Raw genomic sequence first — 57,671 nt, 5'->3', positions numbered from 1 at the left:
GTTCTCGAAGTGCAGTTCGGCCGTGTCCGCGGAATGCTGACCGATTTTGTCGAGCTTGCGGCCGCGGGTGAAGCCGGGTGTGCCGGTCTCCACCACGATCAGGCTGACGCCCCGGTGCCCCGCACTCGGGTCGGTCTTGCACGCGACGATGACCAGGTCGGCGAGCAGGCCGTTGGAGATGAATGTCTTGGAACCGTTGATGACGTACTCGTCGCCCTGACGCTGCGCCGTAGTGCGGATCGCGCGCAGATCCGAGCCCGCCCCGGGTTCGGACATCGCAATCGCGGTGATGATCTCCCCGGAGACGAATCCCGGCAGCCACCGCCTCTTCTGCTCCTCCGTGGTGAGATCGACCAGATAGGGGGCGACGATGTCGTTCTGGACGCCGAACCCGACCCCGACGGTCCCGGTGAGCCAGTATTCCTCGTCCAGGATCGCGTTGAAACGGAAGTCGCTGATGCCGGCACCGCCGTATTCCTCCGGCACGTCCCAGCCGAGCAGGCCCAGTTCGCCGGCCTTCAGCCAGACTTCACGGCTGGTCTTGCCGGCCTTCTCCCACTCGTCGGTGTGGGGCACGCATTCCTTCTCGAAGAAGGTCCGGGCCGTCTCCCGGAACTGTTCGTGCTCGGCGTCGAAGATCTTGCGACGCATACAGTTCACGTCCTCTCGTGATTCTGGTGGAAGGGCTCAGTACGCCCGGATGCCCATGCTTCGCGCGATGGCGTTGCGCTGGATCTGGCTTGTGCCTCCCGAGATCGTGGTGACGATCGACTCGCGATACCGGAAACTCATGACGCTCTCGGTCGAGAACCCGTGCGACGCCATGACCTGCATGCCGAGTCGCGCGGCCGCCACGTAGGTCTCCGATCCCTTGAGTTTGGCCATCGCTCCTTCCCGGTTACACGGCTGGCCCTGCGCGAGCATCCACGCGGCACGGCGCGTCAGCAGCCGAGCGGCATCGATGTCCATCTGTAGGTCGGCCATATCGTGGGCGAGCGCCTGGAATTCCCCGATCGGCCGGCCGAACGCCTGCCGGGTCTTCGCGTATGCGAGCATGTCGTCCAGCGTCGCCTGTGCCGCCCCGACGTATCCGCCGGACAGCAGAACCTTCTCCAACTCGAGGTTGGACAGCATGATCTCCCAGCCCCGGTTCTCCGGGCCGACGAGGCGGCCCTTGGGCACCTTCGCATCGACGAGGGTGAGCTCGGTGGTGCCGAGCAGGTGACGGGCCAGGGTCGGCATACGCCGGATCTGGACGCCCTCGGACGCCGGATCGAGCAGCAGCAGACTCAGCCCGTCGTGCTTCCGGGACGCCTGCTGGGTACGCACGTACATCGCGATCGTGGTGTCGGGCTGGCTTCCTCCGGTGCACCACATCTTGTGCCCGTTGACGACGTAGTGGTCACCGGCGTCGACCGCGGTCGTGCGCAGCGCGGCCGCGTCCGAACCGACGTCCGGCTCCGAGATCGCCACCGCCAGCCGGTGCCTGCCGGTCATGATCTCGTCCCGGATCCACTGCTTCTGCTCGGACGATGCCCAGCGGAAGACCGTCAGGGCCGGAATCAGGACGCCGATGAACGACATCGTCACGTCGAAGCTGGCCCTGCCCAGTTCCTCCGCGATGATTGTCAGCTCGACCGCTCCGCCGCCGTCGCCCCCGGCTTCCGTGGGGAACGGCATCGCGAACCAGCCCAGGTCCGAGTAGCCGCGCAGCAGCTCGGCGGGCAGGATCTCGCGCTCGTCCCATTCCTTCGCCCGTTCCGGCGGACACACCCGGTTGACGAAGTCACGTGCCGATTTGCGCAGCATCTCCTGCTCGTCGGTCAATCCGAAATCCACGTCGCTACCCTTTCCGCCCGCCGCACTCTCCCCAGGTTTTCACTTAATTATTATACTATAATGGCGGCGAGGTGAGAGCGCCACACCCGGGGTATCTCGCTCGCTGGCGCTGCCGCGTACCCGCGGCGCATTCGGTCGATGTTGGAAGGAATTGGCAGATGGGTCTTCTGGACGGTCGCGTGGTCATCGTCACTGGCGGCGGGCGCGGCATCGGTCGCAGCCACGCGCTCGAACTCGCCCGTCAGGGCGCCAAGATCGTGGTGAACGATCTCGGTGTCGGGCTACACGGCGAGGAGAGCGCGGAGACGCCGGGTGAGGCGGTCGTCAACGAGATCAAGGAACTCGGCGGCGAGGCGTTCGCGGACCGGACCAGCGTGACCGACTGGAACGGGATCCAGGATCTTGTCGCCCGCACGGTCGACACCTGGGGACGGCTCGACGCCGTCGTGAACAACGCGGGTATCGTCCGCGACCGGATGATCACCTCGATGTCCGAGCAGGACTGGGACGCGGTGATAGCGGTGCACCTGAAGGGCACTTTCACCGTGACCAAGCACGTCTGCGACCACTGGCGGCTGGTCACGAAGTCCGGCGGCGCGGTCACCGGCCGGATCGTCAACACCACATCGGGCACCGGGTTGTTCGGCAACATCGGCCAGTCCGGTTACGGCGCCGCGAAGGCGGGCATCGCGAGCCTCACCATGATCACCGGAATGGAGATGGCTCGCTACGGCGTGACCTGCAACGCCATCTCCCCGCTGGCCTTCACCCGGATGACCAGCGACTCAGTGATGTCGGACCGCGAGGAGGCCCAGGGCTGGGATCCGATGGACCCGGCGAATTCCTCCCCGCTCGCGGCATGGCTGTGCTCCGAGGAATCCGGCTGGCTGACCGGCGCGGTGCTGCGGGTCAACGGCGGCACCGTGGCGCGAGTGAATCCGTGGGCCATAGATTCCGGCGCGAGCTACACCTCGCGGTCCGGGGAGCAGTTGACCGTCGAGGAGATCGGGGCCGGTCTGCGCCGGGCGTACGGACTGATCCCGCGCGGCACCGGCAGCTGATCAACCGGGTCCGGTCGGCCGCCGCCGATCTGACCTCGATCACGCACCGATCTGCCGGGCGATCACCTTGAGCGCGAGTACCTCGTCGGCACCCTCGAAGATGGACAGCACCCGCGCGTCCACGAACAGGCGCGAGATCGCGAATTCCTCCGCGTAGCCGTAGCCGCCGTGCAGCTGTTGAGCTTCCCGCGCGACCCATTCCGCTGCACGGCACGCGAGCTGTTTGACCTGCGCGGCTTCCAGTTGTCCTCCGTTGCTCGCGACGGCCCGCGCGGCCGAGAACGCGAAGGTACGGCAGGCCGCGACGAAGGCCGCCATCCGCGCGATCTTGGCCCGGGTCAGCTGGTACTCCGCTAGGGGCCGGCCGAACACCGACCGCTGGCCGGTGTAGTCGACAGCCGCTTCTAGCGCCGCCTGCATCACGCCCACCGCACGGGCGGCGGTCTGCAGGCGCGCGTTCGCGAAGGCCTGCATCTGCAGGTAGAATCCGCGGCCGATGCCGTCGTCCTCGCCGATCAGGTCCTGCGCGGAGACCCGCCACCGGTCGATGGTCACTTCGAACGAGTGCATGCCCCGATAGCCGAGGGTCGAGATCGCCCGTCCCTCGATCGAGCCGCCACCGTTTTGGGTCACCCGCCAGCTGTGCCCGTCGAACGACGGCTTCTCCACAACGAACAGCGAGAGACCGCGGTGCCCGGACGACCGGTCGGGATCGGTGCGCGCCAGCACCAATAGATAGTTGGCCCGGCCGGCGAATGTGCACCATGTCTTGACCCCCGACAGCACCCATTCGTCGCCGTCGCGAGCCGCGTTCGTCCTGATCCCCGCGACATCGGAACCGTGATCCGGTTCGGTCACCGCGACACCGCAGAGTTTCGCTCCGGTCGCGATCTGCGGAAGCCACCGCCGCTTCTGTTCCTCGGTCCCGCCGCGAGCAATGGCCGTACCGATGATCTCCGGACGGGTGATCAGCGATCCGGCCACGCCGAGCGACGACCGCGACAACTCCTCGGTGACCAGAACCATGGTGAGCAGTTCGTCGGCGCCACCTTCGGCGAAACCGCCATACTCCACCGGGATCGACAGGCCGAAACAGCCCATCTCGGACAGGCCCGCCACGATGTGCTCGGGGATGTCCGCATCCTCGCGATGCACCCGCTCGGCGATCGGCGTGACCCGCTCCTCCGCGAACTGCCGGAAGGTCCGGCGCACCAGCTCCAGATCTTCCGAAATATTCCGCGATCCCGCTTCCATTGTCGCGGCGACGCGCGATGCCACCTGTTCGAGCATCGCCGGGTCACGTCCGGCGGCGATTGCCGCCTCGACGTCGTCGAGCGCGTGGAAATCGGTGCCCCAGAGAGCTTCCCGCCCTGTGATACGTCCGCGCAGATCGGCGGCGACATCCGCGGCGAACACCAGCGCGAGGTCGTCCCCACCCGACCCGTGGTCGCCGTGTCGGACCAGTTCGGCGGCGGCCGCAACCCCCGCCGAGATCGATGCCAGGTCGTAGGCGACGACCTGGTTGTCGTCGGCGACCGACGAGCCGATCGCGGCCTTCTGCACCACGGAAAGCAGTGCTCCGACGATCTCCCGCGCCCTCGTGAGGTTCTGCGACTCAGGGTTCATGATTGCCTTCCTCGAACGAAGCATCGGAGAACTCGACGTCGAGGCGCACGCACGGGTCCGGTTCGCCGTGCTTGTGCATCTCCAGGCGCTGGGGTTCTTCGTCCTGCCCGGTGTGGCGTAGCTGTGCCGGTTCGGCGCAGAACAGGGGGCGCAGATTCCGATGCCGAAGTCTTCTGATCCGCCCGGCCAGCCCCTGCAGCCGCAGCGTCTCGACGAGTGCCAGACTCGTCAGCGGGCCGTGCACCAGGAGGCCCGGATACCCTTCGATCAGGGTGGCGTACGGCCAGTCGTAGTGAATACGGTGGGTGTTCGACGTGACCGCCGAGAACCGCACAAGCAATACCGGATCGGTTACGAAGTCCCAGGTCCGGTCCGCGACGAACCGTAGTGGGGCGCCGACCAGCGACGATTCCGCCGCGGCGCGCGCCACGGGTGCGGCAGCGGACAGCGGTCCGCTCTCCCGGTAGATCAGGTTCTGCTTCTCCGTGATCGCGAGCGGGCCGTGTTCCGCGTAGATCCTCGTCGCCACCGTGACGACGACCAGCGGCCCACTTCTCCCTCTCTTCTCGGCCACCGATTCGACGACGGACTCCTGGCGTACCGTCTCGCCCACGGTTACTGCGCGGTGGAATTCCACCTCGCCGCCGGCGAACATGCGCCGCGGCAGGTCGATCGGGGGGAGGAACGAACCACGAACAGGGTGTCCGTCGGGTCCCGTGCGGCCGGACTCCGACCATCGGGACAAGCCCGCCCAATGCCACAGTGCGGGTAGTGGCTCACCGGCCGCCGGAGCTGGCAGCCCGTCGTCGAACAGCGCGGCCAAGGCTCGAATCGGGGCGGGATCGACCACGTCGTTCGTTCGCCGCACCCGCGCGGTCCATGGCTCCCGCCGCATGTGTTCGGCTCCGGTGCCGGTCATCACATCCTGCCTTCGGCGCGGTTCCGGGTACCGATCACCCGGGATTCGGCGAGTCCGGCGAGCCGCTCGCCGGACAAGCCGAGCCAGTGCCGGAGCACTTCGGCGGTGTGCTCCCCGACACCCGGCGCCGGTCGGGCGGCGGTGCGGCGGCCGCTGAAGATCAAGGGCGAACCCGGTGCCCAGTGGCCATCGACACCAGGGTGTTCAACCCGGCTCAGCAGCGGGTTCTCCCGCAACGACCGGGCATCGTCGGCCACGAGTTCGGCGAAGCTCCGGTACCAGGACCACAACAGTGATCGGCCGGCCAGTTTCTGTTTCACCGACTCGCGGGTTTGTTCGCTCATCCATCCCGCGACAACACCGGCCAGCGCCTCCCGGTACCGAAATCGGTCCGCCTCCCGCCGGAAGTCGGCGTCGAAAGACTGCTCGAGCGCGTCGAAGACCGCCCCCAGCCCGATGATCTCGACCAGTTCTCGCCAGTGTCGCGCGGTGAGCACGACAACGACCAGGCGATTGCCGTCGCCGGTGACGAAATCGCGTCCGAAGGTGCCGAAGATGTGGTTGCCGTACCGCTCGCGCGGGTTGCCGAGCTGGGCCTCGGCCAGGAAGCCGAGATTACCCGCGACAGCCAGCGCGACGTCTTCCAGTGCGACGGTGACCCGGCTGCCTTCACCGGTGCGGGCCCTGCGCCGTTCGGCGGCGAGCAGTCCGATGGTGAGGAGCATTCCTGCCGCCACGTCCCACGCGGGCAGCACATGGTTCACCGGTTCCCGCGCGTCCTCCGGACCGGTGATCACCGGGAAGCCGGTCGCTGCCTGCACGGTGTAGTCGACCGCGGCACTTCCGTCGTATCTGCCGGTGAGGACCAGATAGATCAGATCCGGCCGGCGCGACCGCAGCGACTCGTACGACAGCTCCCGGTACCGCTCGGAATTGGTGACCACGACACCTGCCTGCACTGCGAGGTCGGCCACTAGTTCCCGGCCCTCGGGCGAGGTGAGATCGACTTCTACCGCCCGCTTTCCCTGGTTCAGGCCGCTCCAGTACAGGCTCGCGCCACTCGCCGCGAGGGGCCACCGGGAACGGTCCACCGCCCCGCCGATCGGTTCCACACGGATCACGTCGGCGCCCAGCTGCGCCGAATTCAGCCCACACAGTGGTGCGGCGACGTAGGTGGACAGTTCCACCACCCGCATCCCCGCCAACGGCAGTGCCGAGTCGTCGCCCTGCTCGTCGCGGGCCGTCACCGAGCCTCAGCCTCACTCATTCCCTCTCCTCAGCTCGCGGAGTCGCACCGCGGTGGCATCCCGCGACCGGCTCTTGACAGCCATCAGTTAAACTAATTCGATTATAGATCTATATCAGTGAGGTGGTGACGTGACCGACATGCCCGCTGCGACCACGGGCCCACTGCAGGGTGTCGTGGTCACGGAGTTGGGTGGGCTAGGCCCCGCACCGTATGCCGGTATGCTGCTGGCCGATCTCGGCGCGGAGGTCATCCGGATCGAGCGCCCACCCACCACGACCCTCTCCGACTACGAGAAGAGGCGTGGTGGCGCCGATCCACGCCGGTACCACCTGCACCGCGGACGTCGTTCCCTCGCGGTCGACCTGCGGCAGCCGGCGGGTCTCGGGGTCGCACTACGCCTGATCGAACGCTCCGACGTCGTAATCGAGGGGTTCCGTCCGGGTGTGGCGGAGCGCCTGGGGCTGGGCCCCGACGAAGCGCACGCGCGCAACCCGCGGCTGATCTACGGCCGGATGACCGGATGGGGACAGCACGGACCGGCGGCACACACCGCCGGTCACGACCTCACCTACCTCGCGGTGACGGGCGCGCTGCACGGCCTCGGCGGACGCGACGGCGTACCCGTGACGCCGCCGCCGATCATCGGGGACATGGGTGGCGGCGGGGTGTTCCTCGCACTCGGCGTGGTCGCCGCGCTGCACGAGGTGAACCGGTCAGGCCGCGGGCAGGTCGTCGACGCCGCGATCGTGGACGGCGTCAGCAGCCTCACCGCACTCGTGCGCAGCATGTCGGCACAGGGCCGGTGGGCGGCGGACGCGCCCGGCACCAACTTCGGCGACGGCGGAGTGCCCTACTACGGGATCTACCGCACCGCGGACGACCGCTTCATCGCCATCGCCGCGCTGGAGGAGCCGTTCTGGCAGGCGTTCCTGCGCGGTCTGGGGTCCGCGGCAGCAGACCTCCCCGATCGCGGCGATCCCGGCAATCATCCGCTGCTGAGGGAGAAACTCACCCAACTGTTCGCCACCCGGAGCCGGGACCACTGGACCGGTCTGTTCGCGGACACGGACGCCTGCGTCGCCCCCGTCCTCACGCTCGCGGAGGCCGCGTCGCATCCGCAACTGGCCGCCCGGAACACCCTGCTGGACAGCGAATTCGGCGTCCAACCGGCACCCGCGCCCCGCTTCGATCGCACGCAGGCCCGGGTGCCCGATCACGCTCCGCTCCCGGGTGAGCACACCGCGCAAATCCTCGACTGGCTGGGGATCGGCACGGCGGAGCAGGAAGAACTCCACCGGTCCCGAGTCGTTCAGAGCCCGGTTTCGGATGCCGGTGGCGCACCGACCTGAACCGGCATCCGCGTTCCCGGCAACCGGACGTCATGCCGGATCCGGGAGCGCGACCGTGGTTCCGGTGGCGATGGCGACAAGCTTTCCGTTCGCCTCGGAGATTTCAGTCTGGACGGTGCGCAACCTGCGGCCCGCACGGCGGATCATCGAACGGAACACCAGTTCGCTGTCCGCCCGTGCCGGACGCAGGTAGTCGACGCCGAGACGGACCCGACGGAACCGGCCCGCGGGTTCCTCGGCGAGAAGCGCATCCTGCGCGGCGTCCGCCAAGGCCATGAGCACGCCCCCGTGTAGCAATCGCATACTGTTGAGCATCCCGCCGACAGGACGGACTCGGGATTCCCCGGGGCCGCTCGGTACAACCCGCACGCAGTCCGGATCGAACAGGCGCGACGGGTCCGGATGCCGCGCGCGCCAGGCGGAGCGAGGGACCCGATCGATCGACATTATCCCGACCGAGTGCGCGAGAACGTTGCCGAGGTCGTCCCGGATGTCGACCACGGCCGTGCCGAAATCACCGTGCCGACCGAGCAGCCTTCCCGTCGCCTCCAGCATGGTCGCCGCACCGGAGGGTTCGCCGAGCAGATCGACCCGGAGTTCGGCCGTGGTGCCCATAGCCTCCCAGTCGAGCGACGAGTACACCGCGAGGCCGGTCGCCGCGTCCGACGCGACCGAGAGGAGGGCCTTCGACACCGATCCGTCCGCGCCCCGGACGGCCCCGCCGAGCGGCGCCCTGACCACGATGTGCCCCGGGGGCCCGAGTTCGGCGGACATCCCGAGTCCTTTTTCCACGACCGCTCCGAGGAACATGTCATCTCGACCGGGCTTCGATCCACCGGAACGCGTCGGGGCAGCGCTGTCGATTGTCGTCATGCGATAGTTTCCGCTCCACATCAGAGACCGAGCCGAGCCCGCGTCCGGTTCCGGTACACACGCTGCGGCCGCGGCACCGGGGCGCCGCGGCCGCAGAGGCAGGATTCAGGACAGGCCGAGCAGATCCAGCCCGTTCGTCCGCAAGAACCTGCGACGGGCGTCCTCTCCGAGCCCTTCGGCCTTGCTGTAGAAGTCCGCCGGTTCGCGCAGCCCCTCCGCGTGCGGCCAGTCGGACCCCATCACCAGGCAGTCGACGCCGCCGAGCCGATCCGCGAGCGAGACGGTGTCGTCCTCCGGATAAGGCACCACCCGCACGTGCTTCTTGAAGAGGGCGCTGGGGCGCTCGGACAGCTGACCGCCGAGCCACGGCCCGTTGCGGCCCATGCCCCGGCTCTTGTCCATGTGTCGAATGAAATGCGGAACCCATTCCGCGCCGAACTCGCTCACCAGCACCGTGATGTTCGGGAAGCGGCCGAAAAGGTTGTCGAAGATCAACGCCGACAGCGTGTCGGTGATCGGGCGCTCGCCGTAGGTGTTCTGCCACTGCCACGCCGAGAACTGGAACGGCGGCACCAGGCCCCATCCCCACTGCGAGGCGACGTTCGCCTGGTAGTGGAACTCGGAGATATGGTAGGCGACAGTAGCTTTCGCTTCGTTGATGCGCGACCAGAACGGATCGAACCAGGGGTCGCCGGGCGAGCGACCGTACGCAGGGCCGGGCGGTAGCATGATGAACCGCGCGCCGGCCTCCAGCACCCGATCCAGCTCGGCACAGGCCCGATCCAGGTCACGCATCGACATCAGCGCGGGCGCGAAGATGGTGTTCTTGTAGGAGAACCCCCAGTCTTCGGCGATCCACCGGTTGAACGACTCGATGTTGGCATAGAGCGGCTCGACACCGTCGAGGTACGCCTCGGCCATCAGGGCCCACCCGCCGGGATACATGATGGCGTGATCGATCTGCTGCTCCCCGAGCTGCACGATCCGCGCGTCCTTGTCCAGGTACTCCCGCTGGATCGGCTCGTAGAACCGCTCGGCATCGCTCGCCTCGCCGGAGGACCGGGCCTTCAGCATCTCGACCAGCGAGCCGGGCACGTACGCCTGATCCAGATCAGCCTCGAGAGCCGTCACGATCCGATCGTTGGCCAGCAGCACCTTCTTGCCCGACGCCGACCGGATCGGATAGATCGCCCAGTCCATCGTGGACTTCGGCATATAACGGGTGAAGCAGTCCTCGGCCTCGTAGGAGTGCTGGTCGAAGTCGAGCAGTTTATACGGGAGCTCGCCCACCGTGTCGTTGATCAGCGCCATCGCCGACGTCCCTCTCTCGTGATGGATACCCCGGCCCCACGTGCAAGACCGTTCCCATATGAGAGATACTATCATCTTGCTACTTAACTTCAAGCTGATGCCCCGGTTTCGCCCCACCGCCGCCCGAAGGCTCCTCTCTCTAATGTATATCTAATTAAACTCTTTGTCTGGTCAGTAAGGGGACGCCATGCACGTCGATGTCAAGTTGCCCAAACCGGACGCACTGGGGCCGGATCGTCTCACGGCCCTGGCCGAGGTGGGCACGACTGCCGAACAGCGCGGTTTCTCCGGACTCTGGAGCGCGGAGTCGACCGGTGATCCGTTCCTGCCGTTGGTTGCGGTCGCGGGAGCGACCGAACGGCTCGAGCTGGGAACCGCGATCACGGTCGCGTTCGCCCGCAACCCGATGCAGCTGGCGTACACCGCACACGATCTGCACCTGCTCAGCGGTGGGCGGTTGCTGCTCGGGCTGGGCAGTCAGGTGCGGCCGCACATCGAGCGCCGGTATGGCATGCTGTGGAGCCGTCCGGCAGCGCGGATGCGGGAGTTCGTCGAAGTACTGCGGGCGATCTGGGAGGCGTGGAACACCGGTTCGAAGCTGGACTTCCGCGGCGACTTCTATTCGCACACTCTGATGACGCCATTCTTCTCCCCGGAGCCCAGCCCGTCGGGGCCGCCCAAGGTGTACCTCGCGGCGGTCGGGGACAAGATGACCGAGGTCGCCGGCGCGGTATGCGACGGCTTGCTCCCGCACCCCTTCACCACCGAACGGTATCTCCGCGAGTACACGCTGCCGACGTTGCAGCGCGGCCTCGACCAGCGGGGACGGACGCTCGACACGTTCTCGGTCTCACTCTCCGGCCTGGTGGTGACCGGCAGGACCGAGGAGGAGATGGCCGCGGCCCGCCGGGCGGCCATCGAGCAGATCGCTTTCTACGGCAGCACCCCGGCCTACTATTCGGTCCTCGCGCTGCACGGCTGGGAGGACCTTGGGCACGAGCTGACCGCACTGTCGAAGAGCGACACCGAGGACCGCTGGTCCCGGATGGGCAGCATCATCGACGACGATGTCCTGAACACGTTCGCCGTCGTCGCCGAGCCGGACCGGCTCGGCCCGGCGATCGAAGCCCGTTTCGGCGACTTGGTCGATCGGTTCAGTTTCTACGCACCCTACGACCACGATCACGAATTGTGTTCGGCCGCAATGGAACACCTGCGCCGGGCAGGAACGGCTGAGCGCGCGGCAGCCGGAGTCCGGGAACACTGACAACGGTCGCCGCCACCGCTCATGCGCCACCGCACTCCGGTTGTTCTCGTTTCTATTTTCGGACCGGCTCGGCGTCGGCAGGCGGAAGCAGCTCCAGCAGGCGCAGGTCGGCCACATACTTGGCGATAACCAGAGCGGTGATCTGCGGAATCTGCCCCTCGTTCCCGATCTTGGCTCGGCGCACCGCTTCCTCGAACCGTTCGGTGGAGGTGGTCGAGCCCCGGGTCGGTGGGAGCGGCGCTTCGAAGGCCCGCAGCAGGGGGAGCAGGGAGTTCTGCCGCTGACGTTCGGGCAGGGCCCGCAACGCGGTTTCGAACCGCTGCACCCAATCCCGGTGATCCGCGACCCGCCGAATGGTGCCACCGGCGTCGACCAGCCAGTCGACGTACTGGTCCAGCCCGATCCCGTCGTCGTGCGGGTTCGTCACGTGGTAGGTCTCGAACTCGCCCCTGGCCCGGGCACCGAGGGTGGTGATCGCCTCGGCGACGAAATCCACAGTCAAGCCGTCATAGTGGGCGGGCTGCCGGCTGCCGTCGGTGGCAAGCTGGTAGAAGGACTCTGGCGCGATGCCGGTTGCCACCAGGCTCAGGATCATCCTGGTGAACATGTCGGTGATGTTCAGCTGACCGGCGCGAGCGGGCTCCGCCAGGATCATGTTGCTGCGAAACACGGTGACCGGCAGTCCGCACAGATCGTTGGCCTCGCGCAGCAAGACCTCACTGGCCCACTTGCTGATGCCGTAGCCGTTGGCGTAGCTGTCGTCGACCACGCGGCTCGGGCTGATTGTGCGGATATCGGCACCCTCGGTGAACTTCCGAGGCGAGATCTGAGCGCCCACCGCGATGGTGGAGACGTAGGCGTAAGGCTTGATCCGCGTCGTGATCGCGAGCCGGATCAGTTCGGCGCTGCCGACGACGTTGGGCCCGAACAGCTGACGGTACGGGAGCACATGGTTCACCAGCGCGGCGGAGTCGACGATCACGTCGACCGTGTCGGCCAGACGTTGCCAAGTCTCCGGATCCAGGCCGAGATCGGCGTCGCCCTTGTCTCCGGCCAGCACTTCGAGATGCTCGGCCGCGAGTTCGCGATAACGCGCGGGCAGCTCGGCACCCCCGGTATCGAAGGTGGCGTCGAGCCGGTCGCGCGCGACAGCGTCGCTCTTGGCGCGCACCAGGCAGATCAGTTGGCCTCCGACCGTGTTCAACCGCTCCAGCCATTCCAGGACGAGGTAGCGCCCGAGGAACCCGGTCGCACCGGTCAGCAGTACCGTCCGGATCTCCGCCGCCGGATCCGGCAGCGACCTCGCCGCGGCAAGCGTCGGTTCATCGATGAAGGCGCCGAGGGCCAGATCGCGAGCATGCACCGATGTCGCGCCGGAGCCGTGCACCGAAGCGAACGTCGGCCGCTCGTCGCACGCTCCGCGGTGCGCCGCGATGTAGTCGGCGATGGCCTGGAGGTCTTTGGCGGGACTGACGATCAGGTCGACGGGCACCTCGACGTCGTAGATGTCCTGCAACACGTTGGCGAAGGTCAGGGCGGACAGGGAATCCCCGCCGAGATCGGCGAACCGAACACCGACGCGCACAGCCTCGGCCGCGGCCCCGAGCAGTGCGCCGGCGGCCCGCCCGATGGTCTCCAGGACCGGGCGATCGGCCCCGGTGCGACGCAGCCCGGCCAGCTCGTTCTCCTGACGCTCGGCGAGATCGGTGTAAAGCCGCTCGAGCGCGGGTGCGTAACGCTCCTCGAGCTTCGGCCTCGCCTGTTTGCCGATACCGGTGAGCAGGCCGTTCTGCATCGTGAACGACTCCGTCTCCACGAGGATGTCCCGCGGGATCTCGTAAGACTGCAGTTTCGCGACCCGCCCCACCAGGTCCAGCGACTCCAGCAGGATCGGCGCGATCGTATCGGTGTCGTGCTCGCGGAGCGCATCTTCGGTCGGGACGACGACGGCCAACGGGTAGGACCTGGCGCTGTTGGCATACACATAGATCTGATGGACCAGCGGGCTGCCGCCGAACACTGCCTCCAGCTTCGAGATCGCGACGAACTCGCCCTGCGACAGTTTGATCACGTTGTTGCGGCGGTCGACGTACTGCAACCGGTCCGGGCCGATCTCGGCCAGGATGTCGCCGGTGTGGTACCAGCCCTCCTCGTCGAAGAACTGCGCAGTCAGTTCAGGACGTTTGTAGTAGCCGGCGGCCGCGTCGACGGACTTGACGTAGAGCTCACCCCGCGGATACGGCAGGTCCGTCGAGAAGTAGCCCAGCTCGGTAACGTCGACGAGCTTGTAGTCGGTCACCGGCGGACGCTGGATCCGGCCGTTCAACATGATGGCACGGACCTCGGTCGCGCCATACGCCTCCCGCAGCGGCATCTCGACCAGCGACTCGACCCACTCCCGCAGTTCCGGAGCGATCGGTGCCGACCCCGTCGATGCCGCCACGAAACGTCCGCCGAGCACCTCCGCGCGCATCTCGGCCTGCACGGCGGCCTCCACTTCCCTCAGGTCGGCACCGTCGGAGGCGTGACGTGTCACTCGGGCGCGGAATTCCTGGAACAGCAGTTCCCAGATCCTCGGCACGAGGTTCAGCAGTGTCGGCCGAACCAGCGCCATGTCGTCGAGCAGGGTCGACATGTCGCTCCTGGCCGCGAAGTACGCCGTTCCGCCCTGCGCCAGCGCCATGTAGAGCGTCGCCCGGCCGAACATGTGGCTCATCGGCATGAAGCTCAGGATGATCGACGGCGCCGCGGCACGCGGGACCCGCTGCCAGACGTTGGTCAGCATCCGCTCGGAATACATCGCACCTTTCGGTGTGCCGGTGCTGCCCGAGGTGTACATGATCAAGGCCAACCGCTCGGCGTCCCCGGAATCCGGGAGCGGCACCGCGGGCTGCTCCGGCGCGCGCGCGATCACCTCAGGCAACGTCGCGACGGCGACCGAGGTGTGACCGGAGAGTCGCTCGCGAACCCGCTCCAGCGCCTCGCGCTGGTCGTCCACCTCGGGATGGTGGTCGAACACCAGCAACAACGCGGGTGGATGCGCCTCGACCAACTCGGCCGCGTCGGCGAGATGGTCGGCGGAGACCGCGATGACGGTCGGTTCGGTCTCTTCGACGATCGGGCGCAACTGCGCGGCGGGCGCGCCGACATGCAGCGGAACCGCGACCGCGTCTGCCATCTGTGCCGCCAGATCGACCACGGTGTAGTCGACGCTGGTGAATCCCAGGACACAGATCCGGTCACCCGGACGCAGCGAGACCTGCCGCCACCGGGTCAGCGTCGTCGTCACCGCCTCGGCCCCGTCCAGCAGTTCGGCGTAGGTGATGGTCCGGAACCGTGGCAGGTGGCTGAGCGTCGCGCGGCCGGTTCCTGGATCCGTCGTGTACTCGACCTCTCGGGTGCCGAGAGCGGGACGCTCCGCGTACGCCCCCAGGATCGTCCGCAGTATCTCGGGCAGACGGTAAGTCCGACTGGTGATCTCGGCGTACACCGACTCGTCGCGACGGGCGGCGGCGAACTGGTCATCGGTGGCCAGCAGGTGTGCGAAACGCTGGTCCCACTTCGACTTCGGTGAATCGGCCGACATACGCATCTCCCTGTTCGCCATCGACAGCCCGCCCGACCGCCTGCGTTGGCTCGGCCGACCAGGCAATCCTAAATGCAATAATTCAACTATTAATGGGAACGGGTTTCCATGCGCCCTCGTCCACACAACCTGGGGGGCAGACAGGCAAATGATATACCTATTAATGTAAGTGGGTCAGCAGCGGCCGGACAGAAGGAGTTGACTGATGAATGGATCGGTGCCGACCTGGACCCAGCAGGTGTGGCGGAGTCTCACCGCGGATCCGGCCGCACCCGCGATCGTGTCGGCGACACCGGCGGGCGCGCAGACCTGGACCGCACGGGAGCTGCTGGAGCAGGTCGCGGGCGCACTGGACTTTCTGAACCTGCACGAGGCAGCCTCCGGCCGGTATGTTCCCGCGCTGCTGACCACCAAGCCCACGTCGGTGGCGCTGATGCTGGCCGGTGTGCTGTCGCGCCGGCCACTGGCTCCGCTCGGGCCCAAGCTGACCGAGCGCGAATTGCTGGAATGCCTGCGGCGCCTCGACGGCGACCTGCTCGTCGCCGAGCCGGAGTCGAAGGACAAGGCCACCGTCCTGGCCACGGCGACCGGCCGGCGCCTGGTGATCCTCGACGAGCTCACTCCCGGCACCCCGCCGCAGCAACCGCCGGACTCCGATCCGGACGATGCCGCCTTCATGATGCACACCTCGGGCACTACCGGACTGCCGTCACAGGTCGTCGCACGGCAGCACGCACTGGGGCGTCGGGCCGAGGTCAACGGCATGCTGCTGCAACTGGAACCCGGCGCGAGCCTGGTGATCGCCGGGTTGTTCCACCATGTCGGCGGGCTGGGCAACATCGCGGTGGCACTGGCGAACAACACCACGATCGTGCTCATGCCGTCGTTCAGCATCCCGGCTTGGCGCAGCCTGGAGCCGGTGGCACCCACCCACGTGATCACGGTGCCCTCGATCATCGAGATGTTGCTGAGTGCCGAGGCGCTGGGCCTGCCCAGCCTCCGGATGATCGGCTACGGCGGCTCGCCCATCCACCCCGATACGATGCGGGAGATCGCGCGCCTGCGGCCCGACGTCGACTTCGTCAACCTGTTCGGCCAGACCGAAGGCAGTCCCCTCTCGGTGCTCGGCCCGGACGACCATCGCGCCGCGATCGCCGGACAGGAGCACCTGCTGCGCTCGGTCGGCCGCGCGGCTCCCGGGGTGGAACTGCGCATCCACCAGCCCGGACCCGACGGGGTCGGCGAGGTGTGGGCGGGTTGCGCACACTCGTTCGTCGTCGACGAGAACGGCTGGCAGCACACCGGGGATCTAGGTTACCTCCGTGACGGCTACCTCTACCTCGCGGGCCGCCGCAACGACAAGATCATCCGAGGCGGCGAGAACGTCTTCCCACTCGAGGTGGAGCAGATCCTCGAGACCCACCCGCAGGTCAGCGAGGCGGCCGTGGTAGGTGTGCCGGACCGACGCCTGGGCCAGAAGATCCGGGCCTACGTCGTCGCAGCCGATCAGGCCGCGCTCCCCGATCCGGAGCAGCTGCGGATCTACTGCCGGGAAAGGCTGGCCGGGTTCAAGGTGCCCGCCGACTGGCGGTACGCGGAGAACCTGCCCCGCAACGCGGCCGGAAAGCTGCTGCGCCACCGGCTCGCCGACTCGAACGACGAGAGCACGTCGAACACCGGCGGCCCGGCCGCGTAGCCACGACGACCGGCCCCGGCAACCCGGATCGCGAGCAGCGCCGGATCAGACGACCACCAGATCGCCGACGGCCGTCGCGTTCCCGCGCAGCCGGTCCAGCGCCTCCCGGCTCCGTTCGCCGAGCACCGGCGCCACGGCCGCCAGGAATTTCGCGTCGATATCGGCCGCGGTCAGCGGATTCTGCGGGCTGCCGGGGCGGTCCGGGACGCCGACCTCATGCCGCTGTCCCGAGGTGGTGGTCACTACGACCCGCGCGCCACGCCGGTCCGGGAACGCCTGCTCGAAACGGTCGTCGACGGTCAGGACGACCTCGGCGCAGAGTTCGTCCAGTGCCGGGTCCGAGGACGCGAAGCCCGATTCGTGCACCGCGCCGTCGGTCAAAGCGCGGGCCACCGTGAAGGGGATGCTGAACCGGCGTTCCTGCGGGCTCCGCGGCGCGGCGATGCCCGCGACCGCGATCGCCGCGCTGTAGGTTGCCACCTCGATCGTCGCTATGCCCGCCGGGTCGATCCCGTCCTGTCGCAGCCGGAGCGCGGCGGCGATGGGGGCGAAGGTGTGCCCGCAGCAGGGAAACGGCTTCACCGTGATCTGCTCGATAGCCGCAGGGCCCTCGAACGGCAGGCGGCTGTGCTCCCACGATGTAGCGGCGCCCGTGGCGGCGGCCAGCCCGGCCGTGCCCTCGAACACGTCGGATGCGCCGGTGACGCCGTTGGCGGCCGCGATCGCGGCGACCGCACCGGCGTGCGCGGCGTTGCCGCTGTGCAATGGCTTGCCCATCGCGTCGCTGCGGAAGGTCTGCTGCAATCCCGCCGACATAGTGGCCGCCAGGGACAGCGCGTGCGCGAACGGTTCGGCGGACAGGCCGAGCAGGACGGCTACGGCGGCGGCGGCGCCGACCGTCCCGGCGGTACCGGTGGTGTGCCAGTGGGCGTAGTGGGCGGGTCCCAGATCGCGAGCCACCCGGCAACCGACCTCGTAGCCGGTCGTCACGGCCGACTTCCACTTCGGCACGGAGTCACCCCGCTCGTCGGCGACCGCGAAGGCCGCGGCGACGATCGGCGCGCCCGGATGGAACAGGCCGGGGGCGTAGATGTCGTCCAGTTCCAGCACGTGTGCCGCGGTGCCGTTGACGAGGGCGGCGACCGTGACCGGAGCCCGCTGCCCTGATCCGATCAGGCGGCTGCCCTCCGGCGTCGAGGAGAGACCGGTCGCCAGCGCGCGTGCCGCGCCCGCCCCGCTACCCGCGAGGGTGACGCCGAACCAGTCCACCACGGCATTGTCGGTGGCGGCCGCGCGCTGCGGGGTCGCCACATCGGCCTGCCATTCGGTCGCGTGCCGCGCCAGCGATTGCGCGACTGTGGCGGTCATCGCGCGCTACTTTCGGAGGCCAGGCGCACCAGCGCGTCCACGGCAACCACCCCGTGCCCTTCCGGAAGCAGGATCAGCGGATTCACCTCGGCCTCGACAACGACCGGACCGGGGAAGTCGGCCAGTTTCGACACCGCGCACACCGCCCGCGCGAGCGCCTCGAGGTCGCCGCGGGGACGACCGCGGTATCCGGCGAGCGCACGGAATGCCACGACCTCGGAGACCATGGTGCGGGCGGTTTCCAGGTCGACGGGCGCGATCCGCACACTGCGGTCGCGGTACAGCTCTGCAAGCACGCCACCGGCGGCCAGCAGCACGATCGGACCGGCCTGGTCGTCGCGGCGCATCCCCACCAGCGCCTCGCCGAGGCCGTCGGCCATCGTCTGCACCAGTACCTGCTTCGGCGGGACCCGCAGCACCTTCCCAGCCGTCGCGCCGATCGACTCGACCGCCGCGCGCAGGCCCGCCGCGTCGGAGACGCCGAGCACCACTCCCCCGATGTCGGACTTGTGCGCGACCTCGTCGGACAACAGTTTTACCGCGACCGGCCCGGCAACCGGCAGGCGGCTCGGCAGGTCGTCGATGTCGACCACGGCGAAATCGGCCGCCGGGACACCGACCTGGCGCAGCAGGTCATACGACGACGCCTCGTCCAGCAGGACGCCGGCCCCGACCGGAGTCGTCGTCCGCGGGGGCGCGGCCGTGATGCTCCGCCGGCCGAAAAGGCCGATGATCGCATCGGCGCACGACTCGGGTGTACGGAAGGCCGACACCCCGTGCTCGCGCAGCAGCCGAAGGGCGTCGGGCGCGGCCGGAACGACGAAGGCGGCCAGCGGCTTTCCCGCCTCGGCGGCCTCCACGATGGGCTTCACGGTCAGGTCCGGGCGAAACCGCGCGGAACTTCCCGGCACCGCGACGACCACGTCGAATTCGGGCGCGGACAGCACGATGTCGAGCGCGCCCTTCATCACCTCGTAGCGGGTACCGGCCAAAGTCAGGTCGATCAACGCGGACGGCCCGGTGTACACGCCGATCTCGGCCAGTCGCCGGATGGTCTCGGGTGACGGACCGGGTAGTTCAGCCCCCCGCACGGCCAGGCAGTCCACGATCATGGCGCCGCCGCCGCCGGTGGTGGACAGCACTCCTACCCGCGGTATCCGGCCGCTATCGGTGGATCCGATCGCGCAGGCCAGCTGCTGGGACTCCAACAGGGCCTCGAAGGTGTGCACACGCGCGATCCCCAGATCGGCGAGCAACGCGTCGGCGACCGCGTCGTCGCCGGCGAGCGCGCCGGTGTGGGACAACGCGAGGCCGGCGCCGGCCTCGGATCGGCCGAGTTTGTAGGCGAGGATCGGTTTGCCCCGCGCTGCCGCGGCAGCCGCAAAGTCCGCGAGATCGGCTGCGGCGGCGACGTTTTCCAGGAACAGGGCGAAACTCCACACCTGCGGGTCGTCCACTGCCGCACGGCAGATCTCCCCGAGGCTGAGGTCGAGTTCGTTCCCGGTGGACACCAGGGCGGCGAACCCGATACCCATCTCGCTGCCACGGGTGGCCAGAGCGCCGATGGCGCTCCCGGACTGGGACGCGACGAACACACCACCGCCGCGTAACTCGGGGTCGGCGAAGGCGGCGTTGGCGGTGAGCATGAGGTCGTCGCCGACCGCGGCGACGCCCAGGCTGCTAGGCCCCAGCAGCCGGGTGGACGAACCCTCGAGAAGATCCAGGAGTCGCCGGCGGCGACCGGCCCCACCCTCGGCGGAATCGACGAAACCGTCCGCCATGAGCGTGACCACCGGTACTTTTCGCGCCACGCACTGTGCGACCACGTCGATCCCGGGGTCGGTGGTCGTCATCACGAGCACGTGATCGGGCACCTCGGGGAGTTGCTCGACGCTCGGCCACACCTGCCGGTTCCCGATCCGTTCGTGCGTCGGATTGACCGGGTAGACGGTGCCTGTCCACCCGCGCTGCTCGAGGAACTCCAGCGGCCGCGCCGTCGTCCGGCCCGGCGTCGCGGAGGCGCCCACCAGCGCGACCGAGCGCGGCCGGACCAGCGCGTCGTAGAAGCCGCCGCTCACCGGGCGTTGCTCCGCTGGCTGAACCGGCGGTCGAAGACCGACTCCGCGATGCGGTTCTTGAGGATCTCGGTGGAACCGCCCGCGATCATCCAACCCCGGGTGCGGCGGAAGCAGTACTCGACCAGCGATTCCTTGCTGAAACCCGTGGCGCCCATCGCCTGGACCGCGACATCGGCCGCACGGAACCCTGCTTTGTTCGCAGCGAACTTCGCCAGCGCGGTGTCGATCGCGGTCGGAGTTCCGTTCCGCTCGGCGGCCGCCGCGGCGCGGTGCAACAGCAGCTGAGCCGCTTCCAGTTCCACAGCGGCCTCGGCGAACATCCACTGCAGGCCCTGGAATTCGGACAGCGGCCGACCGAACTGGTGGCGGGTGTTGGCGTGTTCGACGGCACGGTCGAACGCGTACCGGCCGAGCGCGATCGACCGTGCGGCATTGCCGAGACGTTCGACGTTGAATCCGCTGATCTGGCGCTTGAAACCGCCCGGCCCCAGCAGCACCTGCTCAGTGGGAACACAGCACTCGTCGAAATAGAGCTGGCACCAATCCTCGCCGTTCATGAACTCCGAGGGCGCGCCGATCGTGAGGCCGGGGGTGCCCCGATCGACCAGCACTGAGCCGATACCACCGACACCGGGCCCGTAACGGACGTACACGAGGAAGACGGTGGCCTCGGCGCTGTTGGTCGAGAACACCTTCGTCCCGTTGATCACATAGCCGTCGCCGCGCGGAGTCGCGCTCGTCGCGAGGTCGGTGACGGCCGAGCCCGCCTCGGGCTCACTCATGCCGAGACCGATCAACGTCTCGCCCGCCAGTAGCGAGGGCAGGTACCGCTCGCGCTGGGTAGGTGTTGCGTACTCGGCGAACGTGCGGATGGCACCGAAGTTGCCCGCCTGGACGACGTCAGCGCTGCGGGGGCATCCGGTGGCGACCGCCTGGATCGCGGTCACCGCCGCCAGGAGCGTGCCGCCCTGGCCGCCCTTTTCCTCCGGGATGGTCAGGCCGAGCAGTCCCTGCGCGCCCATCTCCTTGGCGACATCCCAGGGATAGCCGTCGGCGTGGGCGCGCGCCAGCGCACCCTCTGCCAGCCGGTCCTGGGCGTACGCCTCCACCGAGCGGCGCAGGTCGTCGAGTTCCTCAGGAAGGTCGAAGTCCACGTGAGTCTCCAGTTCAGCCGGATTGAGAGGGAAGATGAAGGGCGACGATGTCGCCGCCGCCACAAACCGGCTCCTCCCGGTAGCGGGCGAAGACCTCCGGGTCGTGGCCCGGCACGATGTGGTCTTCACTGTCGGCCAGCTCGACCAGACGGTCGTAGCCGTCCAACATCAGGCCCAGATCGAGAATGGCGGGGAACGGATTGCGCTCCCGGAAGTTGTCGTAGTAGTGCAAGGCATCGGAGGCCAGCACGATCCATCCGCGAACGGTGCGGATCCTGACCACCTGGAGTCCCTGGGTGTGCCCGCCGATCAGATACAGCTCCAACCCATCCGCCAGGATGACGTCACCGTCCAGCACCTCGACCCCGCCGTTGTGGATCCGCTCGACCACATCCACGATGTCGCCCGGCTCGAAGAAGTGGCTGAGCCGCGGATGCCGCATGCGCGGGCCCGTCACGTACGCCATCTCCTGGTGCTGTACCAGCACGCGCGCGTTCGGGAAATCCCCGACGTTGCCTGCATGGTCATAGTGCAGGTGGGTCAGCACCACCGTCGCGACATTCTCGGGACGGATGCCGAGCCGCCGCACCGCCTCCGCCGGTGCCGTGTCCAGGACCCGCCCCCGGCGCCGGCCGGCATCCGTAGCGAATCCGGTGTCTACGACGACGATCTCGGCGCCGCGCCGGGCGACCCACATCGTGAAGTCGAGCCGCATGGTGCCGGTGCGATCCCCCGGCGACAGGAAGTTGTCGCGGGCGAGACGATCCACCGAACCGAGGCGGATCGCCCAGACCTCCCAATCCGATCCCGCTTCAACCGACACGGCCGTCGATCACCTTGATCATCGCTGGGTAGTAGGCGTCACTCAGGCCGGCATCCCGGGTCCGCGCGAGGATGTCCATGGTCTGGGAAGCGGCGCTTGCCTCAACCTTCTCGGCATCGGCCAGGGAGAGAGCGAGCCGGAGGTCCTTGATAGCGTACTTCGTTGGGAACGCCTGCTCGGGGAAGTCGTCCGGCACGAGGGTGGCCATTCCCGTCTTCCGCAGCGCGGCACTGTCGGCGGAGCCGAGCGCGAGGGTCTCGAACAACAGCCGTCCGTCCACGCCCGCACGACGTCCGATCGTCATCGCCTCGGCCAGGCTGTTCATAGTCACGAACAGCACCATGTTGTTCAGCACCTTGATCACCTGACCGTTGCCGACCTTGCCCGCGGCGACCACGTCGGTGCCCATGCAGGACAACAACGGCTCCAGTTCCTCGAACTGTGCGCCCGAAGCGCCGACCATGATGAGCAGTGTTCCTTCGCGCGCCGCCTGCCGCATCCGGGCGACCGGGGCGTCGAAGAACACGACGTCCTGCTTCGCCAGTGCGAACGCCAGCGCCCGGGTCCGGGTGACGTCGCTGGTGCTCATGTCGACGATCCGCCGCGGCCGGGCCTCGCGGGCGACCAGCTGTATGCACACCGACTCCACTTCGTCGATCGACGGTAGGGAGAGGAACACAGTGTCGGCCCGGCGCGCCACATCGGCGACGTCCGTTCCCGACCTGGCCCCCGCCGCCACGGCCGCGTCGAGGTTGGCGGCGACGGGGTCGTATGCCACCACCGGATGACCGGATTTCGCCACGAGGTTGGCGCACATACCCGAGCCCATCACCCCGAGCCCGATGAATCCCAACACGTTCGGTTCGTCCATGTCTGCTCCCTGCAGTGCTCCGGTCATGGGATGGCCATGATCACGCTTTTGAGCTGGGTGTAGTGCCGCAGGGCTGCCATACCCTTCTCCCGGCCCAGCCCGCTGTTCTTGTATCCGCCGAACGGCACCTCGACCCCGGCACCCGTGTACCGATTGATCTGCACCTGCCCCGCCTGCAGGGCTCCGGCCACCGTGTGTGCGCGGCCGATGTCGCGGGTGAAGACGCCGGCCGACAACCCGTACTCGGTGTCGTTGGCGACGTCGATGGCCTCATCGAGGGTGTCGAACGCCAGGATCGACTGGACCGGGCCGAAGATCTCTTGGCGCGCGACCGGCATGTCGTTGGTGACGTCGGCGAGCAGCGTCGGTTGCACGAAGTGGCCGGCCGAATCCACCACCGCCGCCGTACCTCCCACCACGACCCGCGCGCCGGAGGAAGCGGCGTCGCCGATCATCCCCAGCACCTTCGCCTTCTGCCGGGCCGAGATCAGCGGGCCCACGTCGGGATCGTCCAGGCCGTGACCTACCGAGAGCCCGTCGATGCGCTCGGCGACCAGTTCAACGAAGCGGTCGTGCACCGCGCGGTCGACCAGCAGCCTGGTGGTCGCAAAGCACGACTGCCCGGAGTTGCGGATCACGGCCAGCGCGCCGGCCTGCGCTGCGGAATCGAGGTCCGCGTCGGCGCACACGATCGTCGGCGACTTGCCGCCCAGCTCGAGATTGATTCCGACGATCCGTTCCGCGGCGACGGCTCCGACCCTGCGTCCCGCCGCGACCGATCCCGTGAACGTGATGTGCCGGACGAGGGGATGATGCGTCAGCGCCTCGCCGGTGGTCGTCCCCAACCCGAGCACCACGTTGCAGAGGTCGGCGGGCAGGCCCGCCTCCACGAAGATCCGGGCCGACGCCACGGTCGTGATCGGCGTGAGCTCGGAGGGCTTGACCACCACGGCGTTGCCGACCGCCAGGCACGGCGCGATCCCTCGGGTGAGCTGGCTCAACGGCGCGTTCCACGGCGTGATGTGCGCGACCACACCGAGCGCCTCATGCGCGGTGTAGGCGAACGTGCCCGTCGGTTGCGGAATCGTTTCGCCACCGAACTTGTCCGCGGCGCCCGCGTAGTACTCGAAATAGCGTGCACTGAGGGCGATGTCGGCCGCCGCCTGAGCGAGCGGCTTGCCACAGTCCAGCGTCTCGAGCCGAGCCAGGGTGTCTGCGTTGCTCCGGAGCGCGTCAGCGATCCGGAGCAACACCCGCCCGCGATCGGCGGGATCGCGTCGCGTCCACTGCCGTTGCGCCTCCTGTGCGCTGTGTACCGCGACGTCGACCTGGTCGGCCGAACTCGGCGCGAACCGCACGATCACCTCGCCGGTGGCCGGGTCGTCGACGTCGACCAGATCCTGGCTCGGCTCGCTCACGGACCAGTCACCGGCGACAACGGTGTGCAGCACGTCGGGCAGTCCCATGACTGCCAGTTCGCGTGCGGCGGTGATCGAATCCGTCATGCGGCACCTCATATTAGATAGATAGTTTATCTATATAGTCCCTACCACAGTCCCGGAGGCCGGTGGTCGTGTCGCAGCACCTCCGCGCTCGACAACGCTGGTAGTACTTTAATGATATAACCTTTTATACCAATTGTGGCGTCGTCGAGGAACGACTCACGCGACAGACGAAGGAGCGACATGGCGGCAGCCGAAACAACGACCGGCAGCGACCTGGTCACACGCACGATCTCCGACGGAGTCGCCGTGCTCAGCTGGAACCGCCCCGAACGCAACAACGCGTGGACCGTTCCGATGGAGACGGAATATTATCGGGCACTCGAGGATTGCGCGGCAGACGATCGAGTGCGCGTCATCGTGGTCACCGGAACGGGCCGAAGCTTCTGCCCCGGCATGGATGTCGGAGCCCTTGCCGACCAGGTCCGCGACGGGACCACGACGAACCCGCACCTTCGGCAGCCGATGACGCTCCCGCTGACCATTCCGAAACCGATCATCGCCGCGATCAACGGCGCTTGCGCCGGCATCGGCCTGATCGCGGCGATGAACTGCGATCTGCGATTCGCCTCCGCGAAGGCCAAGATCACCACCGCCTTCGTGCAGCGTGGAATCATGGCCGAGCATGGTCTGGCCTGGTCTCTGCCCCGCGTCGTCGGCCTTTCCACCGCTCTCGATCTGCTGTACTCCGGCCGGGTCCTGCTGGCTCCGCAAGCGCACGAACTGGGCCTGGTGGACCGGGTCTACGAGCCGGAGGAACTGCTGGATAACACCCTGGAGTACGCGGCGGAACTCGCGCGGAACTCGTCACCGGTGGCGATGGGCGTAATCAAGCGGCAGGTCTACGCGGCCCAGGAGAGCACGCACGAGGAGGCGCGCGTCCTGGCGCTGCGGTACTGGATGGGTGTCCTGCGCGAACATCCGGACTTCGCCGAGGGAGTGGCCAGCTACACCGAGAAACGGCCACCACAATTCGCACCGTGGAATCCGGCGACGCCGAGCGACCCGCCGCCGCTGCCGACGGAACCGAGGTGAGCAGCGTGCGACTCAACGGACGAACAGCCCTTGTCACCGGTGCCGCAGGCGGGATCGGCGCCGCGATCAGCCGCCACCTCGCGCGGGCGGGCGCCCAGGTCGCGCTGGCCGACCTCGACGGCGACGCCGCCCGGAAGCTCGCGGGCGAACTGGCAGACACCACCGGATCCCGGGTCGCCGGATACGCGATGGACGTCTCCGTCAGCGGAGTCGTGGCCGACGTCGTCGGGGCGATCGAGACGGATCTCGGCGGCGTCGACATCCTGGTGAACAACGCGGGGATCGACCGGATCGAACGGTTCGTGGAATCCACCGAGCCCACCTGGCAGAAGATCGTCGCGGTCAACTACCTCGGCACAGTCATCGTCACCCGCGCCATCCTCGACGGGATGATCGAGCGCCGATTCGGCCGGATCATCAACATCGGGTCCGACGCCGGCCGCGTGGGTTCCTCGGGTGAGGTCGTCTACTCCGGCACCAAGGGCGCGGTGATCGCCTTCGCGAAGGCGCTGGCGCGCGAGACGGCGACCAAGGGAATCACCGTCAACACGGTCTGCCCCGGCCCCACCGACACAGCCCTGCTCGAACAGGTTGCACAGGCCGGGCAGGGGAGATTCGACGCGCTGAGCAAAGCCGTGCCGATGAAGCGGATCGGCACGCCCGACGACGTGGCGCCCGCCGTGACGTTTTTCGCGAGCGACGAAGCGGCCTACATCACCGGGCAGACCCTGTCGGTCAGCGGAGGCCTCACGATGTCCTGACGTGCGGAAACGGGCCGCCCGCACCGGAAAATGGTGAGGGATCGCGCTGGTCGCTCGCCCGTCGGGGGGTGCGGATCCCGCAGGACGCACACCCCGCTTGCGCACGGTAGGTCTCCGCCGAACGGCGGTGGCGATTCAGATCCCGACGAGGTCGGCCAGCCGCCGCCGATGGAAATCCGAGTCGCCCAGGAACGCGCGGATGTTGTTGGCGCGCTTCAGATACAGATGCGCGGGGTGTTCCCAGGTGAATCCGATGCCACCGTGCATCTGGATGTTCTCCCCGCTGGCCCCGAGGAACGCGTCGGCACAGAACGCCTTCGCCAGGCTCGCGAGCTGCGCGACCTCGGGATCGCCGTGCGACGCCGCATACAACCCGTAGTAGGCCGCCGACCGCGCGGATTCCAGCTCCACCAGCATCGAGGCGCACTTGTGCTTGATCGCCTGGAAGCTTCCGATCGGACGGCCGAACTGCTCCCGCATCTTCACGTAGTCGACCGCCATGTCCAGCACCCGGCCGTGGCCGCCCACGGCCTCGGCCGCGAGCGCGATACTCGCGTGGTCGAGCATGGTCTCGACGGCACGGCAACCATTCTCGAGCGTGCCGATCAACCGCGCGGGGGTCGCATCGAACTCGATGCGCGCCTGCTTGCGGGTCTGGTCCATGGTGTGCAGCGGCATCCGGGTCGTGCCGCCAGCCGCTCCGTCGACGGCGAACACGCCGATCCGCCGGCCGGCCCGGGCAACGGCCAGAAGAAGATCCGCCACCGCACCGTCGAGTACGAAGGACTTGTGTCCCGAGAGAATCCACCCCTCCGCGGTCTCGGTCGCCGTCAGCGAGACGTCGACGGGCTGCCACGAACCGGAGTTCTCGGCGAGGGCGACGGTGGCGATGAGTTCACCCCCGGCCAGTTTCGGCAGGTACTCGGCGTTGGCGTCCGGATCGTTCAGCGCTACCAGCAGGCCGGTGGCCATCACGGACGACGCGAAGAACGGAGAGACGACGAGCGCCCTGCCCATTTCCTCGACAACGAGTCCCAGCTCCACGAAGGTGAACCCGGCTCCGCCGAATTCCTCGGGTACCGTCAGGCCCGGCAGAGCCAGCTGATCCGCCATCTGGCGCCACAGCCCGCGGTCGTAGCCGCTCGGATCGGCCATCTGGCCCCGGACGGCGGCCTCCGGCGACTTCTTCTCGAAGAAGTCGCGCAGGACCTCCTTCAGCGTCGTCTGCTCGTCGCTCAGCGTGAAATCCATACCATTCCCTTCTCGGGTCACCACGTGTCAGGGCCGAGGCTCGCGGGGCAGACCCAGCGTGCGTTCGGCGAGGAGGTTGAGCTGAATCTGTGTCGTTCCACCGAAGATGGACTCGGCCCGGCTGGCCAGGAGAACCTGCTGGAGCCGATCGAGGCCGTAGCCGTCGCCGACCAGTTCGCTGCGCGCACCTCGAGCGCGCATCGCCAGCTCTCCCATTCGCTGGTGGGCGGCGGAGGCGAAGACCTTGCTGATCGACGCCTGGGCGGCGGCGGGATCGCCGCCTGAGTTCTTCAGCATGCTCATCAGCCGCCGACCGTTCCATTCGATGATGCGCGCCTCGCTCCAGGCCCGGCCCAGTTCCACTCGCATCGTTTGCTGGTCCGACTCGCCACTGTCCCGTGCGTCGGCGATCATCCGATCGACTTCGTGCGCGATCCGGAGATGCTCCGACAGCAGAGTCGTTCCGCGCTCCGTGCCCAACGCCCCCATCGCCACCCCCCAGCCCTGGTTCACACCACCGACGACCATGTCGGCGGAGGTGCGCGCACCGTTGAAGAAGATTTCGCAGAAATCGTTCCCGCCGAGGATGTTCCGGATCGGACGTACTTCGACACCCGGCTGATCGACCGGAATCAGCAGCATTGAGATGCCCTTGTGTCGCGGTACCGAGGAGTCGGTCCGGCACAGGACGTAGAGCCAATCCGCGTAGCGGGCGACCGAGGTCCAGATCTTCTGGCCGTACACGACCCACTCGTCGCCGTCCAGGGCCGCCTTCGTCCGCAGCGAGGCGAGATCCGACCCTGATCCGGGCTCACTGAATCCCTGCGCCCACTGCTCCTCCACCGCCGTGATCCTGGGGAGGAACCGCCGCTTCTGCTCCTCGGCGCCGAAGGCCAGCAGAGTCGGCCCGAACAGGTCCTGCCCCTGGCAGGTGGCTCGGTAGGGCGCGTCGGCCCGCGCGTACTCGAGCTGGAAGATCAGCTGCTCGTCGACCGTCGCTTCGCGCCCGCCGTACTCCTTCGGCCAGCCGAGGCACAGCCAATTGCCCGCGGCCAGTTCCTTGTCCCACGCCAGCCGGACATCCCAGGCGGCGTCGTCCCACGCGAAGCCGACACCGCGGTGCGCCGCGAACTCGCCCACCAGGTGCTCGGACAGCCACGTCCGCACCTCGTCGCGGAACTCCCGCAGCCGCGGAGAGAGCTCGAGATCCATACACATCTCCTCGATCGGCTATCAAGCTTTATCTTTTTAATCATCTAACTATATACCGCCGAGTGGTGAACCTCGCCTCACACGTTCCACGCCGGGCGACGAACGTGGTGCCACCGCTGATGAGCGGCCCGCTCGGCCGCCAATGCCTCGGTCGCCGAGCGGTGCACACTGCCGTCGTGCAGCGCGCGGACCTCGGCCACGTACGCGGGGTCGGCCGCGGCGATGTTGCGCGCCAGTTCCTGGGCCCTGGCCTCCAGGATTTCTCGATCCACGACCTCTACGAGCAGACCCAGCCGCAGCGCAGCCTCGGCATCGAGGCGCAGTCCGGCCAGGCTCATGGCCTTGGCCGCGGGTGCGCCGATCACCCGCGCAAGGCGTGCCGTCAGCCCTCCTCCCGGAAAGGCCCCGACGGTGGCATGGGTGTCGGCGAAGAGGGCCTGTGGGCTGCCGATCAGGAAATCGCATCCCAATGCCAGTTCCAGGCCACCCGTCACCGCGGGGCCGTGCACGGCGCCGATCAGAGGTTTGGCCAGGCGCCCGACGCGACCGATGACCGCACTGGCGGCAGCCCGATCGGAGTCGGTCGCCGCGAAGACCTTCAGGTCGAGCCCGGCGCAGAAGGCGCTTCCCTCCCCCGTGAGGACTCCCGCGCGGACGGTGTCGTCGTTCTCCAGAGCATCCAGCGCGTCGTCGAGTTCTCGAAGCAGCTGGGGGGACAACGCGTTCCGGGCTCGCGGCCGAGCCAGGGTGATCGTCAGCACATGCTCGGTGACGTCAGTCGTGAGGACCGGCCTCGCCGCCGCCGTCACCCGTCGCCCCGGATCCGGGGACCCGGAATGCCGCAGGCACACGGCGTCTCGTCGATCGCTCCGGTGATGTTCAGGGCCAGATCCTGGCCCCGGTAGGTCCGATCCCCGACCACTGACAACGTCAAACCAGTTGCGCCCGCGGTGATCTGCCACTCCTCCGGATCGAGGTGCAGACCTGACCGCTCCGGACACTCCACACCCAGCGCCGGCCCAAGCATCGCCGCGTCGGCCGGATGCAGTCCGGCCGCGCGAAGTGAAGCCATCGCATCGGTACGCGCCCAGATCACCGGCACCTTTCGCAGCAGGTCGGCGGCCCGCTCGTCGGCCAGCAGCGTATCGGCGCACTCGCCGGAGAGCCCGATAACGGCCTTTATCGGCAGGTAGTCCAGGAAAGCCGTGCTGCGGCGGACATCCCAGGCGTAGGGCTCGGCATTGCTGAAGATCACGCCGGTGGCGCGCAGCGCGCGCACGACGGGTCCGAACCATGGGCCTTCCGCATTGCGCACCGTGAGCAACACGTGATCGGCCGGGCCGAGGCCCCAGACCGCGAGCAACCGGCGCGCCCACACAGTATCCCGTTCGACCTCCGGCCAGCCGAGCTCGAAGGCAACATTCCCGCCCTCGCGGACGAACTGCCCGATACCGGCCAAAGACGGGTATCGCCCCGCGAGGGCAATCATCGATTCCCGGCTCACTTCTTCACCACCCTCGGGAACTTCGCAACACTTGAACTCCGCGCGATCAGGTCATCGACCGGAACCAGCTCGATCTCCGGCTCCACCCCGACCCGGCTCGCCACCGCGGCGCGCAACCGGCCGCGCAGATCATTGAGATCCGGCTCGCTTTCCGACTGGTAGCCGACCCGGAGGCGCAGCCGATCGGTGACCCGCGACTCCCGAATGATCTGGAACATCCCGTCGTGGGTCTCGCGCTGTGACTCGACCGCCTGCCACACTTCGCCGACGACGACCGGCTTACCTTCGACCACCGTTTCGTCGCCGAGACGACCGATAATCCACTGCCGCACGTGGGTACGGCCACACCCGCAGACGCCCCGGTCGAACCGGACCAGATCGCCGCTGCGATACCGGATCAGCGGAGCTGCCCGATTGTCCAGGTCGGTGGCGACCAGTTCGCCGACCGTCCCGTCGGCGACCGGACGAGCACTCTCGGTCTCCAGGCTCTCGGCCAGGACCAGGTCCTCCCATAGGTGGTAGCCGTTGTGCTCGCGGCACTCCCACGCGGTTCCGGTATCCCCGGCACTGGAATACGTGAACAGCTCGACGCCCCAGGCGTCCTTGACCTTTGCGGCGAGCGAAGCACCGAGCGGCTGCCCGGCGAACGCGGCGCCCTTGACCGAGGAGAAGGCGTCGCGGACGTCGTAGGCGCTCTCCAGCCGCTCCAGCTCCAGCACCGTCGGCATGATCATCTGGATGTAGGCGGGGCGGAAGCGCCGCATCGCCGTCAGAAGCTCGGCGCCCCGGCCGATCCAGGAGTCGACATAGATCGGGACCAGCCCCAGCTCCTGGTAGAACATGTCGAAGAAGCCGCGGAAGGCACCCGCCGGCACCATCACCCGGTCCCCCGGACGCAACCCGACTTCCCACAGGTCCCGGATCGAACACCCAGGTAGCGGCGACGCGACATCCCAGATCTCGGGGACCAGCTCGGGCGTGCCGGTCGTCCCCGACGTGGTCATAATCGATGTCAGTTCACCCACGGGCACCTGCAGCAACCCGGCGAACGGGTCACCGGTCCGATCCCGATAGGCGCGCAGGTCGTCCTTGGTGAACGTCGGGATCAGAGCCAGGAAGTCCTCGAGCGAACGCACCCGGTTCGGGTCCACCCCGGCCGCGGACCACAGCTCGCGATAGAATCCCGAATTCTCGTAGGCCGCGGGTATCAGCTCCAGCATCCGCTTCTCCTGCAACTCGCGTAACCCCGCCCGCGGCATTGTCTCGATATCCGGCTGCCAATACCGCCGGTTGGGGCCGTCCACGCTCTGCACGAGCGTTCTTGACCGGGTCGCATCCACGTCGTGACTTCCTTCGTCAGTCGGCACCACCAAGAAATGTGGCTCACACCATAGGACGGCACGCACCCGGCAACCTATGGAACATCGTTCCTCCGGCCGCTACCTCCATCCAGTGTTATGTAGTAGAATCATATATAAGATTAATCCATAGGTCCATGTCGCGATCGGCAGAGCGGAGGTGCACAGATGCAGCCGTCCGTCACCACATGTGAGAATTCGCATCTCCCGCCGGCCGACCGATCGGCTGTGCGGGACTCGGAGACGCGGCGGATCCTGACCGCGGCGTGGACGGTGCTGGAGCGCTCCCGGTTCCGGTCGCTGAAGGTGCGTCAGGTGCTGGCCGCCTCGAGCACCTCGGCGAGCAACTTCTACCGCCGGTTCCCCAGCAAGGCTCACCTGATCCTGGCCCTGCTGGACGACGAGGTACGCCTCGTCGATCACCGACTGCGCAACGCGATCGACCCGCAAACGCCGGTCTCCGAACAACTGGACACCTGGCTGCGCTACAACATCGGCATCCTCTACGACCAGGGCCGGGCCCAACGCACCCGGCTGTTCCTGGACCAGGATCTGATGGATGTCCTGCCCGAGCAGGTAGCCGTGCTGTACGGCATCTTCGACGAACAACTCGCCCAGATCATCCGCCGCGGAATGCGCACCGGAGAACTGCCACTGGGTGATCCCGCGACCGGGGCAATGCTCATCGGGCACCTGGTCCGCGGGCTGCTCACCAATGGCGTCAACGGTCGGCTACCACCGGACGAAGACGATCTCGTGGTCCACGTCCACGGCTTCGTCCTCCACGGACTCGGCCACCCCTGACCCCTTCTTGCAGTCCTGATCTACTTTGAACTATCGCAGACGAGGAGAAACCGTGACTCCCACCGCGTTGGGTGACATCTCGCGTGAACACCGGCGCAGCTATCCAGCCGGCACTGCCATCGTGGACGACCAGAACCGGCTGACCTGGCCCGAGTTCGACGATCGCGTCAACCGCACCGCCCACGCACTCCGCGCCGCCGGAGTAGGCGAAGGCGACCGAGTGCTCTGGCTCGGCCAGACCTCGTTCCGGGTCTTCGAACTCCTCGGCGCCTGCGCCAAACTCGGTGCGATGATCTGCCCCACCAACTGGCGCCAATCCGGAGAGGAATTCGCCTTCGTCATCGACGACTTCGACCCCAAGGTCGTCATCTGGCAGGAAGAGGAAATCGGCGACGCCGTCCGCGACGCCCGGAAACTCACCCACCGCGAGCCGGTGTGGTGGCAACACGACACCACCGGCGCGGGCAGCTACGAGGACACCATCGCCGCCCATGGCACCGACGACCCCTGGGACCCGGTCGACCTCGACCTGCCCCTGCTGGTCATCTACACCGCCGCCATCGCCGGCAAACCCAACGGCTCGCTGCTCACCCAACGCAACCTACTGGCCATGGCCTTGGAAGCCTCGTACCTGACCCGCTCGAGCCACCAGTCGATCTTCCTCAACTCCGGGCCGCTGTTCCACATCGGCAACTTCCAATGGGACGCCCTCGCGGTCTACCTGCAAGGCGGCACCAACGTCTTCCTCCGCCGCATCGACGCCGAAACCGTCCTCGACATCATCACCCGCGAGGGCGTGACCTCGGCGTTCCTGATGGCTCCGACCATCATGCAGATCACCCAGATCTACGACCCCGGCAAACACGACGTGTCCACACTGCGCGGCGGCCCGTTCACCCCCTTGTGGAACGGGCTGCTGGCCGAGGACACCACCCCCTGGGGGACAACCCCCGGCGGCTTCGGCCAGACCGAGGTCAGCGGCCTGGCCGTGGTCAACGGACACGGCGGCCGCGGACACGGCAACTCCGGTCGCCCCGCCCCCCTGGTCCGGGTCCGGATCGTGGACACCGACGGCAACGAACAACCGATCGGCGAACCCGGCGAAATCGTCGTCGCCGGCGACGTCGTGCACGGCGGCTACTGGAACCGCCCCGACATCAACGCCGAACGCATGCGCGACGGATGGTGGCACACCACCGACCTCGGCCGCCGCGAAGCCGACGGCACCATCCACTTCATCGGCACCATGACCCGAATGATCAAATCCGCCGCCGAGAACATCTACCCCGCCGAAGTCGAGACCTGCATCGAACAGCACCCCGCTGTCCGCGAAGCCGCGCTCATCGGTGTGCCCGATCCGCAGTTCACCCAATCGGTGAAAGCGGTCGTCGCCCTCGCCGATGGTGCCCAGGTCACCGCCGAGGAACTCATCGAACACTGCCGCAAACGCATCGCCTCCTACAAGAAACCTCGCACCGTCGAATTCGTCGACGAAATCCCCAAACGCGACGGCACCAAGGACTACGAAACCCTCGACCAAATGTTCGGCGGCGGCGGCTATCCCGGCGGAGACAACGTCCGCTCCTGACCACAAACCGAAGCGCCGGCCCCACAAGGGGTCGCCGTAGTATCTGCCGAAAATCGGGCGGATATGGCGTAGCCGCTGGTCAGTGGGTGCGGGAAGCGCCAGGACCGATGAGGCTGGTCAGTTCGCGCCCGGATAACAGGGCCGGATCGCGTTGTATCGCGGCGGGATCGCCGCAAGCCGCCTCCGACGTTACCCCGGATAACAGACTGTTATCCGGGCCCTGGCCCATATTTCATCTGATGAAAGGCTCTCTGCGTCAATAGATTTGGTTTCTGAGCTGCGGGAATTCGCAGGCGCCCGACTTGGGTCGATAGCGCGGGAGGTATCGGAGCCGGGGCTGTGATCAGCCACTCTTCACCCCATTTGTCATCTGATGAAGGAATCATTCGGTGGATGTTGGGGTGTTGGGTGGCGGGATCGCGAAGGTTGGAGGTCGCTGGCGCGGCCCATCGGGTCGTGGCGGCCGGGGTGCCGTTGCCGCGTCCGGACGTGTAGGTGTTCGAGGCGATGCTGGAAGGGGGGGGCGGCAGCAGCTGAGCCGGAACCTGGCCTTCGGCACTGTCGATGCCCGATTGGATCTGCTACGGCGGTTTCATGACCACTTCGGTGGGTTCCCGTGGCAGTGGACGCCGCAGCATCTCGAGGAGTGGTCGACCGATCTACGTGCCGTGCGCGGGCTGGCGTTGTCGACAGTGCGGGCCTACCAGCTGGCGATCCGCTCGTTCCTTGGCTACGTCTGTGAACCACTCTACGGGTGGGATGTCGAGTGCGAGAAGCGATTCGGCACTCACCCGATTCAGATCAGCCACGACTGGAACAGCGCCAAGCACATCCTCGACGTCGAGGGACGCCCGCAGCGGCGGGCATTGACCCGGCAGGAGTTGCAGCTGCTGTTCGATGCGGCGGACGAGATGGTGGAGGAGATCCGCCGCAACGGGCGCAAGGGCGCCGTGGCAGCGTTCCGCGACGCGGCAATGTTGAAGACCGCCTATGCTTTTGGGCTTCGTCGCCGGGAACTGGTGCGGTTGGAGGTCCACGATTTCGGTCGCAACCCCAAGGCGACGGAGTTCGGCGACTTCGGTGTCTGCTACGTCAGGTTCGGCAAGGGCAGCCAGGGCAGCGGCCCGAAACGGCGCAGCGTGCTGACCGTGATGCCGTGGTCGGTCGACATCCTCACGGAGTGGGTGCACGATATCTGGCCGTACTGCCGCCGCGAGAACAGCGCGGCATTGTGGCCGTCGGAGCGGTCGCAGCGGATGAGTGAGACCCGGTTCAACGCGGCGTTCGTCAAGCTCCGAGAGCGGGTAGGCCTGCCGGCCGAACTTGGACCGCACTGCCTGCGCCACAGCTACATCACTCATCTGATCGAGGACGGCTTCGACCCGCTGTTCGTTCAGCAGCAGGTCGGGCACCTCCGGATCGCTGAAGAAGACGTGCCGATGCCCGAGCCCCTGGACAGTCTCATCACCGATCTGATCACCCAACGTCGCAACATGGGCACCGCCGCCAACCCGACGCCGGCCGGGTCGCGGCCTTCAACGAACTGCTCCTGGCCGAGACCATATGTTCTCGGCCCGGTTACCGGGCGGTTTGACGATATTCAGAACAGCGTGTCGCGCACTCGCAGTGGCCGGTACCCGGTCGGCCCGAGCTGGGCGAGTTCGGCGTCGATGTCGACCTTAGCGGACGACACGCCAAGTGATAGATCATTCTCGCTGGTGAGACAGTCGAGAACGTGTCCGCGACATCGGTTCGCTCGGCGTGTCACTGGCAGAAGAGCTGGGTGACGTTGCGTTCGCGTTCGCGTTTGACGTTGGCGCGGGAGGCGTCGAGTGATCGGCGGAGGGTGCGGTTCTCGCTCGTTGTCTTGGTCAGGTTCGCGTTGAGTGTGGTGAGAAGGGTTCGCAGTTTGGCGTTTTCGTCAGTCAGGTGGTTTCCGTCAGGGTCGTAGAGCTGTCCGGTCAGGTCGCTGATGCGGGCGTCGCGGTCCTTGAGCGCGGTGCGCAGTGAGCGGATGATCGCTTCGGCGTTCAGGGCGCGTTCGCGCCAGGATGCGGTCTCGGCATCGACGGCCTGTTCAGCGCGTTTGGCGGTGGCAGCTTGGGAGGCGTCACGGGCTGTCAGGACGGCTTTGGTGAGTTCGGGGCGGCGTTTGTCGTAGATGAATGTCCGGCCGACGCCGGCGAGGTCGCAGACGTTCTCGATGGTGAACGGCGCGCCGGTCTTGGTGAGTTTGGTCAGGGCCCGGCGAACACGCTTCTCACAGTCAGCGCTGGTGCGGGAGCGTTGCGCGATTGCCTCGGCCGGGCGACGACGTTTATTGGCTGTCAACGGGTTTGGCCTCCTGGATGCCGTCGTTGCCGGGTTGGCTGCTCGTATTCAGTTGGTTCACTTGCCATCCGGTGGAGAACAGCGGGTCGAAGTAGTCGTGGACCGGGGTGCGGAGGTCGAGATTTTCGGCGGTTTCGAGTAGGCCGAGTTCGTCCAATGCGTCGCGCAGGCCGGTCAGCACGGGTTCCCAAGGCTCCCATTGGCGGAGGATGTAGTCTCGCGCTTCGTCGGTGGGTGCGCCCTCGGCGAAGTGGATTGCGGCGTCGCGTTTGCGTTCCCAGTAGGCCAGGTCGGCGCCGGTGAGCACGAAATGCTCGCAGGCACCTTTCGGGCCATCGCTGCAGTTCTTGCCGTAGGGGCAGGTCGCGCCGCCGACGACCGGACCGTAACGGCACAGACCATGCTCGACTGGCACCACCGCCAGGTCGATCCGTGCCGCTGCGGCGGCGGGGTTGTCGGCCTTGAGGTCGGTGGGGCGCAGCAGGATGGTGCCGGGCTTGTTCATTCCGGGGCCTGCAGTCCAGACCTGCTGGAGATGCCGGGTCATCGTGTTGTTGCTGTAGTTCGCGTAATGGGCCAGCGCTTCTTCGGAGAAGTGCCCGAGCAGTTGGCGGACAAGGGCGGGTGGTGCGCCGTTGTTCAGGAGCGAGGTGGCCAGCGTCGCCCGGGTCTGGTGTGTGGTGATCGAGCTGAGCCCCAGGCTTTCGAACCAGCTTGTCCAGACCTCGCGGAATCGGGACTGGGAAACTTCCAGTGTCAGGTCGGGATTCAGGGTGACCCGTGGGAACAACGGCATCGCCCGGTCCCAGGATGCTTCCAGCCGGGCTTGGCCGCGGTCGTCGAGCCGATCGAGTTCATCGCGGTAGCGGATCCGAAGCTTGGCTCGGGTGATCTCCTGGCGGCGGAGCAGGCGCTCGTAAACCGGTAGGTAGCATGGCATTCCGTAGTCGACGACGCCGGCTTTGGTGATGTCGCGCCAGATGTAGGGCTGGGCGGCGCCGACGAGTCCGATGCAGCCGAGCCGGAGCTTGAGTGTCTCGCTGATCCTGCCGCCCTGAAACGCCTGTGCGAGCCAGACGTCGGAGAGGCCGAGGTGGTCGTCGTCGATGGCGTCGAGCGCGCGTAGGTTGTCCGGGTCGACCAGTTGCTGGAAGTCGCCGTAACTAAGCGGCCGCGGCCGCGGTTTCTTCGAGGGATTCGGGTATTCCGGCAAGCTGAGGATGAACGGGTCCAGCTCGGCGGCAGTCCGGCCCTGTGCACGGCCGTGCCGCAGGACTTGCCGGATGGCGATCATGAACATCGTCCGAGTCGTTTCCGTCAGCGTGCGGGGCTCGTTGTGGGAGGACACGACCGGGAGCGGGGTCTTCTCCTGATACCACAGATCCCAGGTGTGTTTGAGCGCGTCGGCGTCGGCCTTGCCGATCGCCTCGGGGACGTTCCCGTGGTCGCCGCGGTTCTGATGCAGGATCCGCGACAACAGTGCTATGCCGGCGATCCGCGGGCTAATCGTCGACGACGAGGGACGTTTCCCTTGCGGTTTCAGTGCCTCGTCGTGCAGATGGTCCCAGAGGAGGTCGCGGAGCCATCGTTGCGTCACGGCGGTGAGATCCCAAGGCTTGCGGCGGTGTTCGTGTCCCTGTGTTCCGGGGAAAGGCGCGGCGCCGACGATCATAGGGTCGAACCACCCGGCGTCTTTGGCGGCGTCGGCCGAGACCATGAGGCTGCGAGCGGCGATGGGAAGATGCATCCAAATTCGCCGCTCCCATGGTTGCCTGCTGCGCTGGGCGGCCAAATCGGCGACTGCCGGATCGTTGAGTGACTGCACCCCCGCTTCTGCCAGCCCGTCAACGACGGCTTGAAGCCCGAAGGGGCGCAACTGCGACCGCCGGGCGGTATTCGCGTACCGGTGCAACGCATAACGGATCTCCTGTTGCAGACCTGCCGGCAGGTTGGCCAGCGACAGCCGACCACGGCAGCTCGGCAACAAGACCGACGCGAGGAGCTGCGGGGCTTCGCACAGATCCTTCCAGGAGGTGCTACCCGATTGTGCACCAAATGATTTCAGCCACCGGTTGATGCGCTGTGCGTGCCCGCGGCAAACCTGGCGACACTCCCGGTCGAGAGTTACCGAGAGTCGTCCGTCGTGGACGCAACGATCAACCGAGCACGTTTCGAACGGCGGACGCGGTTCCTGCCGCGGCAGCCAATCCTGCTCGTTGATGCCCTGGGCCTTCGCTCGAGACAGACTTGAGTTGTGTGCGGAGCAGTAACTTCTGCGCTCGATCTCCCGGGGGCAGCGGTCGACTTTGCAGAGCGGTCCGCGGACCAATGCCCAGCCGAACATCGGAGCCTGGATGGGTTTCGTGGTGGCAATGTAGTCCTCGAGCTGTGTGGTCTTCCTGACCTGGAGATAGCCTCGTGCATGTGTGGCGCACAACGGAATCGTGTCGGTTGCGCGCAACGTGCCCTCGCACTCGCTGACCCGGCAGACCCAGCCGAAGGTGGAATGAAAAGGCGGAAATTCGATCGGTTCTGCCAGCAGCCAAGCCGGGAAACATTGACTAGCGAGCTGGTAACGCTCTTCAGGGCCCAGCTTCAGATAGTCGCTCGACGTGACAGGAACCGGCACCGGCCGCACTTCGCTGGCCGTCACAGCCGTCGTCATTCCTCCGCTCCGCTTGTCACGCCCGGTGTCAGGTAATGCTCGGCCGGTGGGCGGGCGGTTGCCTCCCATGCCTGCTGCAGGAACTTCATCGCGTGCCGGTTGGCGGACTTGCCGTAGACGTCAGTCACCATGGCTGGGCTGGACCATCCGAACTCTTGGGCCACCAGCTCGGCGTTGAAATCGGACTCGGCATAGAGACCGGCGGCAGCCTTGTGACGGAATGAATGTGGGAGAACCCGGACGTCCAAGCCAGCGCGGTCGCAGGCTCTGCCCAGCACCTTGCGGACGCCGCCGGTGTGCAGCGCCGCGCCGGCGGTGGCGCCGCCCAGATGGACCAGGATCTGCTCGTGGTCGACCAGGTGCTGGATCGGATGGAACTCGTCCAGGAGATAGGCGTAGAAAGTGCTGATCATGTCGTCGCTGACCGCGCGGATGACGCCGTCGACGGTGTAGCCGTCCCTGGTCGGGCTGGCCGAGACGTAGGACTTGGCCCGCGCCCCGTTGGGGTTGTCGTCGCGGCCGACCACGTGAACGTGCGGGTCGGCGCGCTGCCCACAGGGATGGTGCCGAGTCAGGTGCAGGTCGCAGAACCGCAGACCGCAGAGGCCGCCGACGCGCAGGCCACCGTCGTGCAGCCAGGTGACGATCATGACGTCCCGGGCGGTCGTGAGGACCCCGGGCTCGAACAGTGCCTCCACGATCTCGTCCGGCAGGAACCGCGGCCGTCGCGAACCTTTGCGCGGCGCAAGCGGATTCGACTCGATCGACCGCTTCGACCGCCCGTGCTGGGTGAAGCTGCGACCGGATGTCAGAGCCTCCACCAGATCCGGCCGGACCTCGCCGGTCACCTGCAGCGACAGGTAGAACGCCTTCACCACCGTCGCGACGTTGCCCGCGGCCGACGTGCCGAGCGGCTTCTGGTCCGGCCGTCGCCAGGCCAGGCCATAGACGCCGTCGGCCTGGCCGGTGACGCCGCTCATGTAGCGGCGCAGGTCATCGAAGGTGACCGAGTCAGGGCCGCGGTTGTTCACGTGCAGCCAGTTGAGGTGATCGACCAGGCTGTAGGCGTAGGTCTCCTGCGTCGCAGTCCCGTACCGGGTCAGTACTGCCAGCGCAGGCCGGTGCACCTCCCCGGCCGGGGTGAAGATCCAGTGCGACAGCCGCCCGTCGCGATGGCGAACCTTCCGGACAACGAATCGGTCATCATCCACGCCCGGCCGCCGCCGGTGTGGCCATGTGAGTGGCGAACGTAAACATCAATACCTGTTCGCCACAGGATGATTCACGGATGGGTACGAATATTGCGGACACCGATTACGTGGGCACTAAGGTCGACCTCGATGGCGCCGAAGAAGTTGATGTTCTCGCTGTGCGCCGGGGAGATATGTGCCAGCACGTCGTCATCGATCCGGCGTCCGGCTCGGCGTATCTGGTCGACGGCGAGCCCGTAATACTCGGTGGTCCAGGCGATTACGGCGTTGGTGGCAAGGGTCAGGCACCAGGCTTGCTCGGTTTGGTCTTCGAGCTGGCGGGTGCGGATCGTGCCCTCGTGCGCATACAGCAGGTCCCGGCGCAGCGCGTGCAGGGATTCGCCCTTGTTGAGCTGGCGGGAGATCCTGCGCCGGTAATCCGGATCCGACAGGAAGGGCGGCGTATACGGTGCGCCGCAGGGCCCCGTACTCCTTGAGCGCAGTGGCGAGGGTGTTCTGCCGACCCGAGGCGGACAGCTTGCCGACCAGCAGCGAGGCGGTGGCGCGCCCGAACTTCAGCGACCCGGCCAGCCGCAGCAAATCGTCCCAGTGCTCGGCGATCAGCTCGAGGTTGGCCCGCTGCGTCACCAGCGGTCCGGCGTGCGGGAACCGGGCCTCGGTCTCACGGCGGGGTCCGGGCCGGTACAGGGTGATCTTTCCCAGGTCTCGGATCCGGGGTGAGAGCTGCATCCCGAGCAGGTCGAACAGCCCGAAGTTGACCAGGGTCACGCCGTGGGTGTCGGTCGCGTGTTCGGTGATCGGCAGATCCGTTGCGTTGCCAAGGATTTCATCCAGCACGTAGTGCGCTTCGCGTTTCGTGGCGACGATGATCTTCGTGCCGTAGGTGGCGTGCTGATCGGTGACATGGGTGGTCGACAGCACCCGGCCGCCGTGGATGACCATCTCCCGGGCTGAGGTCGACTTGCCACGGACCGGGAACCGCTGCCCGTCGCTCGAGGACAGCGTGCCCGCGCCGAACACTGGGGTCAGCGGCAGCCGCTGGTGATAGTCGATAATCGCCAGATTCGCCGCGCGCAGGGTCTCTTCCCGCACATACCATTCCGCGGTCCAGGCCAGTATGTCGTAGGAGATGCCGCAGGCCTCCGCCATCCGGGTCAGTCCCAGGTTCGTCGAGTGGGCCAGCAGCACCGCGAGGAGGTTTCGTTTGAGTTCTGGGGTGCGGGTCTGTTTACCCGAGGCGTGGGTGAAGCAGTCCAGGTAGCCGGTGCGTTTGTCCAGCTCGATCAGCAGCGACACGATCGGTGCGAACGGTAGCATCTCGGTCAGCTCCGCCTTGAGCGAAACCGCCTCCGCAGGAACGTCTTCGGCGGTCAGTGGCGAGATCACCAGATCCCCGGTCTCGTCCACATGAACCGGGCCGTCCCCGCCGGACAGCACTGCCTCCAGCTCGCCGACCGTCTCGTGCAGCTCATCGGTCACCGCGGCCAGGGCCTCGCCGGGATCGGCGGGTTTGCCGACCAGGCGGCAGAACTCGGCCCGCTGCGGGGACCATTGTTCGGCGGTGAGCAGGTAAGCGGCCGGATCGGCGTAACGGCGCGAGCCCGGCACGTGCACGTCCCCGCTGCGCAACCCGTCACGCAGCCCAGCAGCACGCACAGCTCCCAGTAGTGCCGGTATGCGGTGACGCTGCCGGATTTCCGGGCCTCCTCGAGGTAGCCGCGCCACTTGGTCGGCACGAACCCTGCCGGTGCCTCGTCGAACACCTTGCGGCGGCCGGTCGTGTTCAGCTCGCGCAGCATGTCCACCGCGAGCAGCAGCTCGGTCGCCGCGGTGCCGCCGGCGAACCGCACCGCCGACAACACCGCCGGGGTGAACTGCCGCAGATAGTTGTACGACGAATCCAGCGCGGCCGGATGCCCGTGATCACGCGGAAGCCGCGGTTTGGCTTGCGCGATCGCCGCCCACAGCCGGTCCCACCCGATGCGGTCGCCGCGAATCAGGCCGCCGATCTCCTCGTCGGTGATCTGCGGATCGGTGACGATGGCCAGCAACTCGTCCAGCAAGGCTTGGCGGTCCTCACCGGATTTGCCGCGCTCGGCCAGCTGCTGTTGCATGCGCCGCTCCGCCTGGCCGAACTTCGCCGAGATCGCCTGATCGAACAGCGCCACCACCTCATCGAGCACGTCGGTGGCCGATTGCGCCAGCACCGTCAACAGGATCGGGTACCGGCGCTGCGGCTCCCGCCGCTCCAAGGCCTGCGGGGTCAGGCGGCGGCCCATCGTGGCCAGGAACCGCTGCCGCTCGGCGGGCAGCACCGACATATCCAGCCGATCCGCGCCGAGACCACGCAGGAAACCCAGTTTCTCGACTTCGGCCTTCACCGCCTGCGCGGACGCCTCCACCGGCCCCGTCGACAACCACCGCACCCGCGATACCCCGAGCGAGGGATCGGTGACCAGCAGCGCGTCCAGCTCCACGCACCGCTCGGGTGTGAACTCGGGCGCGAGCCGGTCGTAGGTCTCGGTCTGGGCCTGGTGGTGCGCATGTGCGACTCGTTCCACCACCGTGACCGGGCGCGGCCAGATCACCCGAGCCGAGATCAAATACTCGCACGCCAGCCGGAACAGCAGCGTCGGGGAATCGTGCTCCGTTGCCCGCGCCAGCAGGAATTCGTCGAGTTCCTTCGACTCCAGCGGACCGGCCGACCGCCAGCCCAGATACTGAGCGGCCAGCCGCACATGCTCGGTGCGGGTCTTGGCGCGCTTGCCGTGCGCGCCGATCTCCACCGGATCCACCCGAAGCTGCTCGGCGAGCCGGGCCACCGCCACCGGCGGTGCCGTGGTCACGGCCCGTGGGGTCCAAGTCAACCGGATCTGGCGGTAAGCCGCCACCGCAGATAGTTTCGCGAGTCGGTACCACCCGCCGGGTGCATAGGCCCACGTCGCTGTTCGAGCTACGACCGGTGCAATCCCATATTCGGCGTGCTCGTATGCCCGTGGATCTCACGCATGCGCGGGTGACGGGCGCGCCCGGATGGCGGCGTAGTTGGCCCAGTCGGTCGCGAGGGCGGAAGCACGTTCTGCGGCGAATCGCGGGTGGCAGCCGACCAGGTCGGCGAGGACTGGTGCGGGGATTTCGCGCAGGAGCTCGTTGAAGGCTGCGACTCGACTGGTGCCGGTGATGCCAAGGCCGCGAAGTCGGTTCCGGAGTCGGCTCGTCGTGATCGGTCGGTTCGGTCGCTGTCCGGGGAGCAGCCAGGGCGAGGTGGGGTTGGCGGCGGTTCCCATGTTGCGGCGCCGGGTGATCAGGTCGGTGATGAGGCGGTCCAGTGGCGCGGGCATCAGCAGATCTTCCTCAGCGATTCGCAGGAGCACTTGATCGTTGCGGGTGGTCACGTCGTCGACCTTGATCTGGGTGATGCGGGTGGCTGGCTGGGCGTAGAGCAGGACCAACAAACCCGCGACGCGATCGATGGGCGCCAGCGAGTCGTCGGCGAACAGGCGGCGGACCAGCGCAATTCGTTCGGCCTGAGGCTGTGCCTCGGGTGTGACTCTGGGCGGGTTGGGGATGCGCAGCTTCGGGCAGAGCCGTCGCCGGATGGCGAAGGTCATGAAGATGCGGGCTGTCAGGCGGGTTTTCGGGCCGTCGGCGAACCAGTCGTCGATATCGTGCTGTGTGCATTCGGCCAGGGTTGTTTCCCGCGATCGCAACCAGTTGAGGAAATCCATTGCGACCCTTGCTTGTTGGCGGGCGGTGTTCCAGGACCCCGCACGCAGGGTGCCGTTGTCGAGTTGTCGCAGGATCCGGTGGCGGTGATGCCATTTGATGTAGGTCGCCAGCGCCTGGCGGTCGTCGGTCGCGTCGATCTGGTCGAGTAGGTCGCTGGTCCATTCATCGAACCTGAGCAGCTCGGGATTGCGTTGGGGCAGCAGCCCGGTCGTCATCAGAAGTTCGCGCAAGTAGCTGACGCCGCTGGAGCGTGGGAGGGCGGCGAAAGCGTCGTGAGTCAACGGCAGGTCACCGGTCGTGAGTGCCCGCAGCCGGTCCCCGACGCCTGGATTGCGGAGCCACTGGTCGGCGCTGGCAGGGTTCTTACGGTAACGTCGCCGCCTCGTAGTTGCTGGGATGATTTTCACCGTTGCTCGGAGATGATGCGGTCGGTCGATCGATCACGTCTAGGGCGGACCACCTGACCAGGGCCATCACTCATGCGGGATCACGAAATCCAGTCCACCCGAGATGGATTGAATGTCCCGGTGTCTGTATTATATTTGGTTCGAACCGTAGCAGTTCCAGGCGGGGAATATCAACGGGGTATCAAATTACTCCGCGGGCTTGGAGTGCATGCGAGTCGGATTGTTACCTTGTATGGCCACGTGCAAACTGAAGGGCGATCGACCTCGTTTGCCGTGGAGTCTCGAGTAACTCGACAAAGGAACGGCATCTGATCATGAAGCGAAACCTGTTCGGCGGCGCGATTGTCTGTGCACTCACAGCGATGACATTGGTCGGCACGGCCGGTACTGCGAATGCTGTCCCGGGGTGTGGAGGGGGCTGCGAAGGAAGTTATTGGAAAAAGGTGGGCACCGGGCGATACCAACTCCGCGTCGAGGACAGCAAGAAGGACGGGTATGGCGTCCTCGGCATCATCCTCAAGAAGTCGAACGCAGGTTACGTGGAAGATAATAAGTACGTCGGGGGTGGCGCCGGTGATTCCTTTACTTTCACCCGCAACTGGTCAGCCGGTTATGTTACCTTTCAGGTGTGCACGGTTGATGGCCCCGATCATAGGATAATCGACTGCGATGACCGCTGGACCGTCGGATGACAGAATCCGTTGGCGGACCGCAACAGTCGTGGCGAGTGAGTCGAAAGATGCCTGATAACAGCCGCCTCGACCGCCGACTCGGGCCAAGTCTTCAGTTGTGCCACGGCGGGGTTCGCAGGCGGAGCTTGGACGAAGATGCGATCGATCGGCTTTCGGCGTCGGGCATCTCCGTTTTCGATGAATCACCGTGGATGCGTGGTCACGAGCAACATGCTGCTGACCTGGCTGTCATCGTTCCAGGTCCAGAAGTTTTCGATGCGCCTCGGCGGTAACCGACGAAGGGTACCGGCGGGCTCTCGTTTCGAAGCAGTCAGGCTGCGTCGCTGTGGTGGCTGACGAAGCTCACGCGGGTGTGTCGTCGGCGTCAAGGGCGATGTTGGGGGTGGTATCGAGAGCATCGGCGAGTTTGGCGAGGACCGTTTGGCCCACGGCGGGATCGGAGCCTTCGATGCGTGAGATTTTGGCCTGTGACAGCCCCAGCTCGCTCGGCGAGGCCGGCTTGGGTGAGGCATGTGGGGTCCAGTTGAGCGAAGACTGGCGTTAGCGCGCCCTGCTGCGACTTCTCTGGACAGCTGGCGTGTCGCCTGGTTGAGGAGTGAGAGTCGTTCGCGTGGAAGGATTTTCGGCGCCTGCCCATTTCTGCGGAAACTGGCGCTTAGTACTCCAGCCGCACTTAGTTATGTAATCGGCGTCTTCGCTGGTAGTGGGCTTTTCTGGCTCGGTATTGGTGTCGACGCCGCCAGGTTGACCACTGCCAGATGGCTGTGTGATCGAGGTGGTGGGCGATCATGTATGCCAGAAGACGGCGGATTTCGCCGAGGGTGAGCGAGATGAGGTCGTTGCCAATGCTTTTGGGGAGATGGCGGCGGTGACTGCGAGGTAGGTGTGGGCGAGCATGGCGAGGGTGATGTGGCGGTACCAGGCGTCGTAGCGGCGGACCTGGTAGTGGTCGAGGCCGACTTCGGTTTTCGCGGTCTGGAAGCAGTCCTCGATGGCCCATCGGGTGCCGGCGACTCGGATGAGGGTGTTGTCGCTGGTGCCGGTGGGGGCGTAGCACATGTAGTAGGCGATCTCGAGTTCGCCTTTGCTGTTCGGGGTGAGGGCCCGGCGCGCAAGGAGCCAGCGGCTCCAGCCCGCGGCGGTGGTCCATTCGTAGACCGGCAGCGAGGCCACCGCCCAGTCGAACATGCGTGGCCCCTTCGCCCCGTTACCACAGCTCAGCCGCTTCCACGCCTCGGGCGGTGCTTGCGCGACGAGGTGGTCGGCACGGGTGCAGCCAGCGGTGATCGGGATTGTCTGGCGGCGTGGCACCGCAACCACATACCCGATGTGGCGGGTTTCGAGCCACGTCCGGAACTTGTAGTCGCCGCCGTAGGCCTCGTCCGCGGTCACCCAGCGGGCCGGGACTCCATCGTCCAGGGCTCGCGCGAGCATCTTCTTGGCGAGGGTGGCCTTGGTAGCGAACTCCACGCTATCGGGAACGTTCGCCTCCCGGCAGCGGGCGCGATCCTCGGTCCACGACTTGGGTAGATACAGTTCCCGATCGATCAGTGTGCGGCCCTTGCTGGTGGCGTAGGCGCAGAAGACACCCAGCTGGCAGTTCTCGATCCTACCTGCCGTGCCCGAGTATTGCCGTTGCACCCCAGCCGATTTCATACCCTTCTTGATGAACCCGGTTTCATCGACGATCAACACCCCATCGGGATCACCCAGATGTTCGACCGCGTAGGCGCGCACATCGTCACGTACTCCGTCGGCGTCCCACGCGGCCTTGTTCAACAGCCGCTGCATCCCATCCGGCGTCAGATCCCCGGCCGCTTCGGCAATCGTCCAGCCATTCTTCCCCGCCAACGGCGCCAACAACCCACGCACATACATCCGCGCCCGCAACCGCGGCTCCGCGCGATAGAAACGACCCGCAACCAGCCCAAACAGATCATCCAGCCCGGCTACCCACGCAGCCAGATCCTCACCGATCGACACGACGAAAGACCATACCGCACAACATAACTAAGTGCGGCTGGAGTATTAGACTGTGTCTTACGTGGTTGTGATTGGTTTGTGTTGTGCCGGAATCGGCTGTGCTGCATGATGTTCGACTCGTGGTCGATGAGTTGTCGAAACGTCTTGTTCCGGACGAGTTGTGGGCTTTGGTAGAGCCGTTGCTTCCGGAGTTCACTGCGCGTCCGCAGGGTGGTGGCACCGCCCCGGCCGACGAGCGTGCAGTGTTCACGGCGGTGGTGTTCGTGCTGGTCAGTGGTTGTGCGTGGCGGATGCTGCCGCCGTCGTTCGGGGTTACGGTGCCCACGGCGCACCGCCGGTTCAGCGTGTGGACCGAGGCCGGACTGTGGCGGCGTTTACACAACGCCGTCCTGGACGAGCTGGGCAGCCGAGGCTTGATCGACTGGTCGCGGGCGGTGATCGACGCAGCGAGTGTTCGGGCGAAAAAGGGGGACCTTTGACCGGTCCGAGCCCAGTCGATCGCGGCAAGCCCGGCTCGAAGCTTCACGTCCTGTCCGACCGCGCGGGAATCCCTCTGTCGGTGGGTGTTTCGGCGGCCAACACCAACGACGCCGAAGCGCTGCGGCCGCTGGTTAAAGCGGTCCCAGCCATCCGGTCGCGGCGCGGTCCGCGCCGACGCAAACCCGGTAAGCTGCACGCCGACAAGGCATACGACACGGCCGAACTCCGGCAATGGGTGCGAGACCGCGGCATCGGCGTCCGCATCGCCCGCAAAGGCATCGAATCCTCCCAGCGCCTCGGACGCCACCGGTGGGTGATCGAGCGCACGATCTCCTGGTTGACCGGCTACCACCGCCTCAGCATCCGCTACGACCACAAGGCCACCCACTTCCTCGCCTTCCTCACCCTCGCCGCGACACTGACCTGCTATAAGAAACTCGCGAAATCAACCACATGAGACATTGTCTTAGCGGTTACCGCACATAGTGTCCTACTATGTGCGGTAACCCTCGAGTCGTCCTGGCGCGATGCACCCTTCGCGTGAGGACGACTCGGGAAACTATCTGCGGTAGCGGTCGGAGGCTGGTGCGATGGGTCAGGTCCGGAAACTCCCCAGCGCGGTCGGCGGGGTCCGCCTCGGTGATGCGGTGAAGATCTACCTGGCGACGATCACGGTGGAGAACACGAAGGCGACCTACAAAGCGGCGCTGGATCGCCTCGTCGCCGACTTCGGCGCCGACACCGATGTGGCGGTGCTGGGGTCGCAGCCGGATCGGGTGGCCGGCTGGATCACCTTCGTGTGGGGCGGCAAGTCGGCCAAGACGTTCAACATCCGATTGACGGCATTGGTGTCGGCGTGCGGGTACTGGGTCGAGCAGGACTGGCTGACCGGCAATCCGATGGTGCGGTTGAAGGCCCGTCCGGCCCCGCCGGATACCAGCAAGGCGCTCTCGCGTGAGCGTGTCGCCGAGATCCTGGGATCGGATGCGCCGCTGCGCGAGCGGGTGCTGTGGCACATGCTCTACGAATCGTCGGCGCGCGCCGAGGAGGTGCTGATGCTCGATGTCCCCGACGTCGACACCGTGAACCGGTGCGCGGTGGTAACCCGCAAGGGTGGAGCCCGTGACCGGATCGCGTGGCAGACCGGCACCGCGCGGTTGCTGCCGCGGATGCTGGCTGGTCGGCGCCGAGGGCCGCTGTTCGTGACCGACCGCAAAGCACGCCCCTCGGTGGCAAGCAACGATCTCGACCCGGTGACCGGGCGGGCCCGGCTGTCCTACCGGCGTGCTGCCGAGCTGTTCGAGACCCACACCAGCCACTACGACGACGGGCCTTACACGCTGCACCAATGGCGGCATTCGCGGCTCACGCACGCGGCCGAGGACGGCGCGTCCACACCGATGCTGATGAAGTTGAGCGGGCACACTTCGGTACGCAGCCTCGCGAAGTACGCTCGCGTGTCCGACGAAGGACTGCTGCGGTTCCAGGCCGACAGCGACCCGGCCGCGCGCCGTCGGCCGGACCGCTGAGCTCTAGGCCACGGCCGTCAAGGCGCTCGGCCCGTTGATCTTCCGTAGGCACGCGCGTCAGCCGCGTCGAACCGCGCGGGTTGCGGCATAGAAGTGTGTCGACTGCGGCCACCGCTATCGAGGAGGGCCGGGACCTGCCTCGATAGCGGCATCCTGGCCGACGGCTCTATTGTCTGCAGCTGGCCTGCCGGCCCGGCCTCACTTCAGGTGCCGGGTGAAGAACCGGTTCGCCTCCTCCCCGGCGAATTGCGGGACGCCGGTGTGTCCGCCCATATTGGCGTGCAGCGTCTTCTCCTTGGAGCCGAAGGCGTCGAACAGGTCCAGGGCCATTTGCCGGTCGTTTCCTTCGTCGTCCCATTGCAGCAGGACGTGCAGCGGGATGGTGACCTGCCGGGCCTCCTCGAATATGGCGCGGGGCACGAAACTCCCGGCGAACAGCCCGGCGGCCGCGATGCGCGGCTCGACCACTGCCAGCCGGGTGCCGATGGAGATCACTCCTCCTGAATACCCGACCGGGCCGCTGATCTCGGGCAGCGCGAGCAGGGCGTCCAGGGCGGCCTGCCATTCCGGGACCGCCTTATCGACCAGCGGGAGGATGAGCCGGTCGACGATCTCGTCGTCGACCCGCCCGCCGGCCGCCAGCGCCCGATGCAGGTCGGCGAGGGCCTGATCGGCGGCGGCCGAACGGGGCCGCTCACCGCTCCAGGGGAGCTCGATGGTGGCAGCAGCGTAGCCCTCCGCAACGGCATGCCGGGCCCGGGCCAGCAGTCGCGGGTACGCCTTGCGCAGCCCGAGGGGAGGGGGACCGAGCAGGATCAGCGGCACCGGTGTGGATGCGGATGAGGGCGTCCACAGGATGCCGGGGATCTCGTCGAGGGTGAATTCGCGCTCGCAGATGTCGTCGTCGAGACGCTGTTCGGAAATGAATTGCACGGTCGTGCCTTTCGGGAGGGCTCGTGAACGGCGCTCCCGGACGACCTATCGCCCGACCGTGACCCCGGAGGGGAGCACCCATGTCGATACTGCGTTCACGGATACCACCTCCTCGTTCTCTGGCACGGCCTCCGGAAAGGTAGCAGTGGTCGCAGTCGTCCGCCAACGGGTTTTTGCGGTGACTCCGTGGCTGGACGCACGCAACTCCTACGGCTCACGTTACTTGGCTATATCCATACTGCTGGGCGGGCCGGGCCTGAGCGCCCGATTCACTCGTCATCATCGGGAGCGTCCGGATCCCGCAGCGGCCGGTGGCCTCCGCTCAGATCTGGCAGGTGGAAGCTGTAGTGGCCGTCGAGCCGGATGTGGCGGCGGATAAACGGCGAGAGCCGGGCAGCGTCCTCGTCACGGATCGGGTAGCCCTGGGCACGCAGCTCGTCCAGGGCTCGGTCCAGGTACACCGAATTCCACAGCACGGTGATATTCAGAACGAGCCCGAGCGCGGACAGCTGATCTTCCATGCCGTCGAGATAGGCGCGCACGAGTTCACCCTTGCGGCCATGGAAGACGGTGCGACCCAGATCGTGGCGTCCTTCCTGAAGATTGGCCTGCGCCTTCGCCTCCCGCCGATAGGGTTCGTCATCGGCCAGGCGCAAGATGTGCAGGGTCTTGAAAATCCGGCCGTAGTGGGCGATGGCCTGGCCGAGGTGGGTAGGGTTGCCGTCGCGGGAGATCATGCGCGTGACCTCGTGCGCGGAGACCTCACCACGGTTCATCGACACCGCCACCCGGCACATGTCCTCCCAGTGGGAGCACACTTTCTCGATGTCGATCCGCCCTCGTGCGGCCTTGTCCAGGGGCCCGTAGTCGGCGGCCGGGTCGATGCGCCACAACCGCTGGTCGGGTAGGTGCTTGAGCTGCGGCCGGTACTTGCGGTCCAGCAGATGCAGCAGGCCGAACACGATGTCCGAATACGATCCTGCGTCGGAAATGATGTCGTCGGGAACCTTGCTGCCCTCGGGTTGGCGCAGGATCACGTCGATGGCGTTGAGCGAGTCGCGCGGGGTGCCCGACACGACCATCGCGTTGAGGCCGGCGGCCTGGTCGTTGAGCATGTTCAGCCAGGTACTGCCCCGTTTTGGTCCGAAGTATTTTCGGTTGGGTCGGGCGTGGATGGACCGGACGGGCACCACGAACCGCATCCCGTCCACGCTGGCGACGCAGCCGCCGCCCCACAGCTGGGCCAATGGCACCTCGGATTGGGCGTTGACCAGCACCGTGTTCGCCGCGGCCATCGTCTCCGCCCGCAGGTAGTGCTGGTCGACGTGGCGCAGCCGGTCACGGGTGAGCGCGTCGGTGCCGGGCGAGGTGACCGGTACGAGTCCGACGTTCATGGCCTGGGCGCACAGGACGGCGGCCACGGACATACCCAAGTCCGCGACGCGGGCCTTGGTGCCGGCGACGTGGGTGAACGACTCCCCGAATTCCGGATGCCAGCTCATCACCTCGAGGACCATCTCCGGCAGGTCCACGCGCGGGATCATCGCCGCGGTGCGGCGGCGCAGATCGACCAGGCTCGGCGGGTCCGGCACCGCGTTCAACGCCGCCACGTGCAGTTTCCCGTCCTCGTCCACCGTCGCCGGAGTGTCGGCACCCAACCGGGCGGCCAGCTCCCGGTAAGTGGCGTCGAGGCTTTCGCTCAGCTCGCCCAGCATCGCGCGCGGGTTGTCCGGCAGGCCGAGCGCGTTCATGCCCCGGTCGCGGGCCTCCTCCCACGCCATACCCGACAGCAGATGCGCGCGGGGGTCACGCCATTTCGAGGAGTGCTCGGCGAAGATGTTGCGGTGCTTGAGATGCCGGTGGAACTGCTCGAGCACACACAGGGTGTAGGCGCCCCGGTCCACGGTCTGTTCCGGCCGTTCCGGCGGGTAGACCAGGCGCTGCCAGCCGCCGCCGACCAGGTTGTGATCGACACGGCGGGCATCGAGCCAGCGGGCCGGTAACCCGCCGCGGCCAGTGCGTTGCGGAGAGATCAGATCCGCCAGCGCGGCAACGGCTTTCAGTACCGGCGCGGCGTCGGCGGTGGCGCCGAAGTCGATGTTGCGCATCATCGCGGGCAGGAACGCCCGTACCGTGGCGTACCGGTTCGCCAGCTCCTCGAGCCGCTGCGAGTCGCACTCCGGATCAGCTTGCGGCACAAGCTCATCGATCGATGTGAGCGCGGCCCGCAGCTCGGCTTTGGACACGGTGTTCTCGATCAGATCCCACACCAATTCCAGCGACAACCCTGGTTCGGCCTCGCTCATCTCCAAAAGCACTCGCACCGCCTGGGCCAGCTTGCCGGCGTTGCGGCTCACCCGCGGGTAGCGCTTCAGCTTCTCGTCGGTGGACTGACGTTCGGCCTTGGCCATCAAGTCGGTGACCATCAGCAGATCGAACAACTCCAGCACGTCATCGATGGCCTTGGCGCGCAAGGTGAACACCGTCGCGCACAGCAACGCCAGCAACCGCTCCCGCTGGGGCTTCATCCGCCGCAGATGCACGGTCTTGCCGGTCAATCCGTGCGCGGCCAGCGCGATCAACCGACGCGCAGGTACTGCCGCGATGTCCACCGAGGCCGGGATCACCGCTTTCATGTCACGCACCCGCGCCAGCGCGTTTTTCATACCCGTCGACGACGGGGTGAACGCGCCCTTGCGCAGCCGCTCCAGCTCGACATACCTGCGGCGGTTCCGTTCCCGAGTGTCCAGCAGCCCCAGCAACTGCCCGGCCTCCCCGCCGGTCAGCTGACCGGCCAGCTGCGTCCACAGGCGCCGGTCAGCATCCTGCTTGCCGTCGGTGACCAGCCTTTCGAGGGTCGTGATACCAGGTAGCAGAGCGTTGCGTTTACGCAACCAGTCCACCGCGCCCGCGAGCAGGGCCTTCGGGCCGTCGCCGGTCATCCACGCCTGATCAGCGATCCACGCCAGCAGCTCGGTCTCGACCTGCGCGTACGAGACCAGCCCCTGGCTACGCTGGATCTCCCACGCGTGCTCGAACCGGGTCTTCTCCCGGTCGGTGTAGGACTTCACACACGACGGATCCGCGATCTCCAATTGCTCAGCCAGGTAATCGACCAGCTCGCCCGGGACGTCGAGCGGATCCGGCAGAAACATCCCCAAATACCGAACAGTCACGAGCTGAAGGGCAAAGCCAAGGCGATTCGAATCCCGCCGCCGGGCCTGGATCAGCTTGCGGTCCTCGTCATCGAGATAAAAGAACCGCTCCAGCTCGACTCTCGACAGCACACCGAACCGGCCATACCCGGCCCCGACCTCATCACGCACAACCCGACATGCAACCACCACACGCCCGCCCGCACCCGCCAATCCGGCGAATCAACCTTCACAGCAACGTGTTTCGGTCGTCATCATTCGCTAACGCCAGTTTCGGCTCAACTGGACCCCTCATGCCGTCACCCGGTCCGGCACGAACCCCAGCCACGGCAGCGTGCACAATGCGATCGACAGACCCAACCGATCCGCCGGACCCCGCCCACGGCCCGGATCCACGAACGCCAGATCAGCCGGAGTCAGCGTGAAATACCGGAACAGCTCCTCTCGGCTGATCTCCGGGAACCCCCGCAGACGCTCCAACTCCTCGTCCGCGAAACCCCAACCTCCAGCACGCCGATCAACCCTCATCGGCAGCCAAGCCAAGCACCAACGACCCGAGGCCGCACCCTGAACGTGAAAACCGTTCTCTGCCAGCTGGCTACGCCATATTCGCCCGATTTTCGGCCGATACTACGGCGACCCCCACAAGGGCTGGCGCTCTGGAGGGATCACCACCCGATAGTCGACGGATTATTCTCAGCGTGTTATTTGCTGATCGATAAGCGCGAAGAGCTCGTCGGCACTCGCGTCCTCGACCGCGGCGCGGTCGTCGTTGGCCGTGGATTCGCGTTCCTCCAGGGCTTCGGCCAGCGTCGCGCGGATCCGGTCGGCCAGGCGCTCTTTCTCGCCTGCCGACGGCAGGGTCGCCAACAATGATCGGAGCGCGGCGATCTGGTCGTCGACCGTGGAGGTGGTCGACTTGTCTTCCCAGTGCGAGCCCAGGAATGTCGCGACCGCGATGGCGGTCGGGTATTCGAACACCAGTGTCGACGGCAATGTCAGACCCGTCGCCTTGGCGAGCCGATTCCGTAGTTCGATCGCACCGAGCGAATCGAAACCCAGTTCGCTGAACGGGGTCTCGGGTTCGACCACAGCAGCCGAGGGGTGTCCCAGGACTGCCGCGGCGTGCTCCTGGACAAGGGCGAGTACCACACCCACCCGGTCGGATTCCGGTGTGGCGGCAAGCCGTTGCGCCAGCGACACCCCACTATCGGCACGGCGTGGGATGGCGGTGACCAGCGCACTGAGCGCTCGGGGCAGCGACCCCGAGTCGGCCTGCGCGGTCAGCGCCGCCACGTCGAGACGCACCCCGGCGCTCGCCGGGACACCGACAGCCACAGCAGCGTCCAGCAGCGACATCCCGTCTTTCTCGTCGAGCGGGAGCAAACCCCCGCGGCGCAGACGCGCGAGATCGGCCTCGGCGAGCGTGCTGGTCATACCGTTGGTCCCGCGCCATGGCCCCCATGCCACCGACGTCGCCGGCAACCCGATGCGGTGCCGGTGGTGGGCGAGGGCATCCAGGAAGGCATTTGCTGCCGCGTAGTTGGCCTGGCCCGGACTGCCGATCGTGCCTGCGATCGAGGAGTAGAGCACGAACATCGACAGGTCCAGATCCTTCGTCGCCTCGTGCAGATTCCACGCGGCATCGACCTTCGGCCGCAGCACTGTCTCGAACTGCTCCGGTGTCATCTCGGCGAGCACACCGTCGGCCAGCACGCCCGCGGTGTGCACAACCCCGGTCAACGGATGCTCGGCCGGGATGGCCGATAGCACGCCTTCGAGGGCCGCTCGGTCGGCGACATCGCACGCCACGATATCCACCTGCGCGCCGAGTTCGGTCAATTCTGCCGCGAGATCGGCCGCGCCGTCGGCGCCGCGACCGCGCCGACTGGCCAGCACCAATCTCCGCACGCCGTGCTCGGCAATGAGATGCCGAGCCGCCACGGCACCCAGCCCGCCGGTACCGCCGGTGATCAGGACTGTCCCCTCGGGTCGCAGCGGCGTCGGGATGGTGAGCACGTTCTTGCCGATATGCAGGGCCTGACTCAGGAACCGGAACGCTGCGGGCGCCTGCCGCAGATCCCATCCGGTGACCGGAGGGGGAACGAGCACACCGGTGTCGAACAGGTCTACCAGGATGTTCAGAATCTCGTGCAGCCGGTCGGGGCCGATTTCGCTGAGATGGTAGCCCCGGTAGCGCACACCCGGATGCTGCTCGGCGACCTCGCCGGGATCGCGGCGATCGGTCAACCCCATCTCGAGGAATCGTCCACCACGCGGTAACAATCGCAATGACGCATCCACGAATTCGCCGGCTAGCGAATCGAGAACGATATCGACACCGCGCCCCTCGGTGACATCGCGGAACTTGCGCTCGAAGTCCAGGGTCCGCGAATCGCCGATCGCCGTGTCCTCGAATCCCATATCGCGCAGCACATCCCACTTCGGTCGGCTCGCCGTCACCAGCAGTCGCAAGCCCAGGTGACGCGCCACCTGGACCGCCGCCATGCCGACACCACCGGTGGCGGCATGCAACAACAGCGTTTCCTCGGGTTGCGCCTCGGCCAGATCGACCATGCCGTAGTACGCAGTGGTGAACACCACCGGCACCGCGGCGGCCTGCGCGAACGACCAACCCTGCGGCACCCGGGCCAGCACCCTGCTGTCGGCCACCGCCATGGAACCGATCTCGGTGAGGAACCCGAAGACGCGATCACCAGGGGCGAATTCGGTGACATCGGGTGCCACCTCCACCACCACTCCGGCACCCTCACCACCAAGGGCCGCCTGCGGGTCCGGATACATGTCCAGCGTGATCAGCACGTCGCGGAAGTTGAGGCCGGCCGCGCGGAGCGCTACCCGGACCTCTCCGGGACGGAGCGATGCCGGCGCGGCGGGTGTCTCGACCAGCGTGAGGTTGTCACCGGTCAACGTGCCTTTGCCGAGCTGGGTCAATGCCCAACCCGGAGCCGGAAGCAGCTCACCCGTACCCACGGTATCGCCGACACCACGACTCAACCGCGCCGCATGCGGCACACCCCGCCGCAACGCCAGCTGAGGTTCCTCCTCGATAGCGAGGGCAACAGCCACGCCGACGCGGTAGTCCTGCCCACGATCGATATCGACGATGACGATCCGGCCGGGACTCTCATTCTGGGCGCTACGCAGCAAACCCCAGACCGCAGCAGCGACCGGATCCACCGATTCGCCGGCCTCCACTGCGACCGCTCCCCGGGCCACCGCGACAACCCGATCATGCTGGGTCAGCAGCTCCCGCACCCGCGCCGCAACCTGGACAACCCGATCGTGCACCGCACCGGGAACATCCACGCCAGCACCCGCGTCCTCGACCCGCAACACCGCCACGGGACTGTTGTCGACGATCACCGTCTCGCCCTCGTCATTGCCGGCCCAATCCCCTTCCGCGACAAGGTCACCCGAATCGGGCACGGGCAGCGAAACCCACCGCAGGTGGTGCAGGCCGTTACCCGCGGCCGGTGCACCGGCCCCGCCCAAGGCGGCGATCGGGACCGGACGAAGAGTCAATGCCCCGATTTCGGCCACCGGCGCCCCCTGGTGGTCGGTCAGCGTCACCATGAATCGCTGATTGCCCGCCTCGGACTCGGCCGAGGTCACCCGGACTCGTACCGACACCGCACCAACGGCGTAGATGTCGACGTTCTCCCACGAATAGGGCACCAGCGCCGCACCCGCGGGAGCAGGCTCCGCCAGTCCGCCGAGAGCTATCGAATGCAGCACCGCATCCAGCAAGGCTGGATGTATGCCGAACCCGTCCGCCGACGAGTGGGCCTGCTCCGGCAGCGCCACCTCGGCGAACACCTCATCGCCGCGCCGCCACAATGCCATCAACCCCTGGAATACGGGTCCATACGCATACCCACGCTCGGCGAACTCCCGGTAGATATCGCCCAGCGCAATCGGTGCGGCCCCCACTGGCGGCCAGGTCGCCGCCGTCCCGCCGATCCGAGACAACAGTGACTGGGCGACAACAGTTCCCGTCGCGTGCCGGACCCACTCCGGGCGATCCGGCCCCTCCTCGCGTTGCGGGCGCGAATACACAGATACGGCGCGCGAGCCCGCATCACCGGGTTCGGCCGCGATCACCCGCAATTCGATGGCACCCGCCGACGGCACGACCATCGGCACCTCCACGACCAGCTCGACCAGTCGAGGGCTCCCGACCATCGCACCGATATGCAACGCCAACTCCACGAACGCCGTGCCCGGCAACAGCACCGTCCCGCCGATCGCGTGATCGGCCAGCCACGGGTGACTCGACAACGACAACCGACCGGTCAGAACCACACCATCGGAGTCCGGCAACCAGACCGCCGCCCCCAGCAACGGGTGGTGCACATCGTCGAGGCCGGAGGTCCGAACGTCGCTCCCTCCGGCAGCGGGAGCCAGCCAATATCGCTGGTGCTCGAACGCATAGGTCGGCAGCTCCACC

At 67.0% G+C, this 57,671-nt stretch carries 38 protein-coding genes and 3 pseudogenes (2 of these 41 only partly in view); 12 read left to right on the top strand and 29 right to left on the bottom strand.

Going from position 1 to position 57,671, the window contains the following annotated elements; all coding sequences use genetic code 11:
- A protein-coding gene (locus OH799_RS06550) for an acyl-CoA dehydrogenase family protein (protein ID WP_406276723.1) crosses the window boundary here: on the bottom strand, positions 1 to 651 show its 5' portion. 492 nt of this gene lie to the left of the window's left edge; 651 of the gene's 1,143 nt are visible here — the first part of the coding sequence; the start codon lies at positions 649 to 651; the stop codon falls past the left edge of the window.
- A 36-nt stretch (positions 652 to 687) separates the two neighbouring features.
- Positions 688 to 1,839 carry an acyl-CoA dehydrogenase family protein gene (locus OH799_RS06545; RefSeq protein ID WP_406276721.1) on the bottom strand — a complete coding sequence of 384 codons (1,152 nt, stop codon included), beginning with the start codon at positions 1,837 to 1,839 and terminating at the stop codon, positions 688 to 690.
- Positions 1,840 to 1,997: 158 nt separating this feature from the next.
- On the opposite strand from OH799_RS06545, the gene OH799_RS06540 reads away from it, so the two are divergent.
- Positions 1,998 to 2,900, top strand: coding sequence for an SDR family NAD(P)-dependent oxidoreductase (locus tag OH799_RS06540; RefSeq protein WP_406276719.1), 903 nt, complete (start codon positions 1,998 to 2,000; stop codon positions 2,898 to 2,900).
- A 39-nt stretch (positions 2,901 to 2,939) separates the two neighbouring features.
- On the opposite strand, the gene OH799_RS06535 is transcribed toward OH799_RS06540, so the two are convergent.
- The 3 genes from OH799_RS06535 to OH799_RS06525 are packed head-to-tail and all read right to left on the bottom strand — an operon-like array spanning position 2,940 to position 6,692.
- Positions 2,940 to 4,526, bottom strand: coding sequence for an acyl-CoA dehydrogenase family protein (locus OH799_RS06535; protein WP_406276717.1), 1,587 nt, complete (start codon positions 4,524 to 4,526; stop codon positions 2,940 to 2,942).
- Positions 4,516 to 5,445, bottom strand: coding sequence for a MaoC family dehydratase N-terminal domain-containing protein (locus tag OH799_RS06530; RefSeq protein ID WP_406276715.1), 930 nt, complete (start codon positions 5,443 to 5,445; stop codon positions 4,516 to 4,518). The genes OH799_RS06535 and OH799_RS06530 overlap by 11 nt, the downstream gene beginning before the upstream one ends.
- The gene (locus OH799_RS06525; RefSeq protein ID WP_406276713.1) at positions 5,445 to 6,692 is read right to left on the bottom strand and encodes a CoA transferase; all 1,248 of its coding nucleotides are present in this window, start codon (positions 6,690 to 6,692) and stop codon (positions 5,445 to 5,447) included. Before OH799_RS06525 ends, OH799_RS06530 begins: the two co-directional genes overlap by 1 nt.
- Positions 6,693 to 6,831: 139 nt before the next feature.
- Here OH799_RS06525 and OH799_RS06520 point away from each other — a divergent pair, with 139 nt between their 5' ends.
- Positions 6,832 to 8,043, top strand: a complete 1,212-nt coding sequence (locus tag OH799_RS06520) for a CaiB/BaiF CoA transferase family protein (protein WP_406281872.1) — start codon at positions 6,832 to 6,834, stop codon at positions 8,041 to 8,043.
- A gap of 30 nt (positions 8,044 to 8,073) precedes the next feature.
- Here OH799_RS06520 and OH799_RS06515 read toward each other — a convergent pair whose 3' ends face one another.
- Together OH799_RS06515 and OH799_RS06510 are read right to left on the bottom strand one after the other, a co-directional pair.
- Complete coding sequence (locus OH799_RS06515; protein ID WP_406276711.1) at positions 8,074 to 8,916, bottom strand: hotdog fold thioesterase; 843 nt, start codon at positions 8,914 to 8,916, stop codon at positions 8,074 to 8,076.
- A 105-nt stretch (positions 8,917 to 9,021) separates the two neighbouring features.
- Positions 9,022 to 10,227 carry an amidohydrolase family protein gene (locus OH799_RS06510; RefSeq protein WP_406276709.1) on the bottom strand — a complete coding sequence of 402 codons (1,206 nt, stop codon included), beginning with the start codon at positions 10,225 to 10,227 and terminating at the stop codon, positions 9,022 to 9,024.
- A gap of 187 nt (positions 10,228 to 10,414) precedes the next feature.
- Between OH799_RS06510 and OH799_RS06505 the strand changes: the two genes are divergently transcribed.
- On the top strand, positions 10,415 to 11,494 hold the full coding sequence (locus tag OH799_RS06505; protein ID WP_406276707.1) for a TIGR03617 family F420-dependent LLM class oxidoreductase: 1,080 nt from the start codon (positions 10,415 to 10,417) through the stop codon (positions 11,492 to 11,494).
- Positions 11,495 to 11,546: 52 nt separating this feature from the next.
- On the opposite strand, the gene car is transcribed toward OH799_RS06505, so the two are convergent.
- Complete coding sequence (gene car / locus OH799_RS06500) at positions 11,547 to 15,080, bottom strand: carboxylic acid reductase (RefSeq protein WP_406276705.1); 3,534 nt, start codon at positions 15,078 to 15,080, stop codon at positions 11,547 to 11,549.
- Positions 15,081 to 15,285: 205 nt separating this feature from the next.
- On the opposite strand from car, the gene OH799_RS06495 reads away from it, so the two are divergent.
- Entirely contained in the window at positions 15,286 to 16,776 is a 1,491-nt protein-coding gene (locus OH799_RS06495) for a class I adenylate-forming enzyme family protein (RefSeq protein WP_406276703.1), read from the top strand.
- 45 nt (positions 16,777 to 16,821) lie between these two features.
- On the opposite strand, the gene OH799_RS06490 is transcribed toward OH799_RS06495, so the two are convergent.
- Genes OH799_RS06490 through OH799_RS06465 form a run of 6 tightly spaced genes read right to left on the bottom strand, consistent with a single transcriptional unit; the run spans position 16,822 to position 24,575 of the window.
- A complete protein-coding gene (locus OH799_RS06490) occupies positions 16,822 to 18,144 on the bottom strand; it encodes an MmgE/PrpD family protein (protein WP_406276701.1) in 1,323 nt (440 codons plus the stop codon).
- Positions 18,141 to 20,222: an acetate--CoA ligase family protein gene (locus OH799_RS06485; protein ID WP_406276699.1), complete on the bottom strand. Its 2,082-nt coding sequence runs from the start codon at positions 20,220 to 20,222 to the stop codon at positions 18,141 to 18,143. The genes OH799_RS06490 and OH799_RS06485 overlap by 4 nt, the downstream gene beginning before the upstream one ends.
- Complete coding sequence (locus tag OH799_RS06480; RefSeq protein ID WP_406276697.1) at positions 20,219 to 21,376, bottom strand: acyl-CoA dehydrogenase family protein; 1,158 nt, start codon at positions 21,374 to 21,376, stop codon at positions 20,219 to 20,221. The genes OH799_RS06485 and OH799_RS06480 overlap by 4 nt, the downstream gene beginning before the upstream one ends.
- Before the next feature lie 13 nt (positions 21,377 to 21,389).
- Positions 21,390 to 22,199 (bottom strand): N-acyl homoserine lactonase family protein, encoded by an 810-nt coding sequence (locus OH799_RS06475; protein WP_406276695.1) that lies wholly within the window; start codon positions 22,197 to 22,199, stop codon positions 21,390 to 21,392.
- Positions 22,189 to 23,070: an NAD(P)-dependent oxidoreductase gene (locus tag OH799_RS06470; RefSeq protein ID WP_406276693.1), complete on the bottom strand. Its 882-nt coding sequence runs from the start codon at positions 23,068 to 23,070 to the stop codon at positions 22,189 to 22,191. Before OH799_RS06470 ends, OH799_RS06475 begins: the two co-directional genes overlap by 11 nt.
- 23 nt (positions 23,071 to 23,093) lie before the next feature.
- The gene (locus OH799_RS06465) at positions 23,094 to 24,575 is read right to left on the bottom strand and encodes an aldehyde dehydrogenase family protein (RefSeq protein ID WP_406276691.1); all 1,482 of its coding nucleotides are present in this window, start codon (positions 24,573 to 24,575) and stop codon (positions 23,094 to 23,096) included.
- A gap of 180 nt (positions 24,576 to 24,755) precedes the next feature.
- Between OH799_RS06465 and OH799_RS06460 the strand changes: the two genes are divergently transcribed.
- Both OH799_RS06460 and OH799_RS06455 read left to right on the top strand, forming a co-directional pair.
- On the top strand, positions 24,756 to 25,607 hold the full coding sequence (locus OH799_RS06460; RefSeq protein WP_406276689.1) for an enoyl-CoA hydratase-related protein: 852 nt from the start codon (positions 24,756 to 24,758) through the stop codon (positions 25,605 to 25,607).
- 5 nt (positions 25,608 to 25,612) lie between these two features.
- Positions 25,613 to 26,368 carry an SDR family NAD(P)-dependent oxidoreductase gene (locus OH799_RS06455; RefSeq protein WP_406281869.1) on the top strand — a complete coding sequence of 252 codons (756 nt, stop codon included), beginning with the start codon at positions 25,613 to 25,615 and terminating at the stop codon, positions 26,366 to 26,368.
- A gap of 135 nt (positions 26,369 to 26,503) precedes the next feature.
- Here OH799_RS06455 and OH799_RS06450 read toward each other — a convergent pair whose 3' ends face one another.
- From OH799_RS06450 to OH799_RS06430, 5 genes are all read right to left on the bottom strand, one after another.
- On the bottom strand, positions 26,504 to 27,619 hold the full coding sequence (locus OH799_RS06450; protein WP_406276687.1) for an acyl-CoA dehydrogenase family protein: 1,116 nt from the start codon (positions 27,617 to 27,619) through the stop codon (positions 26,504 to 26,506).
- Between the two features lie 27 nt (positions 27,620 to 27,646).
- Positions 27,647 to 28,831 carry an acyl-CoA dehydrogenase family protein gene (locus tag OH799_RS06445; RefSeq protein WP_406276685.1) on the bottom strand — a complete coding sequence of 395 codons (1,185 nt, stop codon included), beginning with the start codon at positions 28,829 to 28,831 and terminating at the stop codon, positions 27,647 to 27,649.
- A gap of 77 nt (positions 28,832 to 28,908) precedes the next feature.
- Positions 28,909 to 29,640, bottom strand: a complete 732-nt coding sequence (locus OH799_RS06440; protein ID WP_406276683.1) for an enoyl-CoA hydratase-related protein — start codon at positions 29,638 to 29,640, stop codon at positions 28,909 to 28,911.
- Positions 29,637 to 30,335, bottom strand: coding sequence for a hypothetical protein (locus tag OH799_RS06435; protein ID WP_406276681.1), 699 nt, complete (start codon positions 30,333 to 30,335; stop codon positions 29,637 to 29,639). Before OH799_RS06435 ends, OH799_RS06440 begins: the two co-directional genes overlap by 4 nt.
- Positions 30,332 to 31,675 carry a phenylacetate--CoA ligase family protein gene (locus tag OH799_RS06430; RefSeq protein ID WP_406276679.1) on the bottom strand — a complete coding sequence of 448 codons (1,344 nt, stop codon included), beginning with the start codon at positions 31,673 to 31,675 and terminating at the stop codon, positions 30,332 to 30,334. Before OH799_RS06430 ends, OH799_RS06435 begins: the two co-directional genes overlap by 4 nt.
- A gap of 246 nt (positions 31,676 to 31,921) precedes the next feature.
- On the opposite strand from OH799_RS06430, the gene OH799_RS06425 reads away from it, so the two are divergent.
- The 3 genes and pseudogenes from OH799_RS06425 to OH799_RS06415 all read left to right on the top strand — a co-directional run.
- Positions 31,922 to 32,497 (top strand): TetR/AcrR family transcriptional regulator, encoded by a 576-nt coding sequence (locus tag OH799_RS06425; RefSeq protein ID WP_406276677.1) that lies wholly within the window; start codon positions 31,922 to 31,924, stop codon positions 32,495 to 32,497.
- A 52-nt stretch (positions 32,498 to 32,549) separates the two neighbouring features.
- Positions 32,550 to 34,085, top strand: a complete 1,536-nt coding sequence (locus OH799_RS06420) for an AMP-binding protein (RefSeq protein WP_406276675.1) — start codon at positions 32,550 to 32,552, stop codon at positions 34,083 to 34,085.
- A 389-nt stretch (positions 34,086 to 34,474) separates the two neighbouring features.
- A pseudogene (locus OH799_RS06415) lies at positions 34,475 to 35,497 on the top strand (tyrosine-type recombinase/integrase); the annotation flags it as partial.
- Positions 35,498 to 35,849: 352 nt separating this feature from the next.
- Here the strand turns inward: OH799_RS06415 and OH799_RS06410 are convergent.
- From OH799_RS06410 to OH799_RS06390, 5 genes and pseudogenes are all read right to left on the bottom strand, one after another.
- Positions 35,850 to 36,416: a hypothetical protein gene (locus OH799_RS06410; protein ID WP_406276506.1), complete on the bottom strand. Its 567-nt coding sequence runs from the start codon at positions 36,414 to 36,416 to the stop codon at positions 35,850 to 35,852.
- Positions 36,403 to 39,081 carry a tyrosine-type recombinase/integrase gene (locus tag OH799_RS06405; RefSeq protein WP_406276504.1) on the bottom strand — a complete coding sequence of 893 codons (2,679 nt, stop codon included), beginning with the start codon at positions 39,079 to 39,081 and terminating at the stop codon, positions 36,403 to 36,405. The genes OH799_RS06410 and OH799_RS06405 overlap by 14 nt, the downstream gene beginning before the upstream one ends.
- Positions 39,078 to 40,292 (bottom strand): tyrosine-type recombinase/integrase, encoded by a 1,215-nt coding sequence (locus OH799_RS06400; protein WP_406276502.1) that lies wholly within the window; start codon positions 40,290 to 40,292, stop codon positions 39,078 to 39,080. Before OH799_RS06400 ends, OH799_RS06405 begins: the two co-directional genes overlap by 4 nt.
- A 71-nt stretch (positions 40,293 to 40,363) precedes the next feature.
- Positions 40,364 to 43,183, bottom strand: a pseudogene (locus OH799_RS06395) (Tn3 family transposase).
- A gap of 111 nt (positions 43,184 to 43,294) precedes the next feature.
- On the bottom strand, positions 43,295 to 44,428 hold the full coding sequence (locus OH799_RS06390; RefSeq protein WP_406276673.1) for a hypothetical protein: 1,134 nt from the start codon (positions 44,426 to 44,428) through the stop codon (positions 43,295 to 43,297).
- 314 nt (positions 44,429 to 44,742) lie between these two features.
- Here OH799_RS06390 and OH799_RS06385 point away from each other — a divergent pair, with 314 nt between their 5' ends.
- Entirely contained in the window at positions 44,743 to 45,120 is a 378-nt protein-coding gene (locus OH799_RS06385; protein WP_406276672.1) for a hypothetical protein, read from the top strand.
- A gap of 786 nt (positions 45,121 to 45,906) precedes the next feature.
- Here the strand turns inward: OH799_RS06385 and OH799_RS06380 are convergent.
- Positions 45,907 to 47,097 carry an IS701 family transposase gene (locus OH799_RS06380; protein WP_406281867.1) on the bottom strand — a complete coding sequence of 397 codons (1,191 nt, stop codon included), beginning with the start codon at positions 47,095 to 47,097 and terminating at the stop codon, positions 45,907 to 45,909.
- Between the two features lie 137 nt (positions 47,098 to 47,234).
- On the opposite strand from OH799_RS06380, the gene OH799_RS06375 reads away from it, so the two are divergent.
- Positions 47,235 to 48,040 (top strand): IS5 family transposase gene (locus OH799_RS06375; protein WP_406281864.1). Its coding sequence is split into 2 segments (ribosomal slippage): positions 47,235 to 47,576 and positions 47,579 to 48,040, totalling 804 coding nucleotides; the frame shifts between segments, so codons are not numbered across the junction.
- A 133-nt stretch (positions 48,041 to 48,173) separates the two neighbouring features.
- Positions 48,174 to 49,112, top strand: a complete 939-nt coding sequence (locus OH799_RS06370; protein ID WP_406276670.1) for a tyrosine-type recombinase/integrase — start codon at positions 48,174 to 48,176, stop codon at positions 49,110 to 49,112.
- A 198-nt stretch (positions 49,113 to 49,310) separates the two neighbouring features.
- Here the strand turns inward: OH799_RS06370 and OH799_RS06365 are convergent, their stop codons facing one another.
- The 4 genes and pseudogenes from OH799_RS06365 to OH799_RS06350 form a co-directional block, all read right to left on the bottom strand.
- Positions 49,311 to 50,045 (bottom strand): alpha/beta hydrolase, encoded by a 735-nt coding sequence (locus OH799_RS06365; protein ID WP_406276668.1) that lies wholly within the window; start codon positions 50,043 to 50,045, stop codon positions 49,311 to 49,313.
- Between the two features lie 269 nt (positions 50,046 to 50,314).
- Positions 50,315 to 53,371 carry a Tn3 family transposase gene (locus OH799_RS06360; protein WP_406276666.1) on the bottom strand — a complete coding sequence of 1,019 codons (3,057 nt, stop codon included), beginning with the start codon at positions 53,369 to 53,371 and terminating at the stop codon, positions 50,315 to 50,317.
- A gap of 129 nt (positions 53,372 to 53,500) precedes the next feature.
- A pseudogene (locus tag OH799_RS06355) lies at positions 53,501 to 53,728 on the bottom strand (DUF4158 domain-containing protein); the annotation flags it as partial.
- A gap of 168 nt (positions 53,729 to 53,896) precedes the next feature.
- On the bottom strand, positions 53,897 to 57,671 hold the 3' portion of the coding sequence (locus OH799_RS06350) for an SDR family NAD(P)-dependent oxidoreductase (protein WP_406276664.1). The gene runs 8,099 nt beyond the window's last position; the window shows 3,775 of its 11,874 coding nt (coding positions 8,100–11,874); its start codon lies beyond the right edge, outside the window — the gene reads right to left on this strand; its stop codon occupies positions 53,897 to 53,899.

It is taken from the genome of Nocardia sp. NBC_00881, from assembly GCF_045207455.1.
Classification (GTDB): domain Bacteria; phylum Actinomycetota; class Actinomycetes; order Mycobacteriales; family Mycobacteriaceae; genus Nocardia.
The sequence above is the reverse complement of the archived record's forward strand: the minus strand, read 5'-3'. Positions and strand labels throughout refer to the sequence as shown.

What these genes read in the sequence shown, in the direction of transcription:
- OH799_RS06540 (WP_406276719.1), top strand. Translation starts at nt 1,998, where the DNA reads ATGGGTCTTCTGGACGGTCGCGTGGTCATCGTCACTGGCGGCGGGCGC.
- OH799_RS06535 (WP_406276717.1), bottom strand. Translation starts at nt 4,526, where the DNA reads ATGAACCCTGAGTCGCAGAACCTCACGAGGGCGCGGGAGATCGTCGGA.
- OH799_RS06530 (WP_406276715.1), bottom strand. Translation starts at nt 5,445, where the DNA reads ATGACCGGCACCGGAGCCGAACACATGCGGCGGGAGCCATGGACCGCG.
- OH799_RS06520 (WP_406281872.1), top strand. Translation starts at nt 6,832, where the DNA reads ATGCCCGCTGCGACCACGGGCCCACTGCAGGGTGTCGTGGTCACGGAG.
- OH799_RS06515 (WP_406276711.1), bottom strand. Translation starts at nt 8,916, where the DNA reads ATGACGACAATCGACAGCGCTGCCCCGACGCGTTCCGGTGGATCGAAG.
- OH799_RS06510 (WP_406276709.1), bottom strand. Translation starts at nt 10,227, where the DNA reads ATGGCGCTGATCAACGACACGGTGGGCGAGCTCCCGTATAAACTGCTC.
- OH799_RS06505 (WP_406276707.1), top strand. Translation starts at nt 10,415, where the DNA reads ATGCACGTCGATGTCAAGTTGCCCAAACCGGACGCACTGGGGCCGGAT.
- car (WP_406276705.1), bottom strand. Translation starts at nt 15,080, where the DNA reads ATGTCGGCCGATTCACCGAAGTCGAAGTGGGACCAGCGTTTCGCACAC.
- OH799_RS06495 (WP_406276703.1), top strand. Translation starts at nt 15,286, where the DNA reads ATGAATGGATCGGTGCCGACCTGGACCCAGCAGGTGTGGCGGAGTCTC.
- OH799_RS06490 (WP_406276701.1), bottom strand. Translation starts at nt 18,144, where the DNA reads ATGACCGCCACAGTCGCGCAATCGCTGGCGCGGCACGCGACCGAATGG.
- OH799_RS06470 (WP_406276693.1), bottom strand. Translation starts at nt 23,070, where the DNA reads ATGGACGAACCGAACGTGTTGGGATTCATCGGGCTCGGGGTGATGGGC.
- OH799_RS06465 (WP_406276691.1), bottom strand. Translation starts at nt 24,575, where the DNA reads ATGACGGATTCGATCACCGCCGCACGCGAACTGGCAGTCATGGGACTG.
- OH799_RS06460 (WP_406276689.1), top strand. Translation starts at nt 24,756, where the DNA reads ATGGCGGCAGCCGAAACAACGACCGGCAGCGACCTGGTCACACGCACG.
- OH799_RS06450 (WP_406276687.1), bottom strand. Translation starts at nt 27,619, where the DNA reads ATGGATTTCACGCTGAGCGACGAGCAGACGACGCTGAAGGAGGTCCTG.
- OH799_RS06445 (WP_406276685.1), bottom strand. Translation starts at nt 28,831, where the DNA reads ATGGATCTCGAGCTCTCTCCGCGGCTGCGGGAGTTCCGCGACGAGGTG.
- OH799_RS06405 (WP_406276504.1), bottom strand. Translation starts at nt 39,081, where the DNA reads ATGACGACGGCTGTGACGGCCAGCGAAGTGCGGCCGGTGCCGGTTCCT.
- OH799_RS06385 (WP_406276672.1), top strand. Translation starts at nt 44,743, where the DNA reads ATGAAGCGAAACCTGTTCGGCGGCGCGATTGTCTGTGCACTCACAGCG.
- OH799_RS06370 (WP_406276670.1), top strand. Translation starts at nt 48,174, where the DNA reads ATGGGTCAGGTCCGGAAACTCCCCAGCGCGGTCGGCGGGGTCCGCCTC.